The sequence below is a fragment of the Williamsia soli genome, from assembly GCF_017377795.1.
Taxonomy (GTDB): Bacteria; Actinomycetota; Actinomycetes; order Mycobacteriales; family Mycobacteriaceae; genus Williamsia; species Williamsia soli.
Genome location: NZ_JAFRDR010000016.1, coordinates 1 through 57671, shown reverse-complemented (window position 1 = coordinate 57671; position 57671 = coordinate 1). Strand labels below are relative to the sequence as shown.

The window sequence follows — 57671 nt, the reverse complement described above, 5'->3', positions numbered from 1 at the left end:
TTCATGGTTGGTCTCGCGTGAAAAGGAACCATGAAGAGATCACCGCGCGACTTGATTGCGCAGGGTGCCGATTCGGTCGATCTCGATCTCGATGACGTCTCCCTCGGTCAGGAACACCTTCGAGAACACTCCGGCCCCACTCGGGGTGCCGGTGAGAATGACGTCGCCCGGCTCGAGCCGATGCTGAGCCGACAGCGCCGACACCAATGCCGCGCAGTCGAAAAGCACGTTGCTCGTTCGGTCGTCTTGTCGGACATCGCCGTTCACCCGAGTCCGCAGTCGTAGGTCGATCGGCAGACTGAACTCGTCCGCAGTCACCAGGCACGGACCCATGGGCTTGAATGTCGCGTAGCTCTTCGATTCGGCCACGGTCACGGTGGAATCGCCGGTGAGTGCCCGCATCTGCACATCGCGGGCGGTCAGATCATTGGCGATGGTCAGGCCTGCCACATGGTCCCACGCATGCTCTGGAGGCACGTCTGACGCTGTCCGCCCGATGACCACCGTCAGCTCCCCCTCATAGTCGACCTGGGCGGGTGCTTCGTTCGGGAATTCGATGGTGGACTCCGGACCATCCGCAGTAGTTGTCGGCAACAACTCGAACGTGGGTGTGGTCGGCACGGCGGGAAACTCTCTACCCATTTCCGCGAGCATGGCCCGCGCTTCTTCGGCGTGGCTGAGGTAGTTCAGACCGGCGATGAACATCTGCCCGGGCGAGGCCACCGGTGCGCGCAGGGTCAACTCCCCAAGTGGGTGTATCGACTTCACCTCGGCGTTCCGCGCAACCTCCAGTTCGCCCCGCCGCAGGAGGTCCCCCACGTCGCTGTGTTCCAGATCCAGCACGGACAGCAGCCCGGGGCTGTCTTCACGTGCGATGCCGACGGCGGTGCTGTAGAGACGCATCGATCCATCCTGTTCCGTGTCGTGGGTCCGGCAGGCACCGGCCCCGTTGATGGTTGAAATTGAAAACGAAAACTTCCGCAGAGCAATCCAGCCAATACAGGCTCACACGCGACTTTCGGAGCTCAAACGCGGAAACATTTTTTGCGCGTTGCCGCATTCCACACCGCGAAGTTGCGACGGGTTCAACGCTGACGAGGACGTGAGCGCATCGATATTGCGGCTGATGAAGGTTTCCGGCGCAGCGCCATAATCTGTGCCGAACAGAATGTTCTCGAATCCGGTGACCTCGAGCGTGGGTAGCAACGAGTTCGGGCTGCCGGACAAGGCTGTCTCGTAGTACAGACTGCGCAGCACGTCTGCGACGTGCTGTGCATCTATGTCCGCGTCATCGGGAGCGTGGCCGATGCCGACGTGCTGCTCGATCCGCCAACCCAGGGTGGGGAGAGCTCCTCCGCAGTGGGCGACGATGAGCTTGAGGCCAGGATGGCGCTTGAACACGCCACTGAAGATCGCGTTGGTGATGTTCCGTGCGGTGTCGAGGGGGAACTCGATGATGGATGGGACGCGACCGAACCCGACAGCCCCATAATTGGGACAGACGTTGGGGTGCACGAACACTGGGACCTCACGGTCCGCCAGTTCAGCCAGGATGGGCTCATAGAAGGGCTGACCGAAGTAATTTCCTCCGACGTTCGACGTCAGGACGACGCCGTCGAGCTTCAACTCGTCCAGCGCGTAGGCCACCTCTGCAAGTGAGTTGTCGGTGGACCCGAAGGGCAGGCTCGCAAAGGCACCGAACCGTCCGGGGTAATCCCGGATGAGCCCGGCATAGGCTTCGTTCAAGTCGCGTATCAAATTGGTGGGACCAAAGTCCGAAGGATCCGCCATGAGCGCGAACGGCAGCGACAGGATCTGAGTAGAGATATCGTGGCGATCCATGAATTCTATCGCAGCCTCGGGGGTCCACTTTGTCATCGGAAACCCCTTCGGAACGAAGGGTGCGAAGAAGTCGAACACGACCTCCCCCATATAGTGATTGTGAACGTCGATTCGGTGGCTCATGTGAAACCTTCTCTAAAATCATGAAATGTAAGTAGTGACCGCTGATTCGACCACTACCTCGTCGCCCATTGCGGAACTGATGGTTCGAGTTCCGTGTAACCGGAAAGCACAGGGTCAGGCCGGAAAGCCTGTTGCCAGCCAGTCCCGCACTTTCCAAGTTCCGCCCTTGCGAACGAAGATCGCTTTGTACCGCATGACAGCCGGCTCGGACTCGCCGGCGACCCACCGGAGGTAGTTCCCGACTGCGGACGCTTCGTCTGCTGACTGCAGCGTGAAGTCGAATCCGGCAACCACATTCATCGTGTGTCGATCCTTCATGGCGTCGCGGGCCACCAGGCCCCCCCGAAGCTCTTCATGCCCGTGTGCTTCACCCCAACCCGCGGCTTTGTAGGAGACGTCCTCGGTGAAATAGTCGAGATTTTCCAGTGACTGGAATCGGTCGATGTTCATCATCAGCCGATGGAGAATCTGCTCGCACTCCACCCTCGATACCAGCCCGTCAACGACTTGTGTTTCAGAACTCATGGGATACCTTTCACAGTGTTCTTCTTGCCTACCGAATCAGCGCTCGGTCGAGCCGACCGTATTGAGCAGAACCTTGCCGGTTGTCGTGCGACTCTCGACCATTCGGTGCGCCTCGGCCGCCTCGGCCAACGAGAAAGTGGCGCCTATCGGAATCTCGAGCACGCCCGATTGGATCCACTCGAAGAGCTGCGCCGCCCGGGTGCGAAGTTCCTCACCAGACGCAACGAAATGCGGCAGTACGGGCCGACAGATCGTGAGCGATTTAGGCGCAAGTTTGTTGAAATCGAGGGTCTCAGGACTGCCGCCAGATCCGCCGAAGAAGACCCCGAGACCTCTCACGCCGAGACTCGACAGCGTACCATCGAGCGTTGGCGCACCGACGCCGTCGTACGCCACTTGCACACCGCGTCCGTCGGTCTCGTCCGAAACCACTTGCACGAAGTTCTCGTAGTCCGCCACCACGTCGGCGCCCGAGCGCCGAGCCCGTTCGGCTTTGTCAGGTGACGACACCGTCGCAATCACTGTGGCCCCACGGTGTTTTGCGATCTGGATCAGCAGGCCACCCACGCCCCCGGCGCCCGCGTGGACCAGAATCGTCTCGCCCTCGGCTATGGAATGCACACTGGTGGTCAGGTAGTGCGCGGTCAACCCTTGGGCCAGCACGCCCGCGGCCTGATCGTCCGACACTGATTCCGGCACAGGAACAGCGTTGATTGCTTTTATGAGCGCATGTTCGGTGTAACTCCCGGGGTTCGTGCCCCACGCGACCCGATCGCCTACCGAGTATCCGCTCACGCCCGCACCGATCTTGAGTACGCGTCCCATTCCTTCGAGACCACCGACGTAAGGCGGCGAGAACAGTACCGGCGGGTCACCCCTGCGGTCGACGATGTCGCGGAAGTTCACGCCGGCGCGAGTGGTCTCGACAACGAGTTCGCCCTCAGCGGGTTCCGGCGCGGGTATGTTCTGCAGTTCGAGAACTTCCGGCCCGCCGTGGGCGACGACCACCGCGGCTCGTATGGTGTCGGCCATTACCACTTCACCGCGAAGTCCGGGAGGATCTCGGGCGTGTTGTAATCTTTCGCTTCCCCGGTGGAGAACTCGAAAGCGGCTGTTCGTTCCTTGATCTCTTCGAAGCTCGCACCAGCTGCGCGCGCAGCGGCGATCTGCTCTGGGTCGACCGATATGCCGAAGAAGTGGGCCGGCGCATTCTCGATGGAGGTCGTCTCTCGCATGATCTGGGTGGACAGGTCCCAGTCACCCAGGTCGTCGACCTGCATTTCGAGCATGTTGCCGTCCGGATCCTCGTAGTAGTACGACCATGAGGTGCGATGGTCGATACAAACCTTGGGCAAGATTCCCTCATCACGGAGGCGGAGGTACAACTCGTTGAGTTCGTCGAATGTCGCGTACTCGTAGGCCGTATGGTGCACACCATCGTGAAAGCGCTTGTTTTCATTGAAGGTGATACCCGGGATGGTTGTCAGCGCAAGCCTGTGGTTGGCGCGGTCGTTGCTCAGGAATGCTGCCAAGCCGACGTCTACGTTGACGCGCATGTTCAGCACTTTCACATACCACTCGACCATTGCTTCTTTGCGCGTGGTCTTGAGGTTGACGTGGTGCAGGATGGCAGTTCCCCGCGGACGCGTCTCGCCCACGTAACGCTCGTTGCTCTCTTCAACTGACATTTGTATTCCTCCTGTTGGTGTCGGTGCGCCGACTGTGTATGACTGATTGCCGGTTGTGCGTCGCGTATACGGCCTTCGGCCTATGTCGCGTCATCCGAAAACGGCGCAGCGGGGGGAAACGGCTCGGTCAGCATCTCCCGCAACTTCCATGAACCGTCGACTCGAACAAAACGTCCGAGCCAACGCTCCAATTCGGGTGCCGGATTCTCTCCGACCCACCGCACAAAGTTGCCACGCGCTTCGGCTTCGTCGCTGCTGATCCACTGGAAGTCGAAGCCCGCGACCACGCTGAGCGTGTTGCGTTCGGGCCTTGCGTCGCGCTTCTCCGAGACGACGCGAAGCGCCTCGAGCCCGGTCACGTCGGCGTTCGCGGCCCCGCGGGCACCGAAATGTGCATCCTCGGTGAAGTACTCGAGATTCAGATCGGAACGTCGGCCGTCGATGTTGGTCATAGAGCGCATCATGATCTGTTCACACTCGAGGCGAGCAAGTGCGGCTTCGAGTGCGTTGCTTCCGTCGGTCACAAAGTTCCCCTAGCTGATGTCTGCGGATTAAGAGTTGCGATGTCTTTGGCAGCGTAAGGAGAATTTGACTGACAGTCAAGGTCTTGCGCATACGGAGGCGTACGAACTTTCGAGATCACCTGGTTCTCGAATCAGTCAGCGTTGCAAACGTTTACGGGCAGTCACGTCCCCAGAGTAGATTCGACGAAAACCCAAAAGGACAACGAAGACGTGTGCTAGGTACGACCGGCGTCGCGCCCCGACGTCATGGGTGGCCCTGTTGACGGTATGCAACCTAGGATGCTTTGCATGACCTCCGCCAAAGCAGGGCCACCATCGTCGAAGCGGCGCTCCGCCAAGGTTCGCCAGGCCCAGAACACAGACTCGCGGGCCCGCAATGGCAGTCGGCGAGATCTCATCGTCCGCGCCGCTGTGGAGTTGTTCGCCGCCAACGCATACGAGGACGTGTCGGTCGACGCCGTCTGTGAGCGCGCCGGGGTTGCACACGGCCTTGTTTCCTACCACTTCAAAGGCAAGCGCGGCCTCCTGACGGCGGCCGTGGAATGGGTCTGGAACGACATGGCGAAGTTTCAGCTCTGGGACCCAGAGGACACGACTCCCGACGATCGGGTACGCGGATCCATGCAACGGCACTTCGCCTACATCGAAGAGCATCGGGACTGGTTCCTGCTCACTGTGGGCGCCGTGCGCGCGTTTCCCGAGAACGAAGAACTGATCAGGCGATCGCAGATGGCCGGCGTACGCTGGACGTGCGAGGTACTCGGCCTGAACATCTCCGACGACCCATATCTGCGTGCGGCACTCATGGGCTGGGTGGGTTTCACCCATGAGATCACCATGGAATGGCTCTCGACCGGCGAACTCTCTACCGACGTATTGGCCGAACTCTGCATCGATGCGTTGTTCACCGCCATTTCCGCTCCCACGCGCGTCCAAGCGAAGAACCGGCATGACGTCCGACTCACGGACGCCATCGCCCGTCTTGCTCCGTAGCGCAACCGCCCCAGTCCGACGCGAACCGAACAGGGCACGGAACCGCGTGCGCCCGACAGGGCATGTTCGAACCGGAGTCCGACTGGGCAATCTTTCCTGAAATCCTAAATCCTATCGGTAAGAACGGTTTTCGGAGCACCTCCCATGAACGCCCCCGGATTCCCGGAACGATGTTCGCTGATCCGCGGATTCTTGACTGCTAGTCAGAATGGGGGTAGCTTGAACCACTGGATGTGATGTGGGCCACCCAGGCCCGCGCAGTGATGGAGGCTATAGATGTCACTCCGAGACTCCCTCGGCCACTCAGTTGACTCGGTGCCCGTCGCACCCTCTACAGATGCAGGGCACGGGGGCGACACAGAAATCTTTGACGTCGTGATCGCCGGGTATGGTCCTACCGGAGTGACATGCGCCAACCTCCTCGGACAGGCGGGATTGAGCGTTCTGGTACTGGAGCGCAATCCCGACGTCTTCAACCGCGCTCGCGCCGTCAACCTCGACGTGGAAGCCATACGGGTGGCTTCGTCGCTCGGTTTGCAAGACGATGTGGCCAAGACAATTCACCAAGGCGTCACGCTGATCTTCTGCGACAGCGCTGGCGGCGAAATGGCACGTATTCAATCCACCCATAGTGCGCGGGGCGTCCTGCAGTCCAATTTCGTACACCAGCCAAGTTTTGAGTCTGTCATGCGAAAAGGTGCCATGCGATTCCCAACGGTACTGCTGGACACGGATTTTGAGGTCGTCGACCTGGACAACGGGGCTGATTTCGTGACGATCATGGGGTCTCGCGGTCAAGAAATACGTGCGCGTTATCTGCTCGGATGCGACGGAGCTTCCTCTGTCATCCGAAAGAAGATGGGAGCGACGTACGACGGCATGAGCTATGACCGCAAATGCCTGACGGTTCACGGGGCGATGAAGCGCTTCGACGGGACAACGGCCGATCCCGACTGCGGCCCGCTCTTTGGTCGCGGCCCCCACTTCAGGTTCGTATGCGATCCGGTGAGGCCGTATGCCGAGATCAAGTTGACGGGAAACGAATACCGCTTCGAGATCGAGGTCAGTGAAGACGAGGATCCGTCGATTTTCGAGGACGAGGCGAACGTCTGGAAGCTCCTCAACGGCTTCGGAATCGGACCCGATGACTTCGAGATCCTTCACTTCTGGACCTTCACGTTCCACGTCCGGAAAGCGAAACAGTGGCGAATGGGGCGAACCTTCCTGCTGGGAGACGCCGCTCACGTCACCCTCCCCACGATCGGCCAGGGTGTGTCGTCCGGGATGCGCGACGCCAACAATCTCGCGTGGAAATTGATCATGGTCCTCCGCGGGAGCGCATCTGCCGATATTCTCGATACCTATTACGAGGAGCGGGCGCCTCACGTCGAGGAATACAACAACATGGCCAAGCGAGTCCAGGCACTCATTCAAGTGCGCAATCCGTTGGCCATCCGATTTCGCAACGCGGCCCTTCGTGCCGTCTCGCGAGCGAAGATCTTCCAGACATTCATCAACGGGGCGGCGTTTCGACAGGTCCCCATCGTGAACGGCGTCGTCGCACGCCGGCACGCGAAGGACAAGTCGGCCGGTCAAATCCTGCCTGAGTTCGAAGTATTCGGTCCTGATGGCGTCAAAGCCCCGATCGACACCTTCCTCGGTTCCGGGTTCGTGTTCATCGGCCTGGAGGTCGATCCCGCGACCGCGCTTCCCGATGCTGTGCGCAAAGGGTGGGAGCCGGCGAACCCGCGCTTCTTGACTCTACGAGTGGGGCGACGATCGACGGACCCGGGCGAGATCAGTGATCCCGCCGGTGTTCTGTGGGATTGGTTCTCCGAGAACGACGCACGCGTCGTGTGCATTCGTCCCGACCGGTATCTGTACGCTGCGGGGCATCCCGATGACGCGGTGTTCGCTGCCCCAACGACCCTGACCGTCACCTCCGCAGAGTCCGTGGTCACCAACGCGGCGATCTGAGACATCTGGTCGGCCCCACAGGCCCATCACGGAATCCGTTCTCGCGGTGGGCTCGTTGTCCCGCTACCCTCGCGCCGAGAGGAGTATCGATACCACCGATCGCGCCAGGCCATCGAAAACCCTCAGGTCCCAGCCTGTCAGCGACGTCCAACGGTCGAGTCGGTACGAGACGGTGTTCGGGTGCAGATTCAACGCGCGTGCCGCGGCCGCTGTGGAGTAGCTGTTGTTCGCAAACGCGAGCACCGCCTCCGTGAGATGCGGATTCGCAGAGGCCGTCAACACCCCGTCGTCGAGGTGATCGAGGTGCTCCGCCGATGCGAGCACCGATGCCAACAGCCACTGCTGTGCGAACACCACATCTCGCCCGAGCAGGACTGCCAAGTCGGCTGCGCGCCGGGCATCGCCAATGGACAATCCGGCGCCCGACAGACCCTCGCGACGCTGACCCGTGCCCATGACACGCCCCCGCGCATGGGGGCGACACATACGCGAGACGATGTCAGTGCGATCCTGTTGTTGCAGAACGACGAAGATCCCCTCGAGGATTCCTGCCACAACCGGCCCGGCGGTGATACTCAGACCCATGTGTAGTCGTTCGAGCTGCTCGGCATCGCTGGCGGGAATGAAGCACACCGCTTGAAATGAGCCCTGCGGTTGCAGCGACAGCTGCTCCGCGAGCGAGATGCTTTCGGCTCCGGAAGGGTCTTGATGTATGCGTTCCAACAATTCGGTGTGCAGTCGCACATCGTTCGCCAACTGGCTCGCTGTCACGATCTGATGCCCGGTGGCGGCTGCGCCGCTGACCTGGTGCAGCCATCCCAGCAGCAGAGGCGCAAGAGCAATGAGTTGGCGGGCCTGAGCGCCGTCTTGAACCAGCCGTTCGTATCGCCGCCACAACTCCTGCAGCGGTAGCTCGTATGCCTGGAGCAGTGCCGCCACGGCGATGCCCTGCTCTGCTCGGCGGCGGCCGAGCCGCTCTGCGGTGAGGAGATCCGAAGGGCGCGGTCCCCGGAGGTCTCGGATACCCAGAAGGATGACAGAGAGCTGGCCGGCAACGGCAGTGCGATGTTCCTCAACCGGGATCGCCTCGTAGGCGGGCAACTCGTCGCGAATGGTGGAGGTGACCTGCCGGGCGATCTCGCTCATGTCCCCCAACAAATTGCCTGTGGCGTTGGACGCCCACTCAGCAGCTTCTCGTGGCATGGCACAAGTGTCTCTGCCGTCACTCTTCCACACAACCCCAGCTCGAGCGCGCGACACCCGACATCTGACCTTGACCAGGGACTACCACTTCGTGGAATCACACAAGGCACGCCTATGATGTTCGTCATATTGCACGTGGTTCCAGGGGCCGCGACGGGGACACAATTGAGCAATGAAGTCTTCACCATTCACAACCCCACGTACTGCCTATCGCCTCCAGGACCGCTATGACGCCACCGCTGGGGAAGTGCTGATGACCGGGGTCCAGGCCGTGTGCCGGGTCCCCCTCGACGTCCGCCGAGCCGATGCCCATCGCGATCTGGCAACACGCGGTCTCGTCACCGGTTACCAGGGGTCGCCGCTCGGTACCGTCGACTTCACGATGCGCGACATCGCCCCCTTGCTGGATCAGTGGGGAGTGGATTTCAAGCCGGGGATGAATGAGATGCTCGCTGCCACCGCAGTCCAAGGCACCCAGTCGGTCCCCGACCTCGGCTCAGACCTGCAGGGCGTCACCGGATATTGGTACGGAAAGACCCCCGGCGTAGATCAAGCGCTCGACGCGATCCGCCACGGCAATCTCATGGGCACCAGTCGACACGGCGGGGTGCTGGCCTTCTGCGGCGACGACCCCTCGGCCAAGTCCTCCACGGTTCCGGGAGGCTCGGAGACGGTCCTGCGGGCCGCCCTGATACCGACGCTGGCGGCAGCCGATCCAGCGGATGTGTTGCACCTCGGGATGCACGGCGTCTCGATGTCGCGAGCGAGCGGCACCTGGGCGGCACTGAAGATCGCAACCAACGTTGCCGACGCGTACGGGATCGTTCCACTCTCATCCGAGCCCTTCGACCCGGCGCTACCGCTTGTGAACGGCACGCCCTACGACCACAAGATCACCACCGCATTGGCTGCTGCCAGCGCGGTCGCCGCCGAGCAGACCTTTCATCAGGTCCGGTTGCCACTGGTCCTGGAGTACGCGCGACTCAACGGGCTCAATGCGATCACCGCACGCGGCGACAAGGACCGGGTAGGCATCATCGCCGCCGGCCAAGCCTACGCGGAGGTTCGACAAGCGCTGGCCAACTACGGTATTCGCAGTGCCCGCGACTACGAGGTTGCGGGGATTCGATTGCTCAAGCTCGGACTTGTGTGGCCGCTCGAGCCCCAGATCGTTACGGAGTTCGCCGCCGGCCTCGATGAGATCGTCGTCGTGGAGGAGAAGGGCCCGTACCTCGAGCTGTTGGTCAAGGACGTGCTGTACAACTCCGACGTTCGTGCCGCCGTGGTCGGCAGCACGGACCGCAACGGCAAACCCTTGCTCCCCGCATTCGGCGGCATAGACGCAGATGGGCTGGGGCGCGCCATTGAGCCGATCTTGCAGAGTCATTCGGCAGTGTTGCAGGCGCCTCCCAACCGGGAGCGCAGCTCGAGCCCGGTCCGGATACCCCTCACCCTGACCGTAGCCAGTCGAACGCCGTACTTCTGCTCCGGTTGCCCCCACAACAGCTCGGTGAAGGTGCCCGAGGGTTCATTGGTGGGCGCCGGGATCGGGTGCCACGGGATGGCCGCGTCGATGGACCCCGAGCACGTCGGCCGAGTCACGGGCTTCACGCAGATGGGCGGCGAGGGATCACAGTGGATCGGCCAGAACGATTACGTTCACGCCGATCACATCTTCCAGAACATCGGCGACGGAACCCTTTCGCATTCAGGCCTACTGGCAATCCGGGCATCTGTAGCAGCCGGCACCAACATCACCTACAAGATCTTGTTCAATTCCACAGTCGCAATGACCGGCGGCCAGGACGCCATCGGCGGCTACAACGTTCCGCAGCTCACCGAAACCCTTGCCGCTGAGGGAGTTCGCCGAATCTACGTGACGACCGAGGACTTGAGCCGTTACCGCGGCAAGAAGCTCGCGAAGAACGCTACCGTTAAAGACCGCCTGGAATCGGAGTCGATCCAAGCCGAACTGAGCGCCTTACCTGGTACCACCGTGCTGATTCATGATCAAGCCTGTGCTGCTGAGCTACGACGTATGCGCAAGCGCGGCAAAGCACCGACCCCTACGAAGCGCATCGTCATCAACGAGAGCATCTGCGAGGGTTGCGGAGACTGCGGTCGCAAGTCGAATTGCCTGTCGGTCATGCCCGTCGACACCGAGTTCGGCCGCAAGACCCAGATTCACCAGGCCTCGTGCAACCTGGATTTCTCATGCCTCCAGGGAGACTGCCCTTCGTTCATGGAGGTGACGCCCGGTAAGAAGGCCGAACATCGCCAGGCACCCGCGATCAGTGCAGGCGATGTGCCGGAGCCGCAGTGCTCGTTCACCGGCGACGGGTTCAACATTCGCCTGACCGGCATCGGAGGCACCGGAATTGTCACGGTTGCCCAGATCATCGGGACCGCCGCATTCCTGGACGGCTTCCATACCAGTGGCCTCGACCAGACAGGTCTGTCGCAAAAGGCTGGACCGGTGGTCAGCGACATCAAGATCCAGCGGTCGGCCGATCTCATCTCCCCGAAGATCAGCAGTGCGGACTGCGATCTCTTTCTGTGCTGTGACGCGCTGGTCGGATCAGCACCGACCAATCTCGCGGTCATCAGTCCGCAGCGCACAATGGCAGTGATCAACACCGCCGGGGTGCCCACAGGCGCGATGATCAGGCGACCGAACACCGCTCTGTCAGACTTGGACCCGGTGATCGCCCAGATCGACAGCGCAACCCGGCGGGAAGACAATCCCCATCTCAACTCGGACCGGATCAGCCAGGTCCTGTTCGGCACCAACCAATTTGCGAATATGTTGCTCGTCGGAGCAGCATTCCAGATCGGGGCGTTGCCCCTCTCTTCTGAGTCGATGGAGCGCGCCATCGAGTTGAACGGGGTGGCTGTCGAGAAGAACATCCAGGCATTTCGCTATGGCCGCAAGTCGATCGTCGACCCCGCCGGCGTAGAGGCACTAGCGGAACCACGGTCGACTGTCACAACGGGCCCGGCGCAGCTTTCGGCGGACTCCACCGATCTGATATCACTCATCGACGCACCAGCTGATGACGACTTGGCACGTGTGTTGGCCTCGCGGGTACCGGATCTGATCGACTATCAGAGCGTCCGGTACGCCCGCCGCTACGCGAAGGTGGTGTCCGCGGTGCGCCGGAGTGAGCAACGCGTCGCGCCCGGCCGGTCAGCGCTCAGCGTGGCTGTGGCAGAGAGCCTCTACAAATTGATGGCCTACAAGGACGAGTACGAGGTCGCCCGGTTGGCACTGAGCCCGGCGGAACAAGCAAAGATCGTCGCGCAGTTCGGCGAGGGCGCAAAAGTCGTGTGGAAGCTGTTCCCCCCGATGCTCCGAGAGATGGGGCTCCGTCGGAAGATCTCACTCGGTCGGTGGTTCACACCGGCATACGTCGTACTCCGGTGGGCCAAGTTCCTTCGGGGAACACCACTGGACCTGTTCGGGTACAGCCACGTCCGGAAGACCGAGCGGTCCCTGGTGGAAGAGTACGCAAACTCAATCGATCTCCTACTGGCCCAGCTCACATCCGGAAACTACGAACTCGCAGTAGAGATTGCACAGCTTCCCGACATGGTCCGCGGCTACGAGCAAGTCAAGCTCGACAACGTGAGCACGTATCGAACCACCATGTCCGAACTGAGCGAGCGTTACATCACCGGCAAGACCAACGCACCTGCTGCGTGACCTCGCTTGAGGTATGTCGCAGCCAATCGAAAGCAGAGCACCAATGTTCACTGAAGAACACCACTCATTTCGCAAGATGGTTCGGGACTTCGTAGATCGAGAGATACAGCCGAACGTCGACACCTGGGAGGCCCAGGGGGCGTTTCCCGCTCACGAACTATTCCCCAAGCTCGCACAGCTCGGGGTGCTCGGACTCGAATACGACCCCGAGTTCGGTGGACAGGGCGCCGACCATCTGTTCACCGCGGTGCTCCATGAAGAACTCGGCCGCATCGACGCAGCGGGCATAGCGATGGCCATCGGGGTTCAAACCGACATGGCGACACCTTCGCTGCACGAATACGGTTCCGACGAGCTCAAACGTCGCTATCTCGCGCCGGCCCTCGCAGGAGACATGGTGTGCTCGATTGCGGTGACCGAATCAGATGCCGGTTCCGACGTCGCCGGGTTGCGCACGCGCGCAGTCCAAGAAGACGACCACTGGGTGATCAACGGCTCGAAGTTGTACATCACCAATGGGGTGCAGGCAGATTGGGTGTGTCTGCTTGCCCGCACGTCGTCTGACAACAAGCGCGGCTTCACCCAAATAGTCGTGCCCACCGACACTCCTGGGTTCACCGTCTCGCGAAAACTCGACAAACTCGGGATGCGGAGCTCAGATACTGCCGAACTCAGCTTCGACAACTGCCGCGTACCCATCGCGAATACGATCGGCGAGGTCGGTCGCGGGTTCCAGCAGCAAATGCACCAATTCCAAGCCGAACGCATGAGTGGCGCCTACGACCGCGTCGGACGCATTCAGCGTGCGCTCGACCGAACAACCGACTACCTCAAGACGCGCAAGACCTTTGGTACCCCGCTGATCGACCGGCAGCACATCGCATTTCGCCTCGCTGATCTCTACGCACGGCTCGACATGCTTCGCCACTACAACTACGCCTGCGCGGCAGCGCACATGCGGGGTGAGGACACAACCCGCTATGCCACCGTCGCAAAGCTCACCATCGGTCAGCTCTCCAACGACGTCGCGGCGGCCTGTCTGCAGTTCCACGGAGGTGTCGGATACATGGAGGAGACCTGGACCGCCCGTTTCTATCGCGACATGGCCTTGACATCCATCGGTGGCGGTGCCGACGAAATCATGCTTCAGGTGATCACAAAGCTCGAAGGGATCCATTCCTGAGGTCGCCGGCGGTGTATTCGAAGCCTGTGGCAGATGGTGGAATCATCTCAGCACGGCGATCCGCGGCCGGGTCAGCACATAACCCCATACTGTTGCGAATACGACCATGATCAGCGAATACACCGCCGCGGGAACGGAGATCTCCGTGCTGTCCAACACCTCGACGGCAATGTAGATCGCCAGGGTCCCGTTGTGCACCCCGATCTCCATCGACGATGCAATGGCCTGCTTCTCGGTGACGCCGAATGCCTTGGGCACCGCGTAACCGATCACCAGACTCGCGGCGCAGAACAGCGCAGTGGCCAAGCCGACGTCGGCGAAGTAGCCGCCCAAGTCCTCGCGCTGGTCGATGAGGATGACTATCACGAGCAGTGCCAAAATCACGGCCGAACCTATCCTGACCGGCTTGTCGGCCCGCGCTGCAAAAGACGGCCTCTTCGACTTCACCAACATTCCGAGCAGTACCGGCACAAGCACCACCACGAAGACCTCGACCACTTTTCGCAACTGCAGGGAAACCGAATCCGGGCTGTCAAAGTAGCTGATGGCGAGGTTGGTGATGATCGGCAGCGTGAATATCGCCAAGACCGAATTGACCGCCGTGAGTGCGACGTTGAGCGCCACGTCGCCACGGAACAGATGGCTGAACAAGTTTGCCGCGGTGCCACCCGGCGACGCAGCAAGCAGCATCATCCCGATTCCCAGCAGCGGCGGTAGATCCAGTGCCACAACGAGTCCGAAGCAGATTGCAGGTAGCAGCAGTAGTTGACATACAAGCGCGATGACGACAGCCCGCGGGTGTTCTCTCACACGTCTGAAGTCGTCGATCGTCAGGGACAGCCCCAGGCCGAACATGATGATTCCGAGTGCGATGGGAAGGCCGACCGTTACAAGGGGGGAGTCCACAGTATTACTATAATGTTGAAAGAGTGGGTTGTCACTCACCAAACACTGGTTTCGGCAGCCGACGCCACCAAACAGTCCGGCACCCACCCTCGAGGTGAGTGCCGAACTGTTCTGTCATCCGTAGCGACGGCTAGTGAGCCATCACCGGCGCCGCATTCGGATCTGTTTCCGGGGCCTCGCGTGGATAGAGCACAGCAGCCAGCACCGCTCCGACGAAGAAGAACCCGGCGGCCCACCAGAATGCTGTTGTGTAGCTGGCTATTTCAGCACTCTGCGCAATTGCCGCCATACCGGCCTCGGTCACCGGTCCGGTCGGGGTGTTGTCGGAGATGTAGTTGGTGGCGGCGGTGGCCGCGAAGCTCGACAGTAACGAGATCCCGATGGAACCGCCGACCTGCTGGGCGGTGTTGACCATGGCAGAAGCCACTCCGGAGTCCTCGTTCTGCAGGCCCGCGGTCGAGAAGCCCATCGCCGTGGCGAAGACCGCGCCGAGACCGGCGCCCACCAACAGCAGGCCAGGCATGATCTCGGTCAGATAGTCGCTCGCGACGTCGATTCCCGTCAGCAGGACCATTCCAACCCCTGCGACCGCCAATCCGCCGCCGACGATCAACTTGGGGCTGAGCCGCTTGACCAGGCCGCCCATCACCGAGGCGACCCCGGCCAGCGCACCGACCATGGGCAAAAAGGCCACACCGGTGGTGACCGGGCTGTAGCCCAGGCTCGACTGCATGTAGTACGTGAGGAACAAGAACACACCGAACATCCCGATCGCCGAAATAAGCATGATCAGGTACGACGTCCCACGCACTCGATCCATCACCACCCGCATCGGGAGCAAGGGGTTGTCGACCTTCGTCTCGACAACCACGAAGACTGCCAACAGAGCCAACCCGATGAGGATGAATGCGATGGTCCAGGTGTCCGACCACCCGTTGACCTCGGAATTGGCCAGTCCATAGACAACAGCGAACAAACCGGTCGTGACGAACGCCGTGCCGATCAGGTCCAGTCGAGGAGACTTCGCGTCCGACGCTTCACGGTTCGGTAGCCACAGCAGCGCGCCGGCCACCGCGAGCGCCGCGAACACCACGTTCACGTAGAGAGTCCAGTTCCACGACACGTACTCGGTCAGGACCCCGCCGAGCAACAAACCGATAGCGCCTCCCGCACCGGAGATCGCGCCGTAGATTCCGAACGCCCGCCCCCGATCTGGATCACCCGAGAAGGTGACGGTCATCAAGGACAGCGCAGCCGGAGCAAGCAGCGCACCGAACACGCCCTGCAGGCCACGTGCGGCCACGAGCACCTCGAAACTCGGGCTCCAACCGCCTAGCGCGGAGGCTGCTGCGAAACCGATCAGTCCGACCAGAAACGTTCGCTTTCGCCCGAACAGGTCGTTGATCCGACCGCCCAGGAGAAGTAGTCCACCAAAGGTGAGTGAGTACGCGGTCACCACCCACTGGCGGGAATCGTCGCTGAAGCCCAGATCCTCCTGAGCGACCGGCAGTGCAATGTTCACAATCGTCGCGTCGAGCACGACCATCAGCTGGGCCACGGCCAGCACGGCCAAGATCAACCATTTATTGCCCACCTTGGTTCCGGCGCGCGACGCCGGCTTGTCGGGCGATGTAACCGTCATGTCAGTTCCTCCCTACTCGCCTATAAACGGAATCAGTAAATCCGCTTTCATGTCGTACAGTAGCGGACAAAGCGGAACATTGCATTCCGCATCAGGTAGAGTGTGAGCACAACGCCGGATCGAAGTGAGAGTGACCATGACAACAATCGGAGCCCCGGAGGCTCGCCCGTTGCGCCGTGACGCCGTTCGCAATGCCGAGAAGATCTCGGCCGTCGCGATGGAGGTGTTCGCCGAGAAGGGCCTCGAGACGACGATGGCCGACGTGGCGAACCGAGCCGGGGTCGGTGTCGGCACGGTCTACCGGCGCTTCGGTGACAAGGATGGACTCATCGATGCGCTGTTCGTCGAAAAGACGGACGAAGTCATCGAGGTGGCTCAACGGGCACTGGCTACGCGCGATCCTGCGGACGCTCTACTGCAATTCGTGATCGAGGGCGCTGAGAGTATGGCGGCGAACAAGGGGCTGCGGCAACTGATCTTGGAGGGCGCACACACGCCAGGCGAGCACGGCGTCCACGCTCTCGAACGCCTCAACCCATTGATCGCCAAAATGGTCGGCGCCGCCCAGGATGGTGGGTGGCTCAGAACGTTCGTGGAGCCCAGCGACTTTCCGGTTCTGTTGATAGCTCTCGGCGCAGTTCGAGACTTCGGCGGGGCCGAACATCCGGATCTGTGGCGCCGCACCCTCTATCTGCTGATCAACGGTATGCGGAGCGATTCAACGGTACCCACCGACATCTCGGCGCCGGCCGCGGTCGATGAACGTGAAATCAACGATGCGGCGCACCGTCGGCTCTCGTCCAGCGGCGACTGAAAGCCCCAGACCCTCGCCGGCCCGCTCCCCGCTATGCCGCCTCGCCACCCGGCGACGGCAGGTTTTCCGACGCCCATTTCGTGAGCGCGGTCAGCGCCGGAAGCAGCGCCTGCCCCGACTCGGTCAGCCGATAGGAGACCGCAACGGGAGGCCCCGGGTCCACCGATCGGGTCACCAGGCCGGCGTCGGAAAGCTCCGTCAGCCTGCCGGACAGCACAGAATCGCTGATGCCATCGATGGCAAATCGTAATTCCGCGAACCCGGCCGGTCCGCGCATCAGGGTGCCGAGCAGAACACCATTCCATCGCTTCCCGAGGAAGTCGAAAGCTCGCCGTAAGGCGCCATCGCACGCGCGCGGTTCGTGAACCGGTTTCGGTTTGACGGACATGGCCACATCGTACAAGTCGTGTGCGCTGCTGTAGTTGCTATGTTTTTACTAGTAACTAACCAAATGGGAGTAACTATGTCCAGCAGTCCGTTTACCGCTCTCGACGACCCTGCGCGATCCCTGCTCTTCCACGACGCACGAACCGTCACTTCGTTCAGCGACGAACCGGTCAGCGACGACGATCTCAGGGAGATCTGGCAGCTTGCCAAATGGCCTCCCACTGCCGCGAATGTCCAGCCGCTGCGCGTGCTGTTCGTTCGCACCGACCACGCGAAGGAGCGTTTGCTCGCCCACGTCAACGAAGGCAACGTGGACAAAGTCCGTTCTGCGCCGGTCACCGCGGTACTTGCAATGGATTCGTCTTTCCACGAACACATACCCACCGTGTTGCCCTTCCGGCCTGAGATGAAAGACGTTCTCGCAGAGAACGATGCGATGCGAACGTCTATGGGCACCTTCAGCAGCACCCTGCAGGCCGGGTACTTCATCCTCGCGGTGCGATCGGTAGGCCTGCACGCCGGGCCCATGGCTGGGTTCGATTCGGCCGGTGTGGATTCGGAGTTCTTTGCCGATGGTCGGTGGAAGTCCGTTCTGGTGGTGAACATCGGGCACCCCGGCGATAACCCGTGGATGGACCGGTTACCCCGACTCGACGATGACGTCGTCCTCGAGTTCGCCTGAGTCTTCCGCGACTCAGTGCGTCACCAACACCTTCACCAGCACGATGGCCGCCGCAACGATCGCGCTGACCACAGCTGCGACCACCAAGCGCAGCGATAGACCGTTACCGCGGATGCGTTGGGTCGCCAACTGCACGCCGGCGATTCGCGCGATGACCACAGCGCTGCCCAGCAGCTGCGCCCACTGCGTCGACATCACGTCCGCCCACCCGAGTGCCAGAAAGGTCGCCGGCAGGAACGCCGACGACGCGATCGGCACCGCATCTCTCAAATTTTCCCCCATGTGAATCGCGCGGGCGCTCGTGCTCGACAGACCATCGGCGTCGGGGATGTTCGAGTGCGCAACGAGTTCGGCGAATACGTGGGCAATGAACGTTGTCACGGCGGCACCGACAACGATGACGGCGGCGGTACCGTCCTCGATGCCGTGCGGAGTCACCACCGCGACGGAGGCCAACGTCAAAATGTTGCCGTAGACGTACGCCGTCAACCTATTCGCGGCGCGGCGCGGCGGCAACGGCCCGCTCGCCCTTTGCCGAAGCCGACGCGAAAGAACCTGTGGCCACGCGGCCGCCGTCGATGACCTCACCACATGATCCTCCCATCGCGTGGGCCCCGCGCCGGGCAATGCCGCGCTTTTGACCAGCCCGCATTCTTGTATCTCACACGCCCGCCCTCCCCGGTCGGTGACCGGGGAGGGCGGATGGGTTCTGTTCGAGCGGGAACCGTCAAACCAGGACGGGCTCCTGCTGTGGCGTGGTGTCACTGTCTTCGTCGGCGGGTGTGCGTTTGCGAGCGACCAGCACCAGGCCCGCACCGACGACCACCCAGCAGAGCATGGTCACGAGTGCGACACCGCCGCCGTTGCCATCAAAGAATGCCAGCGACCTCAGCAGCGTCGCCGACGCTCCCGGCGGGAGGAGCTGACCGAACCCGGCCCATCCCGACGGCAACCAGTACGCGCTGGATGCGATCCCCGACAACGGCTGGCCGACCATCATCATCGTCGCCGCGCCCGCACCGAAACCTGCGAACCCGAAGTTCGCCTTCAGGCCGATCAACGGCAAACTGATTGCCCACATGCCCAGCGCCAATCCCAGCGAGACCAGCACGAAATTGCCGTCGTAGGTGCCAATGCCGAACCGCAGGATCGCCCCCAGCGCAAACCCGGCGATCATCGCGAAGCCACCGGCATAGAGCGCCTGACTCAGCGGCTTACGGGGCAGCAACTGTCCCAACACAACCGCAGGGAGCATGCCACCCAGCACCAGGGGCAAGGCCAGGCCCGAGATACCAGCGGCCGTGGGGTCGTCCGACGTGGTCGGAACGACGTCCTCGACAACGAACTCAGTCCCCGTTTGCGCTGACATCACCGTGCCGACACCGCGAAGATTCTGCGCGATCTGCTGACCTCCGGCCGAGGTCACCATCACGGTGGGATTCTCAGGAGCGACGGCAATCGCGCCGACGATCTCCCGGTCCTCGATGGCTGCACGCAGCTCGTCGGCCGATCCGTACGAACGGAAGTCGTAGTCGCCGGGAGCAGCAGTCGCCAGTGACTGTTCCACCTGCGTTGTCGCCTCCGCGGACCCGGCAATGCCGACAGGCAGTCCGTCGGCACCGGATGCTTTGAGCGGTAGAACAAACGCCATCGCCATCAGCACCACGACCGCGGCCAACCCGAGCAGGGTGCCGATCAATTTGCGGTTCATGAGAAACTCCCCTCACGTTGTAGTGGAGGATTTTTCTCCACTAACTCATGTGGAGGATATTGCTCCATTTAGAGATCGGCGTCAACCCCGGAGTGCCCTGTAGAGAGGAAGGTCACGCCTGGCGGGCAACGTGACACACCCGCCCCCAGCCCACGGCGCACCCAGGTGAGGCGGGTGCTGAAGAGAGTGAACACGGTCAGGCAAGTAGAGCGGCCTCGACTGCGGCAAGTACGAGGACGAGGTCTCCTCCGTGCACCTGCTGGTGAGGTGTGATGGATATGCGTTGATACGACCGATAGGAGGGCAGTGATGGCACGGTCGAAGACGGTGACAGGACGACGTTGCAAGCCATGGAAGAGCGGGTTCGGCTTCGACTCGGCGGGGTCGGCTGTCGGCGGACATGAAAAACTGCCCGTAGGCGGTCATGAATCTGCCCAGACCTGTTGATCCCTGTGCGGCGCGTCTGCGCCGTGGGGGCCTCTCCCGAGGTTTCGATGTCGATGCCTAGTCGTATCGAATCCCACGGGAGAGACCACATTGAAGTCTGACGGAGAAGTCATGGAAATACTCAAGGCCTACGATCTAACCGGGTCGTATCGCGCGGCGGCCGAGCTGTGCGGCTGCTCGCATCACACAGTCAAGAAGGCGGTCAAGACCGCGACGCCGGCCTCGAACCGCAGGTCCGCCGTGCCCGTCTGATCGACGAACTCATACCGAACCTCGAGAAGTGGGTGCAGGACTCGCGTGGCAAGATCCTCGGCGACAAAGCCCACGAACGGTTGACCGCGTTGGGCTACACCGGCACCGAACGCACCACCCGCCGAGCCTTGGCGGAGATCAAAGCTCAATGGCGCCTGGGTAATACGCGAGTGCACCGGCCGTGGGTCACCGAACCCGGATTGTGGCTGCAGTATGACTTCGGTGACGGGCCAGTCGTGGGTGGCCGCAAAGTGGTACTGCTGGTGGCGTGGTTGGCGTGGTGCCGCTTTCGGATCGTCATCGCTCTGCATGACCGGACCGGGCCGAGCGTGTTCGCCGGCCTGGACCGCGCCTTACGGATCGTCGGCGGCGCCCCGACGTAGCTGCTGACCGACAACGAGAAGACCGTTATGACCGGGCACGTCGCTGGGGTTCCGGTCCGTAATCGGCACGCGGTGACGTTCGGCCGCTACTACGGCATTTCGGTGCTGACGTGCGAGCCGGCCTCCAAAGGCGGGGTGGAGAACGCCGTCAAACTCGCCAAAGCTGACATCGTGCCTACCGAGACGAACCTGCAACCGCAGTACGCGATTGTTGATGACGTCGGGCTCTTGCCCGTCGTTGCTGACGCCGCCGAGGGGCTCTATCGGATCGTGGAAGCGGCCTACGAACGCCGGTCGGTGGCGATCTCCTCGAACCTGCACCCGAGCGGTTTCGACGAGCTGATGCCTAAAACGTTGGCGACCGCGACCGCCTCGCCCAAGCCCTGCACGGACAGGGGGTCAAAGCCTTGAGCTTACCGCGACCTACCGGTAGCGGGCACCGCCGCATGGGCAGATTCATGTCCGCCACCGGGCAGTTCTTATTGGCCGCCTACGGGCAGTTTTCAAGTCCGCACATGGGCAGTTCCCGATGACCGTTGACAGTCGGCATCGATGCCGACCGGGGCGAGGGCCACGTCACCAACCGCAACGCTACGTGTTACCCCCGCCCAGGCCTCTCCGAGAGCAACTGCGGAATCAGCCGCGCCGTATGCCCTGCCACCACCACCGGACCCCGAGGTCTCTATCGTTCGGTACCAAAGACGGATAGAGGTGCACTGCCAGCGGCGGGTACGGATTCGGTGGCCATGGAGTCCTTCGTTGGAGTCCCTACTTGACGCCGTTGCCTGCGTCGATCGGGAGGGTGACACCGGTGACGTACCGCGACTCATCCGAGGCAAGCCACACCACTGCGTCGGTGACATCTCCCGCCTCAACCCAAGGGATGCCCAGCACTGTGGTGGTCTGCAAAATTGGCTCGACATCTTCCCTGGTGGGAGCCTCCAGGTCAGGTCGGAAGGCCTTGTACAAGTTGTCGTGGAGGATCATGTCAGTGCTCACGGTTGTCGGATGAACCGAGTTGACCCGGATACCCGAACCGCCCAATTCCAGTGCAAGCGTGCGCATCACGCCTACGATTCCCGTCTTTGCCGCGACGTATCCGACCAGACCCGGAGCGGCCTTGAGGCCTAGCGCGGAGCTCGTGAGGATGATCGATCCACCCCGGCCTCCTGCCAGCATTGCCGGAATGGCGGCTTTGGTGGTTCGCCATACGCCCCCGAGGTCCACATCGAGAGTCTCCTGCCAATCGGCTTCCGACCACTCCCACGAGGGAACGATTGACGGCATGATGCCGGCGTTCGCACAGACGATGTCCAACGATCCGAAGGTATCGAGTCCCTCAGCCACTGCAGCGTCGAGTGCGTTCTGATCTCGAACATCGGCCTGCTTGACCACGATCTTCCCGCCGGCCTTCTCGACCAAGACGACCGTCTCATCCAGATCTTCCTGCGTTGCAAGTGAATACGGCGCTGACGTCACATCAGCGAGGCTGTCGACGCCGATGATCGATGCGCCTTCTTCGGCCATCCGGATCGCGTGCGATCTGCCCTGCCCTCGGGCAACCCCGGTGATGAACGCTACTTTGCCTGCGAGACGACTCATGATAACTCCGATACTAGACGATATTATAATAATGTGGTGACGCCGATCACTGAATGATCGAGCCTCGTTCGTCATCTGTCAAGTCACGCCGCCGTGAAATCGCAGAGAGGCGGGCCTCGCCGGAGGGAGCAGGTGATCGAACAAAGTTCGGACTTGCAACCTCAGTCCCGCGTCGCCCTCTTCAGCTCGCCGATCAGCCAGTCGACCGCGGGATCGGTGCGCCTGAGGGGATTTCGCACGATGTCGATGCCGAACCCTGGAAGGGGCGTCGGTGGTTCGACAATGCGTAGTCCGTTGTTCGCGGCGAGATTCCTGGCGATCGTCGTTTGAACGCAGCCGATCAAGGGCGTGCCCGCAATGAGATGAAAGAGCGACCAGAAGTCGCCACTGACCACAGTCGATGGCGCCAGCCCACCCAAGGACGCGAGAGCCAACTCCGCGTGGGTGCGCAAGCCATCGGACTCGAACACAACTCGCGGCAGCGTGGCGAGCTGATGTTCGGACACCCGATCGCCGACCTGTCGATTCTCGGCGCAGACGACCAGCGACCACGTCTCGTCGTAGAGGCGTTCGCGCGCGTGCTCGGTGGGAATGACTTCGGGGAGCAGGATCAGATCCACATCAGGCCGGTCCAACAGCGAGGCAACCGCCCGGGTCACATCGACGAACGAGAAAGAGACGCGCCGGTTTCGCGCAGTCGCCTGGGCGACGATCGGGCGTAGCGCGGCGTACACGGTTGCACCTGATGCGCCGACAACGAATCGCCGGACACTCGACTCAGGGTCGAACTGCGGGCTTTGAAAAATTCGGTCGTCGATGGTGTGGAGTACTTCGTTGAGGGTCTCACGCACCATCTCGGCACGAGGTGTCAACGCATAGCCCGATTTTGAACGGACGAGGAGCTCATCACCGAGGGCAGCCCTCGCTCGACGTAGCGCGTTGCTCATCGCGGGCTGCGTGATGCCGATAAGAGCGGCCGCCCGCGTGATGTGCCGTTCCTGCAGCAGCGCTTGTAGAGGCACCAGCAGATTGAGGTCGAGGTTCGCAAGCCGTCCGTCCACCAACGGATCATACATGTTGTGAATGGCGAGTCATCTCAACTATGTGTTGGACTACTGGGCCCTACCTGCTGTTCCATGTGATCCACGACACTCGAATCCTATGCTCGATGGAGATTTCATGCCTACGCACGTCCCGTTCAAAAATCTGTTCATCACTCCGGTCCTCCCCTTCCTCGAGGACGGCACAGTCGATTGGGACGGTTACCGTCGCCTTCTACGCGTCTTCCTGACGCCGGAGAACATCGAGGCCGGGGTTGCGATCATCGCCAATCCCGAAGCCGGAGAACTCTTCACCCTCGACCGCGATGAACGCAACGAAGCAGTCCGGGTCGTACTCGACGAGGTCGCCGGCCGTACGCCCGTCCTCGCGGGCGTGGTACACGTCACCACGGCTGGGTATGTCCAATGTGCAAAGGATGCAGCTGAACTCGGCGTCGACGGCTTGTTCGTCTTCCCTCCCATCGGCGCCGGCGACATCACCCTGGCATGGAACCCGGACGCGTACCCAGAGGTCTTCATCGACATCCTCCAAGCCATTGCCGCAGAGGTGGATCTGCCACAAGTACTGCATCCGGTGGGTCGGGTGACACTTCAGTTCGGTCCCGGTCTCTCAGCCGGGATCACCCGCAAGATCATCGAAGAAGTGCCCCAGGTCGTCGGCTGGAAGATGACCTACAACTACGACGGGTATCGCGCCATCACGCGGGTCATCCGCGCAGCCGACCGTGAGGTCGGAATCTACTCAGCACTCGCGGTGAACATGCATGAGAATCTGGCCGACGGGGCGTTCGACGGAACCAGCTCAGGCGGGTTCAACTACGCAGTAGAACCGATGATCGATCACATCAACGCGTGGCGGGAGGGCGATGTGCCGCGCGCGACCAAGATCTGGCACTCGGGCCTGTCGGCTCTGCACGAGTTCATCTTTGCCGACTACGGGCGCCTTCACATTCGCTACAAGGTGGCCACCTGGCTGCGCGGCTTCATCGACAACCCGCTCATGCGGGCGCCCATGCCGCGACCTCACGAGTTCGAGATCATCGAGATCAAGAAGCTGCTGCTCGACACCGGCCTGTCCGTGCGGTCGGACGAAGAGATCGCTGCCGCCCTCGCAAAAAACATCACTGCAGGATAGAGGAGCAGACCCAATGAGCGGAACTGTGCATCACAGGCGCTGCGTTTACCTCATCGCCGTCAGCTGGTGGTTCATCATGCGCGGGTTGGAGGAAGTGGGTCGTGGTTCGGCCATGTGCCTTGCGGTCGATCCTGGTGAGGGTCCAGAAGCCCGGCGACCCAGGTGGTACCGGACCGAGTGCACGGACCTCACCGCCGTCGAGGCCTATGCCAACGAGCCTGCGGACGGTGTTCAGGCCTGACAGACCAACAAGAGCCCGCTGCGACCCCTTCACAGGGATGCAGCGGGCTCTTTGCGGTTCGGGGAGCCGATTCATGTCGGAAGGGACGCCAATCCATCACGCAAGAAGATAGTCAATCCACTCGCCTTGTCGCACAACAGAACCGCGCAGCGCGGCCCGGTGTCGGGCATGCGCTACGCGGTTGTGTTGTACTACTGCACGAGCATAGAACTGCTCAGCTGAGCTTCGGCCCCTTGTACCGAGGGCCGGTGAACTTCGATCGGATCGTCCCAACGCCCTCGAGCCAGCTCACCAGCTCGTCACCCTCATCGAGGAAGCGGGGAGGTGTACGGGTGGCACCAATTCCCGACGGCGTTCCGCTGAAGATGACATCGCCCGGATAGAGCGGGACGGCGTGGGACAACCACGACACCAGACTGGCCACGCTGAACAGCATGTCGCCAGTTCTGCCCAGCTGCATGGTTTCGCCATTGATCGAACAGCCGATCTCCAGGTCGTTTCGGTCGGGTAGGTCGTCGGGTGTCACGAGTACAGGTCCGATGGGGCCGAATCCGGGGAACGATTTGGCGAGCCCGAACTGCGGGGCCGGACCGGAGTGCTGAAGAGTGCGCTCGGAAAGATCCTGACCCAGGGTCAAGCCTGCGACGAAATCCCACGCTTTGTCTTCTTCGACTCGGTGTGCATCCGCACCTATGACGATCGCCAGCTCGACTTCCCAGTCCACGCCTCCCTCGGGCAGCTCGGTGATCTGGTCACCTCCGACAATGCACGACGCGAATTTGGTGAAAACCAGCGGGTGCGCGGGCTCCTTCATGCCGGCCTCGGCGATGTGGCCCTTGTAGTTCAACCCAACGCCGAACACCTGCCGGGGCTGTGGACTGGGTGCGCCGAGCTCACCTACGGTGTCCAGCCATGCCGACTGGTCGCCCTCGCTCATACTGCCGACCGCACTGCTTTCAGCATCCGCCCAGGCGCGGAACTCTTCCCAGTGCTCGAACACGGCTGATGGGCCTGGGCCGAACTTGCCGGCACTGGCCTCGTGAACATCGACAGGGCCTGATTTCGTCAGCAGTACCGTTCTGCCGCCGTTATTTGCAATTTTCATACTGAACCTACTTTGGTGGTGGGGATGGTTACGGACGGTGGGGGCGCACAAACGCCTCCGATGATGCCGACGGTCTGCCGTCTACAGCTCTGTGGCGGCGAGGTCCCGGGGACGTACAGTCTGCTCGAACTCAGACAGGAGTCCGGCCAGCTCGTCACCGCCACCAGCGGATCCGAATACATAGTGGTCAGGGCGCACGAGGACGGCAGAACAATGCCGGTCTGCGAACCACGCCGAATACGTGTTCTCGACATCACTCACCGGAAAAGCCTTGCCATCTCGCGTCGCCCTCGCAGAATCCAACGACAGTACCGGTACGCCTGCACTGATCCAATCGTCTGCGAATGACCCGTCGCCCAGGACTTCTTCGTCGCTGACGACGAGGACGAAACCGTTGCCTGCCACGTCATCGAGCAAACGCTCCGATCCATCCGGTGACCGAACCACCGACTGTGGGAACAGCTCACCGCGCGAAGCGTCCCCATGCCGTCCGGTCAGGAAGCCGAGTTCGTATGCGGGAGAGACGAATGCTGCGGGTCGGACGTTCATGGTGTCGCCGACCAGAAGCTGTTCGTCCCGGGCCTGCGCTGCTTTCTCATCTCGGATCGTTTGAATGCGGCCCAGCTCCACCGCCTTGAGCGTGATCCCGCGGACGTGCGGTTCACGTTCCGACTTGTATGTGGTCAGCAGAGATTCGTCGGCTTGGCCGGTCAGCACCAGGTCAAGCTTCCAGGCGAGGTTGTGAGCATCTCGAATGCCCGAACACATCCCTTGTCCCAGAAACGGTGGCATCTGATGTGCCGCGTCACCGGCGAGATGGATACGGCCTTCACTCCACGACTGCGCCACCCGAGACTCGAATACATACGGCGCGATCCGTATCAGGTCAGCGTCATCGGGTCCGATCCAACGGGAGACCTTGCGCCATACCTCTTCCTCGGAAACCTCCCCTGCCGCTTTGGGATCATCGATCATGAAAGAGAATCGATGATGGTCGGTGCCGATTGACACAATGGACGTGGGTTGCTTCGGGTCTCCGAGCTGCTGGGCGTTGGGCAAACCCACGTCGCGCTTGAGTTCGAAGTCGCAGACCAACCAGGGCTGGTGGAATCCGAGGTCGTCGCGTTCGATGTTGAGCAATTGCCGAACCGTACTGTTCCCACCGTCGCAGGCGATGACGTGCGGCGCAGAAAAGTACCGCGTACTTCCATCGGCGGTTTCTGCGGTGACGGTCGCCTTCTCCTCGTCTTGCTCGACGGCGACCACACGATGACCATGTAGCACTTCGATGCGCTCGGTTCCCCGACACAGCCGATCCAGACATGCCTCGAGTCGAGGTTGATACATCATCAACCCCTGTGGCCATCCGGACACACCGCGCTCGGCGAACAGATGCCGGATCAGCACCCGCCCTTCGGCGTTGACCCAGTCGTACTCGACCTGGACCCTCGTGCCCTCCATGACCTCATCGGCAATGCCGAGCTTCTGGAACAACCGCATCGTCTCATCATCGAACGTCGCCGCTCGAGGAAGGTTGAACAAACCCTCGAAACGTTCGAGCACCATCACGTCGTGACCACTCTGAGCCAGCAACGCCGCCAACGACATTCCCGTCGGCCCGTAGCCGATCACTATGACATCCGGACTGTTCACTGGCTGTCCGCCGTCAGGATGGGCGCGGGCATCGCCTCCGGCACAAGAGGCTTGTCGACCAGCGGGGGTGACGCCCAGACAGCTACCGGTAGCCCCTCGCTCTCGGGCACGGGATCCCAGAAGGTCGGCCCATCGGCCAGCTCGTCCATCTCGGAGTAGTAGTACTCCGCGAATGCACCCGCGGGATCTTTGAGGTACCAGAAGTAGTTGGCGGACGCGGCGTGGCGCCCCAGACCCCAGGCGTGCCGCTCCGGGTGGTTCTCGATCATCTGAGAGCCGCCGAAACCGATCTCATCGATGTTTCGCACTTTCCATGCAGTGTGATGCAGCAGGGTCATGGGAGCCGGCACGAGTACCAGGTTGTGGTGATCTGTCTCGAAACGCATGAAAGGACCGCCGGTTACGTAGTCGCTCAGGCGCATCCCGATACCGTCGATGAAAAATACTTTCGCCGCTTCGACATCGTGGCATCCGATGACGACATGTCCCAGTCGTAGAGGGCGAACAGCATGCCGGGGTACGAGGTCCCGGCGGTCTGCCGAAGTTCTCTTCTCCTCGACCGGGTCGCTCGGCAGTCTCTCGGCGACAACGAATGTGAACAGAAGGCCCGTGACAGGCTCGATGGCGGATCTTGCCGGACCCTCGATGGTCACCGCCACACCCAGCTTCTCGATACGGGAGGTGATGTCCTCGATGTCCTGCTCGGAGTCGACACCGACCACGATGTTCTCTATCAGTGGCCGGGGTCCGACCTTCAGGAATAGCTGATCACCCCCCAGAACTGTGCCGAAGACCCCAGGACCCGTCTGCTCGAGACCGAACTGGGTATAGAACCGGCTTGCCGCTTCCAAATCGGGGACTTGCCGGGTCAGTGAGACCACACGATGTGCTACCACTTGAACTCCTCTAACTTCATACGACCCGACGCCACAGCTGTACCCAGGGTGGGGTTCGCTCGCCGGGTGATGGCTACGCGAGACGGGCGGCCAGGTTCGGGAACAACGACAGCGCCGTCTCGCGCATGTTCACGATCTGCACATCCGACAGCACGCCGGTGGTGAGCAGAGTTTCGATGTTGCTGTCGATGACGCCCACACTCGCCGGTGGGTAGTCGGTCCCGAACACCAGTTGTTCAGCGCCGGCCACATCGAGTACCGGACGGATCAACTCCGGTCCGGCGGCGATAGCGGTGTCGTAGAAGAAGCGGCTCACCTGCGCGCGAATCGATTCAGCAGTCAGGGATTCCGGGTGGTGGACGAAGGGCAGCGTACCGGCGAGGGCTACCCGCCCGCTCACCGCAGGAAGCACGCCGCCGGCGTGCGACAAAATGATCCGCATATCGGGGTACTTCTCGAAAACGCCGGCGAAGATCGCGTCCACGATGGTGCGCGCAGTATCGAAGGTGAACTCCATGACCGGGCCGGGTCGTCCACAGGCGACGTGTTGGAAGCCGGCTGGATGAACTGGATGAACAAAGACAGTCGCTCGCCTGCTGTTCAATTCGGCGAACACCTCATCGAACGAGGGATCGCCGAGGTAACGACCGTCGTAGTTGGTGGCGATCACAAACCCGTCGGCCGAGAGTTCGTCTCCCGCATACTTGATCTCAGCAAGCGCCGCTGATGAATCCTGCATGGGAACATGCGCCAAATGACCGAATCGCTGCGGATACCGCTGGACGAGCTCGGCGGCGAACTCGTTGTCGTGTCGCGACTGCTCTGGCGTGAGGACGACCGCATTGGACAACATCTGGGCAGCGATGCCACGGTCATCCATGAACGTGATTGCGTCTTCAACGCTCCACGACAGCGCGGGCGGGGCGGCAAAAAGGCTGGCCTCGAACGAGTTCGGGTCAACCCTCAGCGGTCCACCACCTGAGGAGAAGTGCCCGTGGACGTCGATGGATCCCTTCAAGGCATTACTCATCGGAGACTCTTTCTGAGGTTGTCGAGACAATCACACGGAGAACCCGCGGACCGTGTTTATCGATATTACAATAATGCCGTACTGTCGAAACTACAAGAGGTCGCAGCAAGTGGTCATGCGATCACAGGTGCATTACAGGACAACGAGGAGCGGAAGACACGATGCCGGACGTGAGTGACGGTCCACCGCCCCTGGGGACTTTGAGCTGGGACGCGGTTTCGGGGACCACCATGGCCTCGCGCATCATCTCTCAGATCACGTCGGTCATTGTTGCTGGAACCCTACAACCCGGGCAACGGCTCGGTACGGAAAAGACGATCGCCGAGGAGTTCGGTGTGAGCCGAATGGCGGTGCGCGATGCCGTCCGCGGACTCGAGGCCCTGGGGGCCGTCGACGTGCGGGTAGGGCCCCGAGGCGGCGTTTACATCGGAAAGCATGCGACACAGAAGCTCTCAGACACTCTGGCCATTCAATTCGCACTCACGGGGATGCGCCCACAGGAGGTGCTCGACGCGCAAGTCGCGATCGAGAAGGCGGCGATCAGCATGGCCACGAGTAGCATCTCTCCCGTCCATATCGCCAGGTTGCAGGCCGGCCTGGATTCGTTCACACGCGATATGGCCGAGGACTCCACACCAACTCGCATCGAGGCCTTCGTGCCACGTGTCATCGCCCTTCACGTAGAGCTGGTCGAGGCGTCGGGCAATCGCGTGTTGACAAGCTTGTTCCAGTCGCTCCGTCTCCTCTTGGCCCCGCTGTATCTTCATGTGGCACAGAACAACCCCGCCGAGGAAGTCGACAAGGCAATCCGCCGAGTGATGAGTTCTCACCGCGAACTCTTGGACTTGGTGGCCCAGGGCGATCACACCGCTGCACAACTGATAATCGAAACCCGGTTGACCGAGATCCGGGACGCACTCGGCACATTGGGCGGATGACCTGTCGGTCATCCGCCCAATCGATCTCGTTCGCCCCTCGCGCGTTCACGCACGTTCGGAGTGCGAACCTCCCAGCATGTGCTCCATGTAGATGGTCTCGAAGTCCTCGTAGGTGACCGTCCTGTCTCCGGACGCCGTGACTTCGCCCCGGTTGAACAGGTACCACCGGTCTGCGGTTTGCAAAGCCAGACGGGCTTGCTGTTCCACAACGATCACCCCCATTCCCAGATCGTCCGCCGCAGCACGTAACGCCACCAACAAGCGCTCGACTATCAACGGCGCCAATCCGAGTGACAGCTCGTCGACCAGGAGAACCTTCGGTTGCGACGCGAGCGCCCGGCCGACGACCAGCATTTGCTGCTCACCCCCCGAGAGCAACCCGGCGGGGCGTTCCAGCAGCGGACGCAGCTCTGGGAAGTGTTCGAGTGTCGCGTCCACCCCACCCCGGCCGATCTCGAGGTTCTGTCGAACTGTGAGAGCACGGATAACGCCGCGCTCTTCCGGCACGAATGCCAATCCTGCTCTCGCGCGTTGATGAAGTGGCTTCCGCATCACCGCACCTCGCCAATGGATCGCCCCGTCTCTGCACGGCAAGACTCCGGCGGCCGCCAGCAGCGTGGTTGTCTTGCCGGCCCCGTTGGGGCCCAACAGGGCAACCACTTCACCCTCACCCACCGAGATGTCGATCCCTCGAATGGCCGCGACATCTCCGTAACCCGCAGTGACGCCGCCGATCTGCAACAAGGCGCCTTGGCTTCCTGCCTCGATGTCTGCCATCGCTACCACCGATCTTTCAGTCATGTTCAGCTCCTTGCCCGGCAGACACGGCATCTGCTGCCACCCCGAGGTACACGGCGGCAACCCGATTGTCGGCACGAATCGCAGAGGGCGAACCGCTCGTGAGAACCGAACCTCGGGTGAGGACTGTGATCTCATCGCAAATGCTCATCACCATGTCGATCCGGTGTTCGACGAGCAGTACGCCGACTCCCCAGTCCTGCGCGATTCGTCGGATGAGGTCGGCCAGCTCGGTGGCCTCGTGCTCGTCGAGTCCGGCCGCCGGCTCGTCGAGCAGGAGAACCGAAGGACGGGCTGCGACGGCCCTGGCTATCGCGGCCGCCTTTCGCTGACCGAACGACACCTGATCTGGCAGCAGATGTGCCACATCCTCGAGTTCGAAGGCACGCATGGCCTCCGCAGCCGCTGCCGTCAATCGCAGTTTTCCCGGCCGGACCATGCTGGTGAGATAGGCAGCAGGGCCCACCGATTGCGAGGCGACGGCAAGGTTTTCGGCAATCGTCAAGTCCGCAAACAGTTCCAGGGACTGGAACGACCGGGACAGCCCCGCAGCCACTCGTCGCCGTGGCACCAGGCGTCCGAGGTCTTGGGCACCAAGGGCAACCCGACCTTGCGCACCGACAAAGCCACTGACTGCGTCGATGAACGTCGTCTTGCCTGCGCCGTTCGGCCCGATCACGCCATGGATCGTCCCGGGTTGCACGGTCAAGCTCACATCGTCAACCGCGGTGACGCCGCCGAAGCGTACGGTCAAGTTCTCGACCACGAGTTCCTTCGGCTCCACGGTTTCATCTGACGAACCATCGACCGCGTCGTAAAACGGTCGAGGCTTACCCGGGAAGCGGGCATGCCAGAGTTTGAACAGCGGATCGGCCAGGCGACGGTTCATCGCCACCATCCCGTCCGGACCCACGATGAGGGTGACGATCAGGATGATCCCTCCGAACAGAGGTAGATAGTCCGCGACCTCGGACCAACCCGAGAACAGTTGCGTCACAACGCCACCGGCCACCAATGCCGATCCGAGAATCGCTCCGCCGGCGAAGCCTACACCACCTACCACTGTCACACCGACGAGCAAGATACATGTGAACACGTCGAAACGAGCGGGCAACACGTTGGACTGTGAAAAGGCGAGCAGGACGCCTCCGGTCGCCGCCAGGGCTGCTGAGAGACTGAAGGCGTATGTCTTTGCTCCTGCGACGTTGACGCCGACCGCCGCAGCCGCCCTTTCGTTCGATCGGACGGCAAGCAGCGCGCGACCGACCGAGCTCCGGCGAAGGTTCATCACCGCCAGACAGGCAACGGTGACCACCACGACAACCACAAAGGCGTATCGCCTGTCGTGGAACAAGGTGTCGATGTCCCAACCGAAGATCGAGGGCGTCGGTACGAGCAACCCAACCTCGCCGCCGCTGAACTCGTCGTTGTTGAGGACAACGTGGAACAACGCACTGGCAAGCCCGAGGGTGACGACAGCCAGCGTCGCCCCTCGCGTCCGCAGAGCGGGCATCCCCACGAGGGCACCGATCAGAGCAGTGATCAATGCGGCAAGGATCAGTGCCGGCACGAATGACATGTGTTCGGCCAGCTTCGCCGCGATCAGGGCCCCGAGTCCGGCCAACACATACTGGGCCAGGGACACCTGCCCGGCGTACCCGGTGATCACCACGATCGACAAGCAGATCAACGACAACGACGCCGTGGTCGCGATTGCAGAGGACCACTCGGGATCGGATCCGACCACCGCCATGACAGCAAGGGCGAACAGTGGCAGCACCACCAGTGGACGTATGCGTCCGGAACCGACCGCAGGCAATCTGTCCAGCACGAAGCTGCGTAGCGGCAGCGCCTTACCCCGCACGATCACGACCACCAGGATGACGATGAACGGAGCTGCCACCGACCATCCGGGCGTCTCGACGTAGCGCGTGATCAGTGACTCCGCCACACCGAGGGCCAACGCGGCGGCGAATGTGATGGAGAACGAGGAGAAGCCTCCCACCAGGGCAGCGGTCATCGCAGGGATGACCAACAGCACCATGCTGGTGGGCTCGAGGAATACCAACGGCGCGATGAGCGCGCCGGCGAGTCCGGCCAATGCGCTTCCCAGAGCCCAGTTCACCGACGAGATCACATCCGGGGAATGGCCCAAGCTCGCCGCGACCATCTCGTTCTCGGCCACTGCCGCAGTCACTTTACCGAATCGGCTCCGCCGGTACGTCACCGTGAGAGCAATCATCAGAACGCAACCGATACCCAGGATCCAAATCCGGTCGACGCCGATCGGGAGTTGGTCGGTGAACACGTTGACCGTGTCGGTCGGCAGCAACGACGGTACGGAAAGAGTGTCATGACCGTAGATCAGGAACGCGGCAGACTGAAAGACCATCACCACGCCCAGGGTCGCGATGAGTCGAGCAAGAGGCGACGACTCACGCATGGGCCTGAGTACCAGAAGTTGAATGGCCACCCCCAGTACCGCGCAGAACGCCACCGCCATCGCGAGCGAAACCCCGAGCGGCAGGTCCCAGCGGACACTGAACTGCAGGTAGGCGTACCCACCCGCCAGCGCCATGGCACCCTGGGCGAAGTTCAACAGGCCTGATCCTCGGTAGACCAGGATCACCCCCAACGCGAGCATCGCGTAGATGGCTCCCGTCGACAGCCCGATCAGGGCAAACAGCAGGACAGTCACAGCGGTGTCCTCCAGGCTCGCGAGGCGGCGGTCGTCACTTCTTTGCCAATTCCGCGAACGGGTCGACAGGCTCGCCGGTGGTCGCCATGACCTCGCCGTTCTTCACCTCGTTGATGTACACGGTCGGGTTGGTGATGCGATCGTTGATCGGGGTCGGAGACTCCTTCCCGACAACCGAATACGGCGCGGTGACCCCGAGATCTACCGGATCGCTCAGGTCATTCATCGCGTCCAGGACCTTTTGCGCGTTGATGTCCTCGATGTCCGCGGCAACGTCAGCGAAGAGTTTTGTTGCTGCCCAAGCGAATTCGGACTGTTCGTTGATCTGCGCATCGGGCTGGTACTGCTTCATGTCTGCGAGAAAGGCCTCGACTCCGGTGTTCGCGGTATCGGTCGGGGTGGCGAGCATGCTGGTGATCAGCATGCCTTCTGCCGCGTTCCCCAGTGCCTTGAGCAGTGCTCCAGGGGCGTTGCCGGAGCTGGCCGTGATGGTGCCGGTGTAACCGGCCTGGCGCAGAGCGGTCACCATCTTGGGCAGGTTGTTCGGAGAACCGGCCGCGATCACGCCGTCTACTCCCCCTGCTATGGCCTTGGACGCAGCGGTTGCGAACGTCGGATCGGTGGTCGGGTCGCCGGGCACCACCTGAACCGGCTTCAGACCGGCAGTATTCATCGCTTCCTCGACCGCGGCGAAGTTCGCCTGTGTCTGGGCCTGATTGTCGCCAAGCACCGAGATCTTGGTGGAACCACTGTTCACGAGGCTGTACACGTTGCCGTACATATACCCTGCCATCCCGCTGGACAGCGGGAATGCCACCGGACTGTTGTATTCGGCCGGGCTGGTGCCACCGGTTCCGATCGCCGGGATGTTCGCAGCCTCGAGGACCTGGAACTGAGCACCGCTGGGATTGACGAGGAACAGTGGGTAGACCACCGCGGTCACCTTGTCCTTCACGAACTGACGCGCGCAGTTCACCTCTTGGTTGGGATCGACGTTGGTGTCGCAGAAATTGATCTTGATCTGAGCGCCGTTGACGCCGCCGTCTGCGTTGATCTTTGCCGCAGCTGCTTCTGCTCCTGCCTTGATCTCAGGAAAGCTGGCGAGCGGGTTGCTCTCGGGCGCAGCCACACCGAGCGTGATCGTGCCCGATCCGCCCTCGCTGCCACCGCCGCTGCTCTCGTCGTCACTACACGCCGCCAAGGCGAGTGCGGCAATCGAGGTCAGCGCGGCGAGCTTCCAGCCGGTCTTGTGATGCAGAGCCATGTCAGTTGTCCTTGTTCTCCGAAGAAGCCGGTCGTTGTGTAACCGGCGTGTGTGGGGGGGCTGTTTGGTTCGTGTCCCGCTTGGGAGTTCGTGTCCCGCTTGTGAAGATCGGTGATGCTTGCCCGGCGGGCTAGGCAGTGGCGCGCCGGGCAACGTCCTGCGGTTCAGGCTTTGGTCGGACCATTGGTGTTGCCGCCCAAAGTTTCAGCGTGTCCCCAGGTTGACTGGTAATCACGCTGCCGATCAGCTGGAACGAATTTCTGCTCCAGCTCGCGGATACGATCGGTGTTTGTCAGTTGCACGAAACTAGCTGTGCCGTAGGGCGAATCAGCCATTTGAGCAACCCAGTCGTCCAGAGCGGGTTGTCCGCGCCGACGAAAGTCATGAAGGAGGAACCAGGCGGCATCCATGCCGACGGTTGCAGCGATCGTGGGATACAGCGCGACCTGAACACCGAGGTCTTGCAGCTCGTCCGGGGTCGGCGCCGGCTTTTCACCGCCCCAGATCGTCGCAATGGGTACAGGTACCCGAGCACAGGCGCGTTCGAGGTCGGAGCGATTGCGGACGGAGTTCAGCCACACCATGTCGACGCCGCCTTCTTCGGCGTATGCAACGCACCGGTCCAGCGCATCCTCAAACGTCTCGTTCTCGGCCCCCAACGCGTCACAACGTCCGACGATGACGAAGTCCTTGTCGATCTCGTCTCTGGCGGCGACGGCGGCGCGAAGTTTCCCGACGGCCTCGTCGCGCGGTATGCACCGACGCCCCGAGGTGGTGCCAGACTTCTTCGGCGCCTCTTGGTCTTCGATCTGCAGTGCCGCAACGTTGCTGCGGACGGCCTCCTGTGTGGAGTACCAGACATTCACAGCATTTCCGAAACCGGTGTCGAAGTCGATCATGATCGGAATCGTGGTGCGAGCCGCGATGTGCCGGGCGTGGTCCACCACGTCCCGCAGCCCGACCACGCCGGTGTCAGGGTATCCGTACAAGAACGCAGAAAGCTGTGACCCCGCCAGGAAGTAGCTCTCGAAGCCGGCCAGTTCTGCCGTACGTGCGAGCATGGGACTGAATCCCCCTGGCATCACCACGATTTCGTCGCGGCTCAAGAGTTCTCTGAATTGGCGTCTTTTTGCGTTCGCTTCGCTCACATCACCGTTCACGTCCGCCACCTCCTTCTGTTGTCGTTGAATTCGATTCTGTGACAGGCGAGAGCGCCGCCTCACGCTTGTCGTAGAGCTGGTTCCACTTTGTGGATCGATCCACGACCGCAGAGAAGGCGACCACCCTGTGGCCTGGCAGTTGCACACCTCGTGGTGGTGGCTTCCCCTGTGCCACATCGTTGATGGCCGTCACCATCAGATCGCGGACCTGTGCGATCGCGCGGTCTTGCGCACCGAGCTGTTCTTCGACCCTGCGCCGACGCGGCCAGGTCTGCTCCAGCACACAACCATCGTGGTCGGGCGGGAAAGGGCCCATGCCGGCAAACCAGTCCCCCATCTGGTCACGGTCTTGCCGGTACCGATTGTCACCGCGTCGATGGGAATGGCCGTGCTCGTCCTGCATAGCCCCCCAGATGGCCGCCCACCGCTCCTTGTCGAACGCGGTCGCCCGATCCAGACTTATGTCGAACCGCCAGTGCGATTCGTTGTCCTGGGGAACGATGTACTGAATCGTGTAACCGTCTTCGAACACCGGAGCAGTACAGATATTGGGGTACATGTACTCCATCACCCGCACGAAAGATCGATCATCGTCAACGCGGCGCGTGGCGGCGACCCGCAGGCCGTAGTCGACGCGCTCGGTCTCCACCAGGGGTGACGGGTCGAGCCCGTACAAGGCGTTGGCCGACATATCGGTACCGGTGATCCCCAGGCTTCCGCTCGGTCCGTAGCGGCCACTGGCCTCGGACTCGGGAAACTGCAGATGTAAGAACGACACGTGGCCCGGGTCAAGGGCATGGTCGATGTCGGCCGTGTAGTTGCCCGTGTAGAGCAGTCGAGCCGCGAAGACGTGGTCAGGATCCGCCGCGAAGACGTCGTACCCGGGTAACGCCGGAGGCTCACCGTCCCCCAGGTAGGCGAAGACGCATCCGGCCGCGACGACGCAAGGATAACCGGAGTGGCTGACTTCAGCGCTGTATTCGTCTTGCTCGAGCTCGCCGGGCTGCTCGCGGCATCGCCCGTCACCACTGATCAACCAGCCGTGATACAGACACCGCAATCCGCCGACCTCCACACGGGAGTAGGAAAGATCTACTCCGCGGTGAGGGCACCAACGACCGACCAGTCCGTACTTTCCGTCCGTGTCACGAAACAGCACCAGTTCTTCGCCCATCACGACCAGCGGTACCGGCGCACCGCCTGCGTCCACGTCTGAAGCGAGTGCGACTGGTTGCCAATAGCTACGAAGGAAGTCGCCACCCGGAGTACCTCGGTCGGTGTTGCAGAGCAACTCGTTCTCATCGGGAGTGAGTGCCCGGAACCGGGTCGGTGAATGGCCCGAGACCGTGGGCGCGACGCTATTCAACGCCCGCCACCTGGTGACCCAGGGTGATCTCGCGACGCTCCTGAGACGAGGTCATGATCGCTTGCAAGACCTCGACGGTCGCCTCCCCCCACCGTCCGCTGCGCAAGATCGGTGCACCCGAGTTCAGAACGTCGTACATGTTCTGGAAGGCACCGCTGCTGGCATCGAGGTCAGCTTTCACCGGTATGGTTCGTATCTCGTTGTCACCGTGGATGATCAGGCCTTCTGCGGACTGACGAATATCGCCGTGATCGCAACTCACAATCGTCAGACCAAAGTTGGACAATGCCGGCTCGCCGATCTGAGGGCGGGTGTCACTACCGTAGCGCCAACCTTCCTTCGCGCTGTCCTCACTGGCGCCCGAGATTCTCGAAAGACGTTCACGTGCCTTGAGATTGGTATCCGGGGTTCGTGGTCCTTCGCCGCGCCAGTCGGTGAACTCGGCCGTGTCGAAATGCGCGTACGAGTTGTAGACAAGGGTCGCAACGGTGTCGTCCTCGAAGTCCAGAAAGGCCGTGTACGCACCCGCCGCGGGGCGCGCAGAGTCCCATACGCCCGTGGTTGCTCGCACACTCCGTACCAGGCCGCCGCCGAGTACTCGGACGATGTCGATCTGATGCGCGCCTTGGTTGTAGACGAGGTTGCCACCACCTTGCGGGTCGAGTTCCCATGCAGCCCTGGGCCGGTACATCCACTCGTTGTAGTGCCAGGTGTTGATCATTCGCACACGACCGAGTTCACCGCTGGAGATGATCCTGCGCATTTCCCGTACTGCCGGTCCGTAACTATGAGTGTGACCACACAGCAGGACGACGCCGGCGGCTTCGGCTGCATCGTTCATCACCTGACAGTCTTCGACGGTGGTGGCCATCGGCTTGTCGACGATCACGTGTTTACCGTGGCCGATGGCGGTCAGGACCTGCTCACGGTGAAACTTGTTGGGAGTGGCCACATAGACCACATCAACCTCATCGCTGGCACACATGGCGTCCAAGTCCTCGTACACCGCGCCACCGAACTCATCCCGGAAGGCTTTCAGCGCTGCAGGGCGGAGATCGCACGCTGCTGTGAACTCGACATGCGACCACGGCGATACACGCGTCGCGACGAAGTTGAAGGCAACGCCCAATCCAACTACGCCGACGCGCATGACCGCACGTCCCGACTCTGCACTCACGCCGAGTGTCGATGAGCCCGTCATTTTGTCTCCTTGGTTAACGAATCGGTGCGAACACCGTGTGGATCGTCATAAGCGTCAGCCAGAGTGACCCGCGTCACGACGATATTACAATATGATTGTCTTGGCTAGACCCTAAATGGGTGCAAATGGCGGCCTCATCGCCGCCGAGGCCCACACGCTCGCGTGCGGCCCCAACAACTGACGGCCGGGCCGGGCCATGCCCGGACCGGCCGCTGGTCGATGACAAACAGGTGTCAGCGATCTAGATCGATCAACACGATGTAATTGACGTTGCCGTACAACTATTCTCGGGAGAACACTGTCGTAGCTGAACCGCCCGGGCCGCGCCTACCTGATGCCGAAGAGCTTCTGGGCGTTGCCACCCAAGATCGCGTCACGGTCGGCGTCCGCCAGCCATTCGATGGAGGTGATCATGGCATTGACATCGTCGTACCAGCCCTCGCCGTCCGGTCGCGCAACGGTACCCGTACCCGGCTTCTCGGTACCGAGCATCAACCGTTCCGGCCCCAGTGTCTTGATCAACAGCTCGAGTGACTCCTTCGTGTAGAGGCACGTATCGAACCACAGGTTGTTCATACGCTCGTCGAACGACGGCCCCGGAGCCCGGCTGAAGGACGACCGCCACCGGCCGATCTGATACGGCACAGCCCCACCGCCATGGGGAACGATGATCTTCAGCTCCGGGAAGTCGGTGAACACGGAACTGGTCAGCAGGCTCAGGACGCCGATCGTCTCCTCCGCCACGAAGTGGAGACTGTAGTCCTCACGAGCGGGAGGCTTACACCCCGCAGTGTGGACCATCGCCGGCACGTCCAGTTCGCACAAGGCTTCATACAACGGGTACCAGTACCGATCGCCCAGCGCCGGCGGAATCTGCGTTCCCTCATACGGATCCGGGTTCAGCAGGCATCCCACAAAACCTAGTTCGGTCACCGCGCGGCGCAGTTCGACGGCCCAGGCCGCCGGTCCCGTCGAAGGGGCCTGTGGCAGACCAGCGAACCCGCGGAACCGATCGGGGAACACCTCGCAGGCCTGCGCGATGACGTCGTTCGTCGCCTGGGTGTACCAGTCCACGATCCGGGCCGGCTCTTCGCTGTGCATGGAGTGAAACGGGCGCGGCGAGATGATCTGCACGTCGATGCCCGCGTCGTCGAGCAACTCCATGTGTGACTTGTTTCCAAACGGGGGTTGCGGCGCATTCAACGCGTCCCGCACGTCGTCATTCGAGGAACCGACAGCGCCGCGGCCGTGACTGCCACGTGCAGCGAGCAGTTCTGACTTGTACGCGTAAAGGCGTTGCGGCGCACTGACGTGTCCGTGGATGTCGATGATCATCGGGAACCTTCTTTCGTTGAGTTGTGGGTTGCGTGCGGACACTGACTAGCGGAGGCCGTAGACATCCAGCGTCGTGGCTCCCTGATCGATGCGTTCGAAGATGTCGACCTCGTCGCGATCGCGCTGCACGGAGCGTTCGATGACGGCGTCCGCCTGTACCCGCGGAACGCGCAGGACCCCGTCGGCGTCGCCGATGATCAGATCTCCGAGTTCGACCTCGACGTCACCTATGTGTATGGGCTCCCCGAGGTCTCCGTCACCGTTCGGGTCTTTGGCGGTTCCCCGGATGCACACTCGTTCGGCGAACACCGGCCAGCCGAGCTTCGCGAGAACGGCCGAATCACGCACTCCGCCATAGATGACGAGCCCGGCCAGACCCCGCGCCATCGCTGCCCGCGCGAGCACCTCGCCCCAGTAGCCGTGCTCGAAACCCTCGCCGACATCGACCACGAGCACTTCACCGGCCTTCGCGGCGTAGACCGCCCGATGCAACCACAGGTTGTCTCCTGCGGGCGCCCGCACCGGGAAGGCCGGCCCCGCGACGTACATCTCCGGAGCTATGGGTTTGATGGCCGACGGCATCGCCCCAATGGTGCCGGCGGCCTCGTGCGCTGTGGCTGTCCCGATGATGGGGATCTTCTTCTCCGTTGTGGTCACTTCGTCTCCTCCTGGCGTGTTTGCAAGTCGTGGTAGCCGACCTCCGCACGCGCGTCACGAAGCGACGTGCCGGATTCGACGGCGGCGCGAATCAAGGACTCGGCGTGCTCGATCCGCTGAGCGGCGGCGAGGACCTCGTCCGCTCGAGCTGCGGGGACCACCACCAGACCGTCCCTATCCCCGATGAGCAGGTCGCCCGGCTCCACCCGCACACCACCGATCGACACCGGCACCTGCGTGGCTTCCACGCGCACTCGGTCTTTCCCTGTTCGCATCCAGTTGCCCCGGGTGAACAACGGATAGTTCAGTGCGGTGCTCCGATCGCTGTCGCGAGACACACCATCGATGACGGTTCCGGCAACACCTCTGCGGCTCGCAGTCGTGGTCAGCAGGTCACCCCAGACCGTGGCGTCGACGCGGCCCTGGTTGTCGAGAACGACCACGTCACCTGGGCCGAGATCATCGATGTAGTCACCGACGGACCCACGGTCCTCTCCCACCGGACCGTAGCGGAGCGTCCAGGCGCGGCCGATCAGCCGAAACGACGACTCGAGCGGTGCAATACCCAGAGCCTGACCCGCAATACCCAATCGGTCCAACGCATCTGAGATTGTTGCCGTACCAAGACCGCCCAATCGCTCGAGAACGTCGCCATCACTTTGTCCCATTGGTCATCTCCTCGTACTCGCCCGACATGACCACCGACACCGGTGATCCGGCGTCTATGGCACGGGCCATCGAATGTTCTTTGTCGGCGATGTCCTCTGCAGTGGTGAGCACCTGATCTGCAACCGCTTCCGGCACGACTACGCAGCCATTGGAGTCGGCAAGTACCAGATCGCCCGGCTTGATTTCGATCCCGTCGATCTCCACCGGCACGCCCCACGCCAGTTCGGCGGTACGACCGCGGGCCGTCACGCACGTGGTCGCGCGGCCAAAAATCGGCAGACCCGCCTCTGACGCTTCATCGACGTCTCTCACGGCACCGTCGACCACCACTCCGGCGACGCCGCGCACTGCTGCTCCCCGAGAGAGAAGACCGCCCCAGCTACCGCAATCGGTGCGGCCGCCGTTTGCGACCACTATGACCTCGCTCGGACCGGCAGCGTCGGCGGCCGCAGAACCGAGGTGACGCTTGGGTCCTTCGGAGTCCGTTGGCGGCGTGCCCAACTGAACAGTTGTCGCGCGGCCGGCGACCGTACCACCGCCCGCGGACAGACGCCCGATGCCGACTATCGCGCCTACCAGGTGGTGCTTGTCGAGAGCATCGGACACAGCGCAGGTATCGAGCCGGCGGAGGCGTTCGAGCAAGCCATCGCCGCCGCCATGTCCGCGACCCGTCGTACTCGGTGTCGACGAGCTCAAAACAGCACGCTGACATTCATGCTCGGAATGACCGACAGGTCGAGTGTTACCGTCCGCTCTGCCAACAGGAAGCTGTCACCGTCGACGAGAAGGCGGTCTTCGCGCAACCCGGAGTAGGTGTGTTGTGTTCCATCGACCCCTTGGCTGCGGAACAGCAGTGTATTGCTCCTGACCGCCAGTTCACCGGAATCAGCGGCCTGTTCGACGATGATGTTCGAGATGTGCCGCCTTGTGATCGAGTGGGGATTCTCCGAGTAGGTCAACTTCGCATTCGAGATCTGCTGGACGCGAATGCGCAGCTCGTTCGCCTGATTGTCGACGATCGGGTATCCCCGAGCGGGCTGGTCTGATGCACGCAGGGTGCGCGCTCCCAGTTTGTAATGCACGTCCGGCGCCAAGACGGCCAGCCATTCGTCGTAACGATCACCGTCGAGCAGCGCCGCCTCGCGAAAGAGGAACTGGCTGACGTCGTGGTGGACCTGAGCCGACACCGGCGTCAGGGCCGGCGGAACTGTCGATACGGTTGCTTCGGTCATTATGCGCCTTCCGTCATGAGCTTGTTCCAGTGCTGCAGGAACTTGAATTGGGTTATTTCTGCAACGAATGGCCGATAAGCGTTGCCCGGGCCTGCGTGATCTGTGACGGGGGTGTCCATGAACGGAACCGCTGTGGCGAAAACGAACGGGTGGTCGCGTGCAGCCGGCGACGTGGTGGTCGAACCGACCGATGACCACAGCTCGACGTCCTCCTGCTCGAACAGGCCACCGACGCCGAAGTCGTTGACGGCTCGAACATGAACGGCCTGCTTGTACTCGTCTGAGGCCTCGACCTCTGCGAATTGCCAACTCAGGACTTCTATCTGGCCGGGCGCGATGGGGTGCCACTGCCTGAGCAGCAGCCCTTTCATGAAGACACCGGGCTCCACTTCGGAGGGGGTGTTCTCGATGAACGACAGGTTGGGGAACACCGTCGACACACCGATGGCGAGGTTCGCGAGCAACCCTGCCTGATCGTCGTCGAGTTGCTCGTCGTATAGGTCATGCAGCTCTTTGGGGTAGTGCGCGTACCGATCTCCGGGCAGGCTCACCAACGAACAGCTGTGGCCATTGCCTGTGCTGACCTGAACGGCCTCCCCCATTGCCGCCATCAGATCCGGTGGCGTGAACGGTGTCGAGCTGAGTGTCATCGGACCGATATGCGTCGTGATGACGTGTGTGTTGTCGGTTCCGAAGTTGATCGCCGCAGTCTTCCAGTCGGCGTTGACAATGAAGCGCTGCGGAGGGCCGAGAACTTCTGCACCGCCAGGGGTTCGAGCGAAAAACACGTCGAGGTACCAACGGAAATCACCGAGGAACTCATCAAGCGTTTCGCCTTCGGAACTCCAGTTGCCGAAGATCATTCCCTTGTAGCTGTCCAGTCGCGTCACCGGAACGAGTCCCATGGTGGTGAAGTCGGTGCCTTCGGGATACAAGGCGTCGAAGTTGGTGCTGATCAGGGCACCGTCGGTCCCATAACTCCAACCGTGGTAAGGGCACACGAAACGGCGGGTGTTACCCGAGTCGACCCGGCACACCTTGACGCCGCGGTGCGCGCAGCTGTTCAGGTAGGCGCCGACCGTCCCGTCCGGACGTCGGACAACGATCACGGAGTCGCCCGCCATCGTGCGGGTCACGTGGTCTCCCGCGTTCGGGATCTCGGTCTCGTGGCCGAGGTACAACCATGACTTTCGGAAAATCTTGTCCTTTTCGAGCTCGTGGACTTCGGGACTGCCGAAGACCTCACGATTCACGAGGCCTTTCTCCTCATCGATCCATTGGCGGTCGACTGTCGCATCCTGTGACATTGGTGCTCCTTCTTCCGCGTCGCGCTCACGACGCGTTCTTGTGCTCAGTTGATGTGTCATCTCCGTTGGGAGACAACGTGACCGAACGTGGTCCTGACCGGCGGGGCTGCGCCGACCCACGCTCGCTAGACGGCTGCCGGAATCGAGCTGACGACCTGTTGTTGGGTCATCTCGTCCAAAGCCCGCAATCCGAGCTCGCTGCCTACGCCCGAGTCCTTGGCACCGGCAAACGGAATGTTCGCCGCAAGCTCACCGTGCTTGTTGACCCACACCGTGCCGCACTCGAGTCGACCGGCCACCGCAGCGGCGCGTTCCGGGTTCGAGGACCACACAGAACCGCCGAGGCCGAACGGCGACGCATTGCTGCGCCGAACCGCATCGTCGACGTCGCTGTATTTGATGACGGGCAGAATCGGCCCGAACTGTTCCTCGTCGACAATCCGGTCGCCGTCGGTGACGTCGGTGACGATGGTGGGCCGCAGGAAGAACCCAGGCCCGTTCGGCTCGCCTCCCGCGACTATCCGCCCGTTCGTGCGACTGTCCTCGAGAAGGTCCTTGACCCGGTCGAATTGTTTTTGATTCTGAATTGGACCGAACATGATCCCATCATCGAAACCATCTCCGACGGCGGCATTCTCGGCGAGAGTTGCGAGCTCTGCAACGAGATCATCGTGGACGGATTCGTGAACGTACAGCCGCTTCAGTGCCACGCAGATCTGGCCGCTGTTGAAGAACGAGCCCATGAAGATTCCCGGCGCCACCGCTTTCGGATCGGCGTCGTCCAGCACGATGCCAGCGTCGTTACCGCCGAGCTCGAGCGTGAGGCGCTGCAGCGTGCCCGCAGCCTGGGCTGCGATGTGCTTTCCGGTGGGGGTCGAACCGGTGAACGACACCTTTCGCACGCTCGGATGGCCGGTCAACACGTCTCCGAGGTCGTTATCGTCCGAGACGATGTTGACAACGCCCGGGGGCACGATGTCAGCGATCAGTTCACCAAATTTCAGTGTGGCCGCCGGTGTGGTCCCCGCCGGCTTGAGGACGATGGTGTTACCGGCAAGGAGCGCAGCCGGGAGCTTCGTCCCGATCATCGACACCGGCATGTTCCATGGAACGATCGCGGCGACGACGCCGAGCGGCCGCCGATAGGCGACTGCGCGACGCTCTGCGCTGTCTTCGATGATCTCGGGCTCGAAGGGCAACTCTGCGAAGTACCTGATGAACTGCGCCAGGAACATCGCCTCGCCCACCGCGATCGGAAACGGCTTACCCTGTTCGCTTGTCGTGAGCTGGGCGAGGGTAGTGACGTTGGCCTCCACCGCCTCTGCAATTCGCACCAGGATCGCCCGACGTTCGTCGATGCCCGTACTCGACCACGCCGGAAAAGCCCTGTGCGCGGCGTCGACTGCAGCGGCGACCTGTTCGGCCGACGCACAGGCGACTGTCGTGAACGGCTCTCCCGTTGCCGGGTTGATCACAGCCAACTCGCGATCGCCGTCCACCAACTTTCCGTCGATCAGCATCGATTGCATCGGCTCCTGAGGACTCATCAAGCCCAGCTCCTTCATAGTGCTTCCAGATGGCCGCCAACGGCGTGGCGCGAGGTGAGTGACGGTCGTCACTGTCGATCTATTTCGACCTTATTATAATATTGGTGGTCTGTCCAGAGCTGGTCTGCTGTTCATCAGCCTGCAAGCCTCGTCTGAATCCGCTGTGCACGAACCGGACTCGCAGACATCAGCAAGTCGTCGACAACGCGATCCGACCGATCATGTAGTGGCTCAACCCAAGCGGGCAGGACGCACCACCGCTGGGCTCGAGTGCGTCCGAGCCATGTGACGGTGGGCGACCTGCCCGATACGGATCCGTTCACTGCCGTCCATCATGGGCCGGCAGCTCGGGAATCACTTAGACAAGAGGTTGGAACTGAGCACATCCTTGGCCGCGATCTCACCCAAGCTCGTCGCGGAATCCATGTTGGTGTTTCCGAGATAATCACTGGCGATGTGAATCCGCTTCCAGTGCGAGATACCGCGCTGGAACTTTTCGAGCTCCTTGTAACGCCCCGGTGCGCTGGCGGAGACGACGCGCGGCCAGCGGTTCACGAATGTGAACTCGATGTTCTCGCTGAAACCCGGAACGATGTTCTCAGTGGCCTCGATCAGCGTCTTGGTCAAGACCTCATCGTCGGCATCCCAGTACTCTTCGGCGATCGCATCCGATGAGTAGATCGAGATCATCTCCTTGCCGGGCGGAACACACTTCTGCGACCGGTTGCGCTCGAACACCACTGCCAGCACGCGCGGCTCCACAGACGCGGGAATCAGGGCCATGTAGGCCGATTCTTTGGTCGGTTTCGACAGTCCGACATGAACGTTCGTCATCGACGTGTACGTGATGCTGTTCAGGAAAGCCCTGCCGGACTCCGACAGCTGCGTCAGGAACTTGGCCGACGAATGTGCATCAGCGGTGACAATCGCCGAATCAGCCTCGATCACCCTCCGCTCGCCGTCGACGTTCACGGTCACGGTGACGCCGTTCTTGTGCTCTACGAGCTCTTCAACCGTGGTCTTGAGCGAAACGGGGAAGTTCTCGGCAATCTTTCGTGCGTACGACTGCACGCCGTTCGTGAAGGCGCGTGTAGGGCCGGGCCGGCCGATCTCGACGAAGATGAGACGCAGCAGGTCGACCTTTGACAGGGTGCTGCCCGGAGCACCGACCTGGCTGTGTAGTAGAACGTCGATCAAGTTGTCGTACAACTTCGGATCGAGGTGCCGCGCGTACTCTTCGGCGCTCGAAGTATCCAGTGCTGCAGCGTTTCCCAGGTTTGGATGGCGAACGAACTTGCGGGCGCGGAAGACATCGAACCCGATCCGTGCGAGCGCCAGCTTGCCACGGAGACCGACAAGCTTGGTCTTGGCCATGGCCAGCGCGATGTTCGCAGTATCGAGATTCACGAACTTGCCCCCACCTTGGGCGATACCGAAGATCGATCCAGCGACCTCTGCGCCTCCCGGGGTGTCGAGCATTCCGAGCTCTTTGATGATCGGGATCATATTCGTATGGGTGGGTGGGACAACGGTCGGGCCGAGGTCGATGTGGAAACCGTTGACCTCGCGGGACTTCATCTTCCCGCCGACGTCCTCGCCGGGATCGACGACGATGACGTCGACGCCGGCCTGTTGCAGACGGTAGGCGGCGGCCAGACCCGAAGGCCCCGCTCCGACGACGACCACGCCATGCCGGTCCTTCAGCGGGGATTCGCTGTTGGGTGTTGCTTCACCCGGCAGTTTGCTCTTGGTCATGTTTATCTCCATTCTCGTAACACTTTTAGACTTCCGACATTTGTTTTCTGTGGGGCGCGAGCGATGCGGGATAACGGCTTTCGATCTCTTCCACCACCAGTTTTGAAGTCTGCGCACAGGCGCCAGTACCGCCGGTCGCATATTCTTTGACTCCGTCACCGACATTCCACAGATTCGGAAACGGCGTGGTCCTGGCAGCATCGGATCCCGCGACCGCGCGCTGAGTCGGCCAGTCACCGCGATTCACCTCGGTCGAGATGATGCGCGCACGTTCAAATCCTGGAATCTGCTCGCGGAGATCCTGGTGGAGTAGCTCGATCTCGGCGCTTTCATCGAAGTCACCGAGCGCGGGCCGCGGTACGGAAGCTCCGACGTACAGATTCCACCCGGGGGGAGCCATCTCCGGGCATGTTGCGGTGAAATTGGCGACATAGCAGAGCCGTTGGGTTCTCGCGAAGCTCAGTACGCCAGGGGCAGAGATGAGATCTTCCTGGCTCGCGAAGTTGACACTGATCATCGACGTGGGTCTGTCGCCGGCCCGGACTCCCGCCCGATAGTTCGGCGTCGCGTTCTCTTCGCCGACCAGCCTCAGGGTCCCCCGCGGGCCTATGTTACTCACCACGACGTCGGCGCCGATCTCGAATGTCTTCCTGCCCTTTTTGATGGAGGCGCCCGTCACGACACCATCTTCGATTCGAAGCGATGTCACGGTTGCAGACAACCACACATCGCCGCCGCGCCCAACGATCGCTGACGCCAGCGACTTCCAGACACCAATGGTTCCCTCTGGGCAGAAGCCGACTTTGGCCGCAAGCGCATTGGTTCGCGCGAAATAGGCCAAGAACACTCCCGCGGGGAGCTCGTCGGCACCGACCGAGAAGATCGAGGCACACATGTTGCGAACTGCCCCGTTGACGGTCTCATTCTTGGTGTACCTGGCCACCCAATCAGCGGTCGACAGATTGGCTTTCGCCTTTCCTGCGCCGGTGCCCCCGAAACGATCGAGAAGCATCATGCCACGGCGTGCGACCACCGACATGGCCGCGTTCACTCGGCCCCCGGCAATGTCGAGGTCTTTGTCACCGATACGCATCATCATCGGAGCGTCGGGGAACCGCAAGTTCAGTTCTGCTCCGATTTCCCGGAACGTCTCCTCGGCGACTCCACCGGTTTCCACGACGATGGCACCGTTGTTGATCTTGAAACCGTCGATGTCCCGAGTGCTGGCCCGACCGCCGACGTACGGCAGACTCTCGACCACGAGTGTCCGGTACCCGCGGTGTACGAGTCGCGCCGCTGCGCACAACCCGCCCACACCGGCTCCGATCACCAGAGCGTCGTACTTGTCCTGGGGGCCGCTCATGCGTTGCCCTCGTCTTCGGCGGTCCAGTAGACGAACCCCATCGCGATGCCTGTTCCCGCGGCAGACCGGTAGCACGGGACGTAGTCGACGACAGTGGGTTTCAATCCCAGGGTGGCCATCGCGCCGGCCACGGGGATCCAATTCTTGATCTCGGAGGTTCCCGCGTTGTAGATGTCTTCCCCCAGAGATGCCAATGGTTCGATGGACTGCTGTTCCAATGTGTCGAACAGTGCCCGGTCCACTTCTTCATCGATCACGAAGTGCGTGAGACCGCCGGAGCTGACGAGCGCGACGCGAGCGTCGGAATCCCACTCCTCGATGGCTTTGACCACCGATTCTCCAAAGGAGTAGCACCGGCTCACCGTAGGCTGGTTGGGTGGGTAGAAGGTGTTGAAGAGCACGGGGACAGAAGGAATCATTCTGTCCCGCATGATCTGTCGGTAGATGAATCCGAAAGCGTGCGGAATGTGATTGGTGTGCGGTGGCAGCTCCCGAAGCACGGCTACATCGAAGTTGTCGTTCATGGCCTGAGAGATGATGCTGTCTGCCAACTCTTGGTGCCCGGGGTTGGTAGCGCCCTCGGGCGCTACGTGACCGGGCACCGAGACCTCGATGCCGACCGGCAACCGGCTCAGGTATTCCTCCCCTGGGAAGTAATTGGGGATCTCTTCACCGCGCCACACCGAGATCGCGGGAATCAACGGCTCCGCGAAGATCTCCATCTGGTCGTTGCCGAAGATGACCACGACGTCGACTTCCGCAGCCTCGAACACATCTGCCAGTTTGTCCAGAGCGGCCCGGCAGGCCCGGTGCTTCTGCGCCCACACGTCGACGTTGGCCTCTGCCTCGAAGTTCGATTCACTTCGCAGATCGACCAATTCGTCGAACGTGTAACTGTTCCCCTTGTACCACTGCTCAGGGTTGGACTTGTCGGCACCGACGCGCAGACCCCATTGATCGGGCGGCGTCGACAACATGGGTCCGTGTGAGGATCCTATTCCGAGAACGATTCTTGCCATTGATCTTCTTCCAGTTCTTGGACAGTCGTCAGACGTCCAGGGTCAATTTGGCCGAGTTCGCACGCGAGCAGCACACTGCGATCTCGGTGTTGCTCTCTTTCTCTGCGTCGGTCAGATACGAGTCGCGGTGATCAGGAACACCGTCGATCACCGTCGTGATGCACGTTCCGCAGATGCCCTGGGCGCACGAGGTCGGGATTCGGACGTTGTGATCGAACAACACCTCCGCGATGGAACGTCCTGACGGAACTTCGACGGTGATGCCGGATCTGGCGGCATGCACTGTGAACGTGTCACCGGTCTCGTCGACAGCGTCGGCGTTGAAGCTCTCGGTGTGAATCCGCTCTGGGGCCCACCCGAGTGCAAGGGCGCTGCCGGTCACAAAGTCCATGAACCCCGTTGGTCCACACACGTAGAGATGTGTGCCGGCGTCGGGCGCAGCGAGATGCACATCGGGCGAGAACATCTGGGGCGGCTCATCGTCGAAATGGCCCCACATCCGGTACCCGAACGGCTCCTGCATGAGTTCTTGGAGGAACGCCGCTCGCCGGTAGCTTCGCGCGCAGTAGTGGAACTCGAAGGGCTGCTCGATCTGATTCAATCGGATTGCCATGCTCATGAGCGGAGTGATGCCGATTCCACCGCCGATCAGAATGCTCTTCTGCGCCGTCTCGATCAGCTCGAAGTTGTTACGGGGAGCGCCGATCGTGAGGCGATGTCCCGCATCCAGAGCGTGCATGGCCTTCGAGCCGCCGCGACTGAGCTCTGAGAGCAGAATCCCCAGACGGTACGAACTCACGTCGCGGGGGTCACCGCAGAGTGAGTATTGCCGGATCAGCCCCGGTTCGATGTAGACATCAACATGAGACCCGGCGTCCCATGGGGGGAGATCACCGCCGTCGGCGGCGACCAGTTTCACCGACACGACCCCTTCGGCCTCGAGCGTGGCCTCGGCGACGATCACATCGATCTGTTTCGGTGCTCTGTTCATCATTCGCATTCACTCCGTCGATCTTCGACTTGTCGAGCTGAGATCAGGACCCTTCGAGTCGGCACACTTGTAGCTGCCCTGTGCGCCGACTCTGTGGCCCTGCCGTCGTCAGTTCGCGGTAGTCGGTTCGTTGCGGGCGTAGATGTTCCGCTTGGTCATCTGCTCGGCGTGCGCTGCCGGATCGGAGCTTTTTTCGATCCAGTCCGAAAAGGTGACGAAATCTTGGAAAGATCCCAGGCTGGCGTCACGCCACACGCCCTTGGGCTCTTTGCCTGCCGAGACGTCTTCCAAGGCCTGCAGGAGCATGCGACGCGCGCGCATGACACCCAGATCCGATGGGGTGAGGTGCTCGGTACGACGGTCGCTGATCGAGCCCATGGACTCCGTGACCAGCAGATCGTGGATCGGGAACGCGGTACCCACACCGGCGAACGTCTTGTCGATCATCTCTGAGCGGTCCTGAAGGAACCGGTTCTCCAACAGCCTGCGTCGCTTTCCGTTCTCGTCGAGCTCTGCTTTGACCGACGCATCCAGAATTTCGGAGGCGATCTCATTCTTTGCGTGGTATGTGACCTCATAGCGGTAGTGCGTGTGATCGTCGATGGGGACGTGCCACAACATCGTGGCTCCCCCCAGCCCGTACATCGCCTCGAAACCGTTGGCCGAAGCCGCATTCGGAAGGATGAAGTTCGAGCATCGCAAGAAGGTCTTCTCGTCGACGTAGTCGCGCTCGGCCAGGAGCCGGAAGCCGTAGCTCGTCTCGACGACCGAGAGCCGCGGAGCCGAGTCTGCCTCGAAGCCCGTCATGGTCGCGTCGGCCGCGGGATGCTCCATGCGGTGGACGAATGAGGTGTGGCTCGGGTCGATGTTGCCCTCGTTGGCCTGGAGGTAGTTGCACTCCGACAACCAGCGGTTGATGTAGATGTGCTCGGAGGGGCCGTCGATGAATGGGTAGTTGGGCAGGACCGGCGGTTCGCCCGTGCCCAGATATGCCCACACGAGACCGCCACGTTCCTGCACAGGGAACGAGGGTTGGCGCCAGTTCGCGACGGTGCGCTGTGCGGCGGGGACATTCGGCTGCTCCAAGCAAGCACCGTCACGGTCGAACAACCATCCGTGGTACGGACAGCGCAAGCCACCGTCTTCGATGCGGCCGTAGCTGAGGTCGGCGTTACGGTGAGGGCACCGGAGCGCCAGCAAACCCAGTTCACCAGAGTCGTCGCGGAAGAGAACAAGATCTTCGCTCAGCACCTTGATGTGGGCAGGCGGCGCTCCCGCGGCGTACTCCGCCGCGATGCCGATGGGCTGCCAGTATCGGCGGAGCAGATCGCCTGCCGGCTCGCCAGGGCCCGTGCGGGTCAAGACGCTCCAACGATCTTGTGGATGGACGCTGGACGTGGACGGCACGTCGGTGTTCATGGACGACATCTCTATCCTTCGCTGTTTGGCTGCAAACCGATGCAGGACGCTGACGGGTTGCCGAAGCAAATCTCCTCGCGCAGGCGCGGTGAGTCTGCGCGGCGCTGTGGAACCCGGCTCTCATCGCCGCCTGAGGCTGTCAGGCGAGCTATGACTCAAACTGTGGCCCGCTGCATAGATATTATTGTAATATAGGTCTCGTGTCCAGAGACTTCGCGAAGTCGATCCGAGTTCCCATCGAAAGGCATCTCCGATGACAGGTCCCACTGTCCAGCCGGTTCCACGCACAATTCACGAAGACATCCGGGTGGTCGAGCACTTCCTGCAAGCGGTGGAAGCAGACGATTTCGACACGATCGAGTACCTGTCGGCGGATGAACTGGAATGGCTCATCGCAGGCATGACCACGGTGCGCGGCAAGGACCGGGTGATGAAGGTACTGCGTTCTGGGGAGGGAAAGTTCAGAACCGAGCTGAAGACGCACCGAGTGACCGCGGCCGACGGCAGCGTGCTCATGGAACGCACAGATGCCTGGATCATCGGACGCTTGCGAATCGTCCTCTGGGTGTACGGAGTATTCGAGGTCAGAGACGGAAAGGTCACCCTGTGGCGTGACTACTTCGACTACCTGGCCCTGGCAAGGGCGACCGCACGCGGCCTGGTCGGACTGGTATTCCCATTTGTGGTGAAAAAGCTGTGAACGCCCCATCGACAACAAGTGCCGCGTACACAGACCATTCCCCCGGTGACGCGAAGACGACGGAGAACGTGCGGATTGTCGAGCGATTCCTGGATGCGCTCCAGGTGCAAGATCTCGACACCCTCGAGGCGCTCGCCGCAGACGACCTGGTGTGGGAGAACGTGGGCTCGCCAAAATTCAAGGGCCGGTCGCGGGTGATGCGGGCCATTCGTGCCTGCGAGGGACGCTTGTTCATCGAGGTCTGTATTCACCGCATCGCCGGCGCCGGCGACACCGTCTTGGTCGAACGCACCGACGCGATCGTCATCGGCCGTCTTCGGATGCAGTTCTGGGCCTGCGCCGTTTTCGAGTTACGTGGTGGTCGAATCACGTTGTGGCGCGACTACTTCGACTATCTGGCGTTCGCCAGGGCCGCCCTGCGCGGATTGCTTGGCGTTGCGCTTCCCTCGATTCGTCGAAGTTTTTGACAACCACACGTCAGTCCCTCTATCTAGACCACTGGTCGACAATCACGTAACGCAATGGAGAACCATGACCGACAACAAACCGCTGCGACCCACCTCCGCACACTCGGTCGCCACCGTCGAATCGTTCCTTCGCGCGGTCTGCGACGACGACTTCGACGCGGTTGCAGCGCTCTCGGACCGTAACCTGGTGTGGCAGAACGTAGGACTGCCGACCCTTCGGGGGCGCGATCGGATCGTCCGGTTCATGCGCGCCGGCGAGGGCCAGCTCGTCATCGACATGAAGATCCACCGAATCGCCGCTGATGGCGACACTGTGCTCGTCGAACGCACCGACGCGTGGATAGTCGGGCGAGTGCGCATGCAACTGTGGGTGTGCAGCGTTCTCGAACTCCGAGACGGGAGGGTTGCGCTGTGGCGCGACTACTTCGATTACCTGGCGTGGGCACGAGCCATAGCGCGCGGACTGGCTGGAGCGTTGGTGCCAGCGCTGCAGAAGAAATTCTGATGCTCGAGCAGCTCCGGTTACAGCCCCACAGAGGAGATCGCTTCCCATGACAGACGGACAGCCACGGTCAAACGACGCCGCACCCCGACCAGACGGTGAGCCGGACGACCCCGACTTGCGTTTCGATGCCCTGGTCATCGGTGCCGGCGCCGGAGGTATGGCCGCTGCGGCACGGCTGAGCAACTTCGGGTACAGAACCCTGCTGGTGGAGAGTCGCGATCGCGTGGGTGGACGGGCTTCGACCAAAGAGGTAGGCGAATTCACCGTTCACACCGGCGCCCTGATCATCACTACCGGCGGCGAGAACGAGCGCTTGTTCGATGAGCTCGGTGCGGACATGGGGGTGTCGGTACCCGACACACCGATGACGCTTCGGCTCGGGCGGTTGGACGTCCCGCTGACCAAGGGTCCCGTCGGCGCCCTGGCCAACGGATCTCTTCGGCTGGTCAATTCGTTAAGCAGCAGATTTGACGGGCTGCGACCACCGACCGGGATAAGCATCGGCGAGTGGATCACCGCCCGAGGACGAAAACCCAGAGTGATGCGATTGATCCGCAATCTCACGAGCGCGATGTTCGCAGCCGAGCCGACCGATGTAGACGCCGCGATGTTCTTCGAGTACTTCACCAAGAAGGATGCGCTGAACATCGGGGTCCATCCGGACGGGGCAATCGGACCATGGCAGGTGCTGGCCAACGTCTTCGAACGGGACGGCGGGACACTGTGGCTCAGCAGTACGGTTGACCGGCTGACATTCGACGGCGCAGGGCTCGTGAACGGCGCGGTGATCGACCGCAGTGGCGAGGCGGTGACCGTCAGCACATCGCTCGCGATCAGCGACGTCGGACCGCTGGCCACCGTAGGTTTGTGTGGCGCTGCGAATCTGCCGGAAGGCTACGGCGAAAGTGTCCGTGCGACATCGCGCCCGAGCACACTGATCGTTGTCCACTTCGCAAGTCGCATTCCGCTACGCAAACTCACGGGGCTGACGTTGTTCGCGTCGACGACGCGGCTGGCGTATGCCATGGAGGTCACAGCGATGTCGCCGACCTTGGCTCCGCCGGGTTGGTATCTGTATGCGGCCGCGAGTTCCCCGCACCCTGCGTCTGGGGACTTCGATTCCGATGCGGAGGTGGCGATCCTGAAGCGAGAACTGGCGGACAACTATCCTGAGTTCGGTCGGGCTCGGATTGTTTCCGTGGACATTTGTGGGGGCGATGTATGGCCCGCGCAACGGGCGATCATCGGTCACGATTGGCCACAAACCACGCCCGTGGCGAACCTGTGGAACGTTGGCGACGGCGCTCGTGAACACGGTCAAGCCGACCAGAGTGGCTGCGTGGGATCGGCACGAATCGTCACCGACCAGATCCGGCGAGATCACCCGCCTCGTTCGTCAGCCGATCTCAGGATTCGTCATCTGTAAGGCCACGCTCAAGCACCCATCTGAACGAGCGCATCTCTGATTTCCTGCAGCCGGTCGCCGATGATCTGTTGCGCCGACGACGGGTTACCCTCGGCCAGGAAATCCAGGAGATCGCCGTGTGAGCTCATGACAAGTCGAATGGCGTTCTCGACGTCTTCTTCGGGTGTATTGTCGGCGACCCGAAGATAGATTGGCGCCAGCAGCAGGCGAATCGACTTGAAAAGGTTGGTCAACACTCGGTTTCCCGAGGCTTCGACGAGTTCTTCGTGCAGCGCGATGACGCGGGGCACGAAGGTTGCGACGCGCGATGTTGCTTTCTCCATGTCGCTATAAAACTCGGCCAAACTCTCACGCAGTGCATCGATTTTGTCAGGACTGATACTTCCCGACGCCATGCTGCCGGCAGCCATACTGATCGAAGCCTTTTCGATCGCGCCCTGCGCATCGATGAGCTCCTGAGGTTTCACCCCCAGGAGAGCAAACTGCACAGCCATGGTGTCAGAAAGCTTTTGGGCGTTCGGCTGACCGATGTACACACCGCCCTTGGGCCCCACCCGTACGTCGACAGCACCGAGAGCCTCGAGGCCTCGAATTGCATCTCGAGCAGCCATTCGGCTGACGCCGAATTCATCGGCGATGTTCTTCTCGGTACCCAGCCGCTGACCCGGTTGTAGATCACCGGCGAAAATCGCAGACTTTATCTGAGAAATAATTCGTGACGCCATTGTGCTGCCAGACACAGAATCCCAACTAGGTGTCCCCAGCGGCGGGGCACTTGCGACCTCGTCCGTCAACATTCTCTCTTTTCCACTCTCTGAAACGTCGGCGTGCCGACACCATGTCAGGATCTCACGTGAACCATCTGCCAGCTATTTGGCCACCACAACTGCACACCTGCCGCCACACCGTCTGCCGACGACCGCTCTCGCTGTCGCGGTGTACGACCCATCAGCGATGAGTCACCTCGCCGGCACCCGATCACACACAACCCGCATTACGCCGCGCGCACTGGTTCAACGATAGTCGCCTGGATGCGGCAAGCATCAGTGCCGGCCCACAGGCCGTGGTACGGCCTGGGCTAGGCTTCTGTCGATACCGAGGAATTTCCTCCGTATAGAATGGTCCGTTGAGAGCGGTTACTTGATCAGAATGAGTGATGTGCAGTGAGAGCGGATGCAATCGAACGTAGGCGACGGCTGATTGTCGCCGGCCGGGAACAGTTCGCCGAGCGCGGGTACGATGTATCTCTCGAAGCCGTGGCCGAAGCCGCGGGAGTCGGAATCGCAACTCTGTATCGAAACTTTCCCACGCGACTTGATCTCAAGATTGCCATCCTCACCGACGGACTGGAGACCAGTCGACTGATCCTCGATGAACTCCGGCAGTTGGCAGAGACCGACGCATCCGCGGCGATGATCCGGTTGGCGCGTTTGTTCATGTCGCTGCAACTGGGGGCAATGATCCCGATCATCGTCCGCGATCAGGAACTCATTCCGCCGGAACTCATCGAAGCACGTCAGGCGAACTTCGCAACCGTGGCCGAGATCATCGAGCGTGCGAAATCGCACGGCGCGGTGGCAGCCGACATCACCTTGACCGACTTCTTGTCCGGGGTGGCGTTGATCACGCGTCCACTGCCTGCCATCGCCGCCGCTCCGATGCTTCTCGTCTCGACCGACCCCAACGAACTGGTCGAACGCATTCTGTCGATTTTCGTCGCAGGGCTCCGGCCCTCCGCCCGGGAGCCCTACGACGATGTCACACCGCCGGCGGATCAGGCCCGCCACGTGGAGATGGTGTCAGCGCAGGAGTGCTCGTGACATCACGACGCGCTGGATCTGGTTGGTGCCCTCGTAAATCTGGGTGATCTTGGCATCACGCATCATCCGTTCCACCGGGAAATCACGGGTGTAACCGGCACCACCGAACAACTGCACCGCATCAGTGGTCACCTCCATCGCCACATCCGAGGCAAAACACTTCGCCGCCGCCGAGATGAACCCCAGATTCTTCTCCCCCCGCTCAGCCCGCGCCGCCGAGGTGTACACCATCAGACGAGCAGCCTCGATCTTCATCGCCATATCCGCGATCATGAACTCCACACCCTGAAACGAGCTGATCGACTTCCCGAACTGCTTACGATCCT

Annotated in this window: 52 protein-coding genes and 2 pseudogenes; 16 read left to right on the top strand and 38 right to left on the bottom strand. The window is 61.8% G+C overall.

Going from position 1 to position 57671, the window contains the following annotated elements; all coding sequences use genetic code 11:
* Positions 1 to 39 precede the first annotated feature (39 nt).
* The 6 genes from J3S28_RS27350 to J3S28_RS27325 form a co-directional block, all read right to left on the bottom strand.
* On the bottom strand, positions 40 to 903 hold the full coding sequence (locus J3S28_RS27350; protein ID WP_207844338.1) for a fumarylacetoacetate hydrolase family protein: 864 nt from the start codon (positions 901 to 903) through the stop codon (positions 40 to 42).
* 102 nt (positions 904 to 1005) lie between these two features.
* Complete coding sequence (locus J3S28_RS27345) at positions 1006 to 1965, bottom strand: amidohydrolase family protein (protein WP_272874259.1); 960 nt, start codon at positions 1963 to 1965, stop codon at positions 1006 to 1008.
* Positions 1966 to 2079: 114 nt separating this feature from the next.
* Positions 2080 to 2490, bottom strand: coding sequence for a nuclear transport factor 2 family protein (locus J3S28_RS27340; protein WP_207844334.1), 411 nt, complete (start codon positions 2488 to 2490; stop codon positions 2080 to 2082).
* A 36-nt stretch (positions 2491 to 2526) separates the two neighbouring features.
* Positions 2527 to 3522, bottom strand: coding sequence for a quinone oxidoreductase family protein (locus J3S28_RS27335; RefSeq protein WP_207844332.1), 996 nt, complete (start codon positions 3520 to 3522; stop codon positions 2527 to 2529).
* Entirely contained in the window at positions 3522 to 4178 is a 657-nt protein-coding gene (locus J3S28_RS27330) for a VOC family protein (protein WP_207844330.1), read from the bottom strand. Before J3S28_RS27330 ends, J3S28_RS27335 begins: the two co-directional genes overlap by 1 nt.
* A gap of 80 nt (positions 4179 to 4258) precedes the next feature.
* A complete protein-coding gene (locus J3S28_RS27325) occupies positions 4259 to 4702 on the bottom strand; it encodes a nuclear transport factor 2 family protein (protein ID WP_207844328.1) in 444 nt (147 codons plus the stop codon).
* Between the two features lie 288 nt (positions 4703 to 4990).
* Between J3S28_RS27325 and J3S28_RS27320 the strand changes: the two genes are divergently transcribed.
* Both J3S28_RS27320 and J3S28_RS27315 read left to right on the top strand, forming a co-directional pair.
* The gene (locus tag J3S28_RS27320; RefSeq protein ID WP_207844326.1) at positions 4991 to 5695 is read left to right on the top strand and encodes a TetR/AcrR family transcriptional regulator; all 705 of its coding nucleotides are present in this window, start codon (positions 4991 to 4993) and stop codon (positions 5693 to 5695) included.
* A 276-nt stretch (positions 5696 to 5971) separates the two neighbouring features.
* On the top strand, positions 5972 to 7672 hold the full coding sequence (locus J3S28_RS27315; protein ID WP_237342197.1) for an FAD-dependent monooxygenase: 1701 nt from the start codon (positions 5972 to 5974) through the stop codon (positions 7670 to 7672).
* A gap of 63 nt (positions 7673 to 7735) precedes the next feature.
* On the opposite strand, the gene J3S28_RS27310 is transcribed toward J3S28_RS27315, so the two are convergent.
* Complete coding sequence (locus tag J3S28_RS27310; protein ID WP_207844322.1) at positions 7736 to 8875, bottom strand: PucR family transcriptional regulator; 1140 nt, start codon at positions 8873 to 8875, stop codon at positions 7736 to 7738.
* 172 nt (positions 8876 to 9047) lie between these two features.
* Between J3S28_RS27310 and J3S28_RS27305 the strand changes: the two genes are divergently transcribed.
* Positions 9048 to 12578, top strand: coding sequence for an indolepyruvate ferredoxin oxidoreductase family protein (locus J3S28_RS27305; protein WP_207844319.1), 3531 nt, complete (start codon positions 9048 to 9050; stop codon positions 12576 to 12578).
* A 43-nt stretch (positions 12579 to 12621) separates the two neighbouring features.
* Positions 12622 to 13761 carry an acyl-CoA dehydrogenase family protein gene (locus J3S28_RS27300; RefSeq protein ID WP_207844317.1) on the top strand — a complete coding sequence of 380 codons (1140 nt, stop codon included), beginning with the start codon at positions 12622 to 12624 and terminating at the stop codon, positions 13759 to 13761.
* 42 nt (positions 13762 to 13803) lie between these two features.
* On the opposite strand, the gene J3S28_RS27295 is transcribed toward J3S28_RS27300, so the two are convergent.
* Positions 13804 to 14667 carry a bile acid:sodium symporter family protein gene (locus tag J3S28_RS27295; RefSeq protein ID WP_207844315.1) on the bottom strand — a complete coding sequence of 288 codons (864 nt, stop codon included), beginning with the start codon at positions 14665 to 14667 and terminating at the stop codon, positions 13804 to 13806.
* Positions 14668 to 14797: 130 nt separating this feature from the next.
* On the bottom strand, positions 14798 to 16309 hold the full coding sequence (locus J3S28_RS27290; RefSeq protein ID WP_207844313.1) for an MFS transporter: 1512 nt from the start codon (positions 16307 to 16309) through the stop codon (positions 14798 to 14800).
* 136 nt (positions 16310 to 16445) lie between these two features.
* On the opposite strand from J3S28_RS27290, the gene J3S28_RS27285 reads away from it, so the two are divergent.
* Positions 16446 to 17123: a TetR/AcrR family transcriptional regulator gene (locus J3S28_RS27285; protein WP_207844311.1), complete on the top strand. Its 678-nt coding sequence runs from the start codon at positions 16446 to 16448 to the stop codon at positions 17121 to 17123.
* A gap of 31 nt (positions 17124 to 17154) precedes the next feature.
* Here J3S28_RS27285 and J3S28_RS27280 read toward each other — a convergent pair whose 3' ends face one another.
* Entirely contained in the window at positions 17155 to 17511 is a 357-nt protein-coding gene (locus tag J3S28_RS27280) for a winged helix-turn-helix transcriptional regulator (protein WP_207844309.1), read from the bottom strand.
* 75 nt (positions 17512 to 17586) lie between these two features.
* Between J3S28_RS27280 and J3S28_RS27275 the strand changes: the two genes are divergently transcribed.
* The gene (locus J3S28_RS27275) at positions 17587 to 18192 is read left to right on the top strand and encodes a malonic semialdehyde reductase (RefSeq protein ID WP_237342196.1); all 606 of its coding nucleotides are present in this window, start codon (positions 17587 to 17589) and stop codon (positions 18190 to 18192) included.
* Between the two features lie 12 nt (positions 18193 to 18204).
* On the opposite strand, the gene J3S28_RS27270 is transcribed toward J3S28_RS27275, so the two are convergent.
* Together J3S28_RS27270 and J3S28_RS27265 are read right to left on the bottom strand one after the other, a co-directional pair.
* Positions 18205 to 18780 (bottom strand): hypothetical protein, encoded by a 576-nt coding sequence (locus tag J3S28_RS27270; protein WP_207844305.1) that lies wholly within the window; start codon positions 18778 to 18780, stop codon positions 18205 to 18207.
* Positions 18781 to 18919: 139 nt separating this feature from the next.
* The gene (locus tag J3S28_RS27265) at positions 18920 to 19903 is read right to left on the bottom strand and encodes an ABC transporter permease (RefSeq protein WP_207844303.1); all 984 of its coding nucleotides are present in this window, start codon (positions 19901 to 19903) and stop codon (positions 18920 to 18922) included.
* 537 nt (positions 19904 to 20440) lie between these two features.
* Between J3S28_RS27265 and J3S28_RS27260 the strand changes: the two are divergent.
* Together J3S28_RS27260 and J3S28_RS27255 are read left to right on the top strand one after the other, a co-directional pair.
* Positions 20441 to 21192, top strand: a pseudogene (locus tag J3S28_RS27260) (transposase); the annotation flags it as partial.
* A 3-nt stretch (positions 21193 to 21195) separates the two neighbouring features.
* A pseudogene (locus J3S28_RS27255) lies at positions 21196 to 21354 on the top strand (ATP-binding protein); the annotation flags it as partial.
* Positions 21355 to 21753: 399 nt separating this feature from the next.
* On the opposite strand, the gene J3S28_RS27250 reads toward J3S28_RS27255, so the two are convergent.
* Together J3S28_RS27250 and J3S28_RS27245 are read right to left on the bottom strand one after the other, a co-directional pair.
* Positions 21754 to 22587 (bottom strand): mycofactocin-coupled SDR family oxidoreductase, encoded by an 834-nt coding sequence (locus J3S28_RS27250; RefSeq protein WP_207844301.1) that lies wholly within the window; start codon positions 22585 to 22587, stop codon positions 21754 to 21756.
* Between the two features lie 161 nt (positions 22588 to 22748).
* The gene (locus J3S28_RS27245; protein ID WP_207844299.1) at positions 22749 to 23648 is read right to left on the bottom strand and encodes a LysR family transcriptional regulator; all 900 of its coding nucleotides are present in this window, start codon (positions 23646 to 23648) and stop codon (positions 22749 to 22751) included.
* A 118-nt stretch (positions 23649 to 23766) separates the two neighbouring features.
* Here J3S28_RS27245 and J3S28_RS27240 point away from each other — a divergent pair, with 118 nt between their 5' ends.
* A complete protein-coding gene (locus J3S28_RS27240; protein ID WP_207844297.1) occupies positions 23767 to 24783 on the top strand; it encodes a dihydrodipicolinate synthase family protein in 1017 nt (338 codons plus the stop codon).
* Positions 24784 to 24796: 13 nt separating this feature from the next.
* Positions 24797 to 25024 carry a hypothetical protein gene (locus J3S28_RS27235; RefSeq protein ID WP_207844295.1) on the top strand — a complete coding sequence of 76 codons (228 nt, stop codon included), beginning with the start codon at positions 24797 to 24799 and terminating at the stop codon, positions 25022 to 25024.
* A 214-nt stretch (positions 25025 to 25238) separates the two neighbouring features.
* Here the strand turns inward: J3S28_RS27235 and J3S28_RS27230 are convergent, their stop codons facing one another.
* From J3S28_RS27230 to J3S28_RS27215, 4 genes are all read right to left on the bottom strand, one after another.
* Positions 25239 to 26129, bottom strand: coding sequence for a fumarylacetoacetate hydrolase family protein (locus tag J3S28_RS27230; protein ID WP_207844293.1), 891 nt, complete (start codon positions 26127 to 26129; stop codon positions 25239 to 25241).
* 81 nt (positions 26130 to 26210) lie between these two features.
* On the bottom strand, positions 26211 to 27782 hold the full coding sequence (gene mhpA, locus J3S28_RS27225; RefSeq protein ID WP_207844291.1) for a bifunctional 3-(3-hydroxy-phenyl)propionate/3-hydroxycinnamic acid hydroxylase MhpA: 1572 nt from the start codon (positions 27780 to 27782) through the stop codon (positions 26211 to 26213).
* Positions 27779 to 28678, bottom strand: coding sequence for a VOC family protein (locus J3S28_RS27220; RefSeq protein ID WP_207844289.1), 900 nt, complete (start codon positions 28676 to 28678; stop codon positions 27779 to 27781). The genes mhpA and J3S28_RS27220 overlap by 4 nt, the downstream gene beginning before the upstream one ends.
* A gap of 73 nt (positions 28679 to 28751) precedes the next feature.
* On the bottom strand, positions 28752 to 29708 hold the full coding sequence (locus J3S28_RS27215; protein WP_207844287.1) for an amidohydrolase family protein: 957 nt from the start codon (positions 29706 to 29708) through the stop codon (positions 28752 to 28754).
* 170 nt (positions 29709 to 29878) lie between these two features.
* Between J3S28_RS27215 and J3S28_RS27210 the strand changes: the two genes are divergently transcribed.
* Entirely contained in the window at positions 29879 to 30646 is a 768-nt protein-coding gene (locus J3S28_RS27210) for a FadR/GntR family transcriptional regulator (protein ID WP_207844285.1), read from the top strand.
* Between the two features lie 45 nt (positions 30647 to 30691).
* Here J3S28_RS27210 and J3S28_RS27205 read toward each other — a convergent pair whose 3' ends face one another.
* The 18 genes from J3S28_RS27205 to J3S28_RS27120 form a co-directional block, all read right to left on the bottom strand.
* Positions 30692 to 31447 carry an ABC transporter ATP-binding protein gene (locus J3S28_RS27205; RefSeq protein ID WP_207844284.1) on the bottom strand — a complete coding sequence of 252 codons (756 nt, stop codon included), beginning with the start codon at positions 31445 to 31447 and terminating at the stop codon, positions 30692 to 30694.
* The gene (locus J3S28_RS27200; protein ID WP_207844282.1) at positions 31440 to 34142 is read right to left on the bottom strand and encodes an ABC transporter permease subunit; all 2703 of its coding nucleotides are present in this window, start codon (positions 34140 to 34142) and stop codon (positions 31440 to 31442) included. The genes J3S28_RS27205 and J3S28_RS27200 overlap by 8 nt, the downstream gene beginning before the upstream one ends.
* Positions 34143 to 34176: 34 nt before the next feature.
* A complete protein-coding gene (locus J3S28_RS27195; protein WP_207844280.1) occupies positions 34177 to 35406 on the bottom strand; it encodes an ABC transporter substrate-binding protein in 1230 nt (409 codons plus the stop codon).
* A gap of 164 nt (positions 35407 to 35570) precedes the next feature.
* Positions 35571 to 36554, bottom strand: coding sequence for an isocitrate lyase/PEP mutase family protein (locus tag J3S28_RS27190; RefSeq protein WP_307797475.1), 984 nt, complete (start codon positions 36552 to 36554; stop codon positions 35571 to 35573).
* 1 nt (position 36555) lies between these two features.
* Complete coding sequence (locus tag J3S28_RS27185; protein WP_207844276.1) at positions 36556 to 37932, bottom strand: Rieske 2Fe-2S domain-containing protein; 1377 nt, start codon at positions 37930 to 37932, stop codon at positions 36556 to 36558.
* Entirely contained in the window at positions 37925 to 39133 is a 1209-nt protein-coding gene (locus J3S28_RS27180) for a Gfo/Idh/MocA family protein (RefSeq protein WP_207844274.1), read from the bottom strand. The genes J3S28_RS27185 and J3S28_RS27180 overlap by 8 nt, the downstream gene beginning before the upstream one ends.
* A gap of 327 nt (positions 39134 to 39460) precedes the next feature.
* Entirely contained in the window at positions 39461 to 40468 is a 1008-nt protein-coding gene (locus tag J3S28_RS27175) for an amidohydrolase family protein (protein WP_207844272.1), read from the bottom strand.
* 45 nt (positions 40469 to 40513) lie between these two features.
* Positions 40514 to 41125, bottom strand: a complete 612-nt coding sequence (locus tag J3S28_RS27170) for an RraA family protein (protein WP_307797466.1) — start codon at positions 41123 to 41125, stop codon at positions 40514 to 40516.
* Complete coding sequence (locus tag J3S28_RS27165) at positions 41122 to 41793, bottom strand: RraA family protein (protein ID WP_207844270.1); 672 nt, start codon at positions 41791 to 41793, stop codon at positions 41122 to 41124. The genes J3S28_RS27170 and J3S28_RS27165 overlap by 4 nt, the downstream gene beginning before the upstream one ends.
* A complete protein-coding gene (locus tag J3S28_RS27160) occupies positions 41780 to 42490 on the bottom strand; it encodes an RraA family protein (RefSeq protein WP_207844268.1) in 711 nt (236 codons plus the stop codon). Before J3S28_RS27160 ends, J3S28_RS27165 begins: the two co-directional genes overlap by 14 nt.
* Positions 42487 to 43026: an aromatic-ring-hydroxylating dioxygenase subunit beta gene (locus tag J3S28_RS27155; protein ID WP_207844266.1), complete on the bottom strand. Its 540-nt coding sequence runs from the start codon at positions 43024 to 43026 to the stop codon at positions 42487 to 42489. Before J3S28_RS27155 ends, J3S28_RS27160 begins: the two co-directional genes overlap by 4 nt.
* Positions 43026 to 44333 carry an aromatic ring-hydroxylating oxygenase subunit alpha gene (locus J3S28_RS27150; RefSeq protein WP_207844264.1) on the bottom strand — a complete coding sequence of 436 codons (1308 nt, stop codon included), beginning with the start codon at positions 44331 to 44333 and terminating at the stop codon, positions 43026 to 43028. The genes J3S28_RS27155 and J3S28_RS27150 overlap by 1 nt, the downstream gene beginning before the upstream one ends.
* A 125-nt stretch (positions 44334 to 44458) precedes the next feature.
* A complete protein-coding gene (locus tag J3S28_RS27145) occupies positions 44459 to 45880 on the bottom strand; it encodes an aldehyde dehydrogenase family protein (protein ID WP_207844262.1) in 1422 nt (473 codons plus the stop codon).
* A 354-nt stretch (positions 45881 to 46234) separates the two neighbouring features.
* Positions 46235 to 47635, bottom strand: coding sequence for a protoporphyrinogen/coproporphyrinogen oxidase (locus tag J3S28_RS27140; protein ID WP_207844260.1), 1401 nt, complete (start codon positions 47633 to 47635; stop codon positions 46235 to 46237).
* Positions 47636 to 47660: 25 nt separating this feature from the next.
* Positions 47661 to 48998, bottom strand: a complete 1338-nt coding sequence (locus J3S28_RS27135) for a phytoene desaturase family protein (protein WP_207844258.1) — start codon at positions 48996 to 48998, stop codon at positions 47661 to 47663.
* Positions 48995 to 50017, bottom strand: a complete 1023-nt coding sequence (locus J3S28_RS27130; protein WP_207844256.1) for a DODA-type extradiol aromatic ring-opening family dioxygenase — start codon at positions 50015 to 50017, stop codon at positions 48995 to 48997. The genes J3S28_RS27135 and J3S28_RS27130 overlap by 4 nt, the downstream gene beginning before the upstream one ends.
* A 28-nt stretch (positions 50018 to 50045) precedes the next feature.
* Positions 50046 to 51011 carry a PDR/VanB family oxidoreductase gene (locus tag J3S28_RS27125; RefSeq protein ID WP_207844254.1) on the bottom strand — a complete coding sequence of 322 codons (966 nt, stop codon included), beginning with the start codon at positions 51009 to 51011 and terminating at the stop codon, positions 50046 to 50048.
* A gap of 105 nt (positions 51012 to 51116) precedes the next feature.
* Entirely contained in the window at positions 51117 to 52436 is a 1320-nt protein-coding gene (locus J3S28_RS27120) for a Rieske 2Fe-2S domain-containing protein (protein ID WP_207844251.1), read from the bottom strand.
* Positions 52437 to 52680: 244 nt separating this feature from the next.
* On the opposite strand from J3S28_RS27120, the gene J3S28_RS27115 reads away from it, so the two are divergent.
* The 4 genes from J3S28_RS27115 (at position 52681) to J3S28_RS27100 (ending at position 55525) form a co-directional block, all read left to right on the top strand.
* On the top strand, positions 52681 to 53127 hold the full coding sequence (locus J3S28_RS27115) for a limonene-1,2-epoxide hydrolase family protein (RefSeq protein WP_207844249.1): 447 nt from the start codon (positions 52681 to 52683) through the stop codon (positions 53125 to 53127).
* Positions 53124 to 53594, top strand: a complete 471-nt coding sequence (locus tag J3S28_RS27110; protein WP_207844247.1) for a limonene-1,2-epoxide hydrolase family protein — start codon at positions 53124 to 53126, stop codon at positions 53592 to 53594. Before J3S28_RS27115 ends, J3S28_RS27110 begins: the two co-directional genes overlap by 4 nt.
* A 64-nt stretch (positions 53595 to 53658) precedes the next feature.
* Entirely contained in the window at positions 53659 to 54099 is a 441-nt protein-coding gene (locus J3S28_RS27105; protein WP_207844245.1) for a limonene-1,2-epoxide hydrolase family protein, read from the top strand.
* 46 nt (positions 54100 to 54145) lie between these two features.
* Positions 54146 to 55525 (top strand): NAD(P)-binding protein, encoded by a 1380-nt coding sequence (locus J3S28_RS27100; RefSeq protein WP_207844243.1) that lies wholly within the window; start codon positions 54146 to 54148, stop codon positions 55523 to 55525.
* 8 nt (positions 55526 to 55533) lie between these two features.
* Here the strand turns inward: J3S28_RS27100 and J3S28_RS27095 are convergent, their stop codons facing one another.
* Positions 55534 to 56265 (bottom strand): FadR/GntR family transcriptional regulator, encoded by a 732-nt coding sequence (locus J3S28_RS27095; protein WP_207844241.1) that lies wholly within the window; start codon positions 56263 to 56265, stop codon positions 55534 to 55536.
* A gap of 423 nt (positions 56266 to 56688) precedes the next feature.
* On the opposite strand from J3S28_RS27095, the gene J3S28_RS27090 reads away from it, so the two are divergent.
* Complete coding sequence (locus tag J3S28_RS27090) at positions 56689 to 57345, top strand: TetR/AcrR family transcriptional regulator (RefSeq protein WP_207844239.1); 657 nt, start codon at positions 56689 to 56691, stop codon at positions 57343 to 57345.
* Here J3S28_RS27090 and J3S28_RS27085 read toward each other — a convergent pair.
* Positions 57325 to 57671, bottom strand: a 347-nt coding sequence (locus J3S28_RS27085) for an acyl-CoA dehydrogenase family protein (RefSeq protein ID WP_272874255.1), incomplete at its 5' end; no start/stop codon positions are given. The two genes, J3S28_RS27090 and J3S28_RS27085, sit on opposite strands and share 21 nt — an antisense overlap.

Coding starts and splice junctions, on each gene's coding strand:
- J3S28_RS27305 (WP_207844319.1), top strand. CDS start 9,048: ATGAAGTCTTCACCATTCACAACCCCACGTACTGCCTATCGCCTCCAG.
- J3S28_RS27290 (WP_207844313.1), bottom strand. CDS start 16,309: ATGACGGTTACATCGCCCGACAAGCCGGCGTCGCGCGCCGGAACCAAG.
- J3S28_RS27345 (WP_272874259.1), bottom strand. CDS start 1,965: ATGAGCCACCGAATCGACGTTCACAATCACTATATGGGGGAGGTCGTG.
- J3S28_RS27115 (WP_207844249.1), top strand. CDS start 52,681: ATGACAGGTCCCACTGTCCAGCCGGTTCCACGCACAATTCACGAAGAC.
- J3S28_RS27285 (WP_207844311.1), top strand. CDS start 16,446: ATGACAACAATCGGAGCCCCGGAGGCTCGCCCGTTGCGCCGTGACGCC.
- J3S28_RS27150 (WP_207844264.1), bottom strand. CDS start 44,333: ATGTCACAGGATGCGACAGTCGACCGCCAATGGATCGATGAGGAGAAA.
- J3S28_RS27330 (WP_207844330.1), bottom strand. CDS start 4,178: ATGTCAGTTGAAGAGAGCAACGAGCGTTACGTGGGCGAGACGCGTCCG.
- J3S28_RS27205 (WP_207844284.1), bottom strand. CDS start 31,447: ATGACTGAAAGATCGGTGGTAGCGATGGCAGACATCGAGGCAGGAAGC.
- J3S28_RS27310 (WP_207844322.1), bottom strand. CDS start 8,875: ATGCCACGAGAAGCTGCTGAGTGGGCGTCCAACGCCACAGGCAATTTG.
- J3S28_RS27250 (WP_207844301.1), bottom strand. CDS start 22,587: ATGAGTCGTCTCGCAGGCAAAGTAGCGTTCATCACCGGGGTTGCCCGA.
- J3S28_RS27125 (WP_207844254.1), bottom strand. CDS start 51,011: ATGATGAACAGAGCACCGAAACAGATCGATGTGATCGTCGCCGAGGCC.
- J3S28_RS27335 (WP_207844332.1), bottom strand. CDS start 3,522: ATGGCCGACACCATACGAGCCGCGGTGGTCGTCGCCCACGGCGGGCCG.
- J3S28_RS27135 (WP_207844258.1), bottom strand. CDS start 48,998: ATGAGCGGCCCCCAGGACAAGTACGACGCTCTGGTGATCGGAGCCGGT.
- J3S28_RS27235 (WP_207844295.1), top strand. CDS start 24,797: ATGAGCGGAACTGTGCATCACAGGCGCTGCGTTTACCTCATCGCCGTC.
- J3S28_RS27175 (WP_207844272.1), bottom strand. CDS start 40,468: ATGATCATCGACATCCACGGACACGTCAGTGCGCCGCAACGCCTTTAC.
- J3S28_RS27280 (WP_207844309.1), bottom strand. CDS start 17,511: ATGTCCGTCAAACCGAAACCGGTTCACGAACCGCGCGCGTGCGATGGC.
- J3S28_RS27215 (WP_207844287.1), bottom strand. CDS start 29,708: ATGAGTAATGCCTTGAAGGGATCCATCGACGTCCACGGGCACTTCTCC.
- J3S28_RS27100 (WP_207844243.1), top strand. CDS start 54,146: ATGACAGACGGACAGCCACGGTCAAACGACGCCGCACCCCGACCAGAC.
- J3S28_RS27300 (WP_207844317.1), top strand. CDS start 12,622: ATGTTCACTGAAGAACACCACTCATTTCGCAAGATGGTTCGGGACTTC.
- J3S28_RS27320 (WP_207844326.1), top strand. CDS start 4,991: ATGACCTCCGCCAAAGCAGGGCCACCATCGTCGAAGCGGCGCTCCGCC.
- J3S28_RS27130 (WP_207844256.1), bottom strand. CDS start 50,017: ATGGCAAGAATCGTTCTCGGAATAGGATCCTCACACGGACCCATGTTG.
- J3S28_RS27180 (WP_207844274.1), bottom strand. CDS start 39,133: ATGACGGGCTCATCGACACTCGGCGTGAGTGCAGAGTCGGGACGTGCG.
- J3S28_RS27140 (WP_207844260.1), bottom strand. CDS start 47,635: ATGACCAAGAGCAAACTGCCGGGTGAAGCAACACCCAACAGCGAATCC.
- J3S28_RS27145 (WP_207844262.1), bottom strand. CDS start 45,880: ATGAGTCCTCAGGAGCCGATGCAATCGATGCTGATCGACGGAAAGTTG.
- J3S28_RS27105 (WP_207844245.1), top strand. CDS start 53,659: ATGACCGACAACAAACCGCTGCGACCCACCTCCGCACACTCGGTCGCC.
- J3S28_RS27240 (WP_207844297.1), top strand. CDS start 23,767: ATGCCTACGCACGTCCCGTTCAAAAATCTGTTCATCACTCCGGTCCTC.
- J3S28_RS27155 (WP_207844266.1), bottom strand. CDS start 43,026: ATGACCGAAGCAACCGTATCGACAGTTCCGCCGGCCCTGACGCCGGTG.
- J3S28_RS27195 (WP_207844280.1), bottom strand. CDS start 35,406: ATGGCTCTGCATCACAAGACCGGCTGGAAGCTCGCCGCGCTGACCTCG.
- J3S28_RS27120 (WP_207844251.1), bottom strand. CDS start 52,436: ATGTCGTCCATGAACACCGACGTGCCGTCCACGTCCAGCGTCCATCCA.
- J3S28_RS27275 (WP_237342196.1), top strand. CDS start 17,587: ATGTCCAGCAGTCCGTTTACCGCTCTCGACGACCCTGCGCGATCCCTG.
- J3S28_RS27340 (WP_207844334.1), bottom strand. CDS start 2,490: ATGAGTTCTGAAACACAAGTCGTTGACGGGCTGGTATCGAGGGTGGAG.
- J3S28_RS27165 (WP_207844270.1), bottom strand. CDS start 41,793: ATGGGACAAAGTGATGGCGACGTTCTCGAGCGATTGGGCGGTCTTGGT.
- J3S28_RS27350 (WP_207844338.1), bottom strand. CDS start 903: ATGCGTCTCTACAGCACCGCCGTCGGCATCGCACGTGAAGACAGCCCC.
- J3S28_RS27230 (WP_207844293.1), bottom strand. CDS start 26,129: ATGAAAATTGCAAATAACGGCGGCAGAACGGTACTGCTGACGAAATCA.
- J3S28_RS27265 (WP_207844303.1), bottom strand. CDS start 19,903: ATGAACCGCAAATTGATCGGCACCCTGCTCGGGTTGGCCGCGGTCGTG.
- J3S28_RS27315 (WP_237342197.1), top strand. CDS start 5,972: ATGTCACTCCGAGACTCCCTCGGCCACTCAGTTGACTCGGTGCCCGTC.